The organism is Enterobacter sp. BNK-13, from assembly GCF_048685015.1.
GTDB lineage: Bacteria > Pseudomonadota > Gammaproteobacteria > Enterobacterales > Enterobacteriaceae > Enterobacter > Enterobacter quasiroggenkampii.
This window is the reverse complement of sequence record NZ_JBLQTP010000001.1, coordinates 3,010,674-3,068,344: the sequence shown is the minus strand read 5'-3', so window position 1 is coordinate 3,068,344 and position 57,671 is coordinate 3,010,674. Positions and strand designations below refer to the sequence as shown.

46 protein-coding genes, 6 tRNA genes, 1 other RNA gene and 3 pseudogenes (1 of these 56 only partly in view) are annotated in these 57,671 nt (G+C 53.7%); 37 read left to right on the top strand and 19 right to left on the bottom strand.

Annotation, left to right across the window (positions count from 1 at the left end; all coding sequences use genetic code 11):
- Positions 1-232 precede the first annotated feature (232 nt).
- Both cysK and cysZ read right to left on the bottom strand, forming a co-directional pair.
- Positions 233-1,204 (bottom strand): cysteine synthase A, encoded by a 972-nt coding sequence (gene cysK / locus ACMGGQ_RS14810; protein ID WP_045909448.1) that lies wholly within the window; start codon positions 1,202-1,204, stop codon positions 233-235.
- Positions 1,205-1,367: 163 nt separating this feature from the next.
- Positions 1,368-2,128: pseudogene (gene cysZ, locus ACMGGQ_RS14805) on the bottom strand (sulfate transporter CysZ).
- 230 nt (positions 2,129-2,358) lie between these two features.
- Between cysZ and zipA the strand changes: the two are divergent.
- The 3 genes from zipA to ACMGGQ_RS14790 all read left to right on the top strand — a co-directional run bounded on the left by zipA (position 2,359) and on the right by ACMGGQ_RS14790 (position 5,644).
- Complete coding sequence (zipA, locus tag ACMGGQ_RS14800) at positions 2,359-3,342, top strand: cell division protein ZipA (protein WP_048226152.1); 984 nt, start codon at positions 2,359-2,361, stop codon at positions 3,340-3,342.
- 69 nt (positions 3,343-3,411) lie between these two features.
- Positions 3,412-5,451, top strand: coding sequence for an NAD-dependent DNA ligase LigA (gene ligA, locus ACMGGQ_RS14795; RefSeq protein WP_420290216.1), 2,040 nt, complete (start codon positions 3,412-3,414; stop codon positions 5,449-5,451).
- Positions 5,429-5,644, top strand: coding sequence for a DUF3820 family protein (locus ACMGGQ_RS14790; protein WP_045286555.1), 216 nt, complete (start codon positions 5,429-5,431; stop codon positions 5,642-5,644). Before ligA ends, ACMGGQ_RS14790 begins: the two co-directional genes overlap by 23 nt.
- Here the strand turns inward: ACMGGQ_RS14790 and ACMGGQ_RS14785 are convergent.
- On the bottom strand, positions 5,641-6,636 hold the full coding sequence (locus ACMGGQ_RS14785; RefSeq protein ID WP_045909444.1) for a bile acid:sodium symporter family protein: 996 nt from the start codon (positions 6,634-6,636) through the stop codon (positions 5,641-5,643). The genes ACMGGQ_RS14790 and ACMGGQ_RS14785 overlap by 4 nt on opposite strands.
- Before the next feature lie 89 nt (positions 6,637-6,725).
- Here ACMGGQ_RS14785 and ACMGGQ_RS14780 point away from each other — a divergent pair, with 89 nt between their 5' ends.
- A complete protein-coding gene (locus ACMGGQ_RS14780; protein WP_048029626.1) occupies positions 6,726-7,661 on the top strand; it encodes a LysR family transcriptional regulator in 936 nt (311 codons plus the stop codon).
- Here the strand turns inward: ACMGGQ_RS14780 and ACMGGQ_RS14775 are convergent.
- Positions 7,658-7,996, bottom strand: coding sequence for a FlxA-like family protein (locus ACMGGQ_RS14775; RefSeq protein WP_045909442.1), 339 nt, complete (start codon positions 7,994-7,996; stop codon positions 7,658-7,660). The two genes, ACMGGQ_RS14780 and ACMGGQ_RS14775, sit on opposite strands and share 4 nt — an antisense overlap.
- A 206-nt stretch (positions 7,997-8,202) precedes the next feature.
- Here ACMGGQ_RS14775 and xapA point away from each other — a divergent pair, with 206 nt between their 5' ends.
- The 3 genes from xapA (at position 8,203) to ACMGGQ_RS14760 (ending at position 11,290) form a co-directional block, all read left to right on the top strand.
- Positions 8,203-9,027, top strand: coding sequence for a xanthosine phosphorylase (xapA, locus tag ACMGGQ_RS14770; RefSeq protein ID WP_252073008.1), 825 nt, complete (start codon positions 8,203-8,205; stop codon positions 9,025-9,027).
- A 51-nt stretch (positions 9,028-9,078) separates the two neighbouring features.
- Positions 9,079-10,335: a nucleoside permease gene (locus ACMGGQ_RS14765; protein WP_420290215.1), complete on the top strand. Its 1,257-nt coding sequence runs from the start codon at positions 9,079-9,081 to the stop codon at positions 10,333-10,335.
- Between the two features lie 67 nt (positions 10,336-10,402).
- Positions 10,403-11,290, top strand: a complete 888-nt coding sequence (locus tag ACMGGQ_RS14760) for a LysR family transcriptional regulator (RefSeq protein WP_048029629.1) — start codon at positions 10,403-10,405, stop codon at positions 11,288-11,290.
- Between the two features lie 99 nt (positions 11,291-11,389).
- Here ACMGGQ_RS14760 and ACMGGQ_RS14755 read toward each other — a convergent pair.
- The 5 genes from ACMGGQ_RS14755 to ACMGGQ_RS14735 form a co-directional block, all read right to left on the bottom strand.
- A non-coding RNA gene (locus ACMGGQ_RS14755) (RtT sRNA) lies at positions 11,390-11,518 on the bottom strand.
- A 26-nt stretch (positions 11,519-11,544) separates the two neighbouring features.
- Positions 11,545-11,620: transfer RNA gene (locus ACMGGQ_RS14750), tRNA-Lys, on the bottom strand.
- A 4-nt stretch (positions 11,621-11,624) separates the two neighbouring features.
- A tRNA-Val gene (locus tag ACMGGQ_RS14745) sits at positions 11,625-11,700 on the bottom strand.
- Positions 11,701-11,729: 29 nt separating this feature from the next.
- Positions 11,730-11,805 (bottom strand) — tRNA-Val (locus tag ACMGGQ_RS14740).
- Between the two features lie 41 nt (positions 11,806-11,846).
- Positions 11,847-11,922, bottom strand: a tRNA-Val gene (locus ACMGGQ_RS14735).
- 258 nt (positions 11,923-12,180) lie between these two features.
- On the opposite strand from ACMGGQ_RS14735, the gene gltX reads away from it, so the two are divergent.
- Complete coding sequence (gltX, locus tag ACMGGQ_RS14730) at positions 12,181-13,596, top strand: glutamate--tRNA ligase (RefSeq protein WP_063622216.1); 1,416 nt, start codon at positions 12,181-12,183, stop codon at positions 13,594-13,596.
- A gap of 43 nt (positions 13,597-13,639) precedes the next feature.
- Here gltX and ACMGGQ_RS14725 read toward each other — a convergent pair whose 3' ends face one another.
- Both ACMGGQ_RS14725 and ACMGGQ_RS14720 read right to left on the bottom strand, forming a co-directional pair.
- Complete coding sequence (locus ACMGGQ_RS14725; protein ID WP_262821690.1) at positions 13,640-14,032, bottom strand: YfeC-like transcriptional regulator; 393 nt, start codon at positions 14,030-14,032, stop codon at positions 13,640-13,642.
- Between the two features lies 1 nt (position 14,033).
- Positions 14,034-14,396: a YfeC-like transcriptional regulator gene (locus tag ACMGGQ_RS14720; protein ID WP_045909399.1), complete on the bottom strand. Its 363-nt coding sequence runs from the start codon at positions 14,394-14,396 to the stop codon at positions 14,034-14,036.
- 217 nt (positions 14,397-14,613) lie between these two features.
- On the opposite strand from ACMGGQ_RS14720, the gene ACMGGQ_RS14715 reads away from it, so the two are divergent.
- The 3 genes from ACMGGQ_RS14715 to ACMGGQ_RS14705 all read left to right on the top strand — a co-directional run bounded on the left by ACMGGQ_RS14715 (position 14,614) and on the right by ACMGGQ_RS14705 (position 17,211).
- A tRNA-Ala gene (locus ACMGGQ_RS14715) sits at positions 14,614-14,689 on the top strand.
- A 41-nt stretch (positions 14,690-14,730) separates the two neighbouring features.
- Positions 14,731-14,806, top strand: a tRNA-Ala gene (locus ACMGGQ_RS14710).
- A gap of 215 nt (positions 14,807-15,021) precedes the next feature.
- Positions 15,022-17,211: an EAL domain-containing protein gene (locus ACMGGQ_RS14705; RefSeq protein WP_048224362.1), complete on the top strand. Its 2,190-nt coding sequence runs from the start codon at positions 15,022-15,024 to the stop codon at positions 17,209-17,211.
- A 44-nt stretch (positions 17,212-17,255) separates the two neighbouring features.
- Here ACMGGQ_RS14705 and ACMGGQ_RS14700 read toward each other — a convergent pair whose 3' ends face one another.
- The gene (locus tag ACMGGQ_RS14700) at positions 17,256-18,443 is read right to left on the bottom strand and encodes a NupC/NupG family nucleoside CNT transporter (protein ID WP_045909397.1); all 1,188 of its coding nucleotides are present in this window, start codon (positions 18,441-18,443) and stop codon (positions 17,256-17,258) included.
- A 348-nt stretch (positions 18,444-18,791) separates the two neighbouring features.
- Between ACMGGQ_RS14700 and ACMGGQ_RS14695 the strand changes: the two genes are divergently transcribed.
- Complete coding sequence (locus ACMGGQ_RS14695; protein WP_048029632.1) at positions 18,792-20,030, top strand: Nramp family divalent metal transporter; 1,239 nt, start codon at positions 18,792-18,794, stop codon at positions 20,028-20,030.
- Positions 20,031-20,063: 33 nt separating this feature from the next.
- Here ACMGGQ_RS14695 and ACMGGQ_RS14690 read toward each other — a convergent pair whose 3' ends face one another.
- Both ACMGGQ_RS14690 and mgrA read right to left on the bottom strand, forming a co-directional pair.
- A complete protein-coding gene (locus ACMGGQ_RS14690) occupies positions 20,064-20,414 on the bottom strand; it encodes a DUF2502 domain-containing protein (protein WP_048224360.1) in 351 nt (116 codons plus the stop codon).
- A gap of 127 nt (positions 20,415-20,541) precedes the next feature.
- Complete coding sequence (gene mgrA / locus ACMGGQ_RS14685; protein WP_048224358.1) at positions 20,542-21,540, bottom strand: L-glyceraldehyde 3-phosphate reductase; 999 nt, start codon at positions 21,538-21,540, stop codon at positions 20,542-20,544.
- Positions 21,541-21,727: 187 nt separating this feature from the next.
- Between mgrA and ipdC the strand changes: the two genes are divergently transcribed.
- On the top strand, positions 21,728-23,386 hold the full coding sequence (gene ipdC, locus ACMGGQ_RS14680; protein WP_069719724.1) for an indolepyruvate decarboxylase: 1,659 nt from the start codon (positions 21,728-21,730) through the stop codon (positions 23,384-23,386).
- Here ipdC and ACMGGQ_RS14675 read toward each other — a convergent pair whose 3' ends face one another.
- The gene (locus ACMGGQ_RS14675; protein ID WP_045909392.1) at positions 23,387-24,622 is read right to left on the bottom strand and encodes an ion channel protein; all 1,236 of its coding nucleotides are present in this window, start codon (positions 24,620-24,622) and stop codon (positions 23,387-23,389) included.
- A gap of 205 nt (positions 24,623-24,827) precedes the next feature.
- Between ACMGGQ_RS14675 and glk the strand changes: the two genes are divergently transcribed.
- A complete protein-coding gene (gene glk, locus ACMGGQ_RS14670; protein ID WP_045909391.1) occupies positions 24,828-25,793 on the top strand; it encodes a glucokinase in 966 nt (321 codons plus the stop codon).
- A 35-nt stretch (positions 25,794-25,828) separates the two neighbouring features.
- Here glk and ACMGGQ_RS14665 read toward each other — a convergent pair whose 3' ends face one another.
- Positions 25,829-26,560 carry a LytR/AlgR family response regulator transcription factor gene (locus tag ACMGGQ_RS14665; RefSeq protein WP_023294232.1) on the bottom strand — a complete coding sequence of 244 codons (732 nt, stop codon included), beginning with the start codon at positions 26,558-26,560 and terminating at the stop codon, positions 25,829-25,831.
- Positions 26,561-26,563: 3 nt separating this feature from the next.
- Positions 26,564-28,270: a sensor histidine kinase gene (locus tag ACMGGQ_RS14660; RefSeq protein ID WP_045909389.1), complete on the bottom strand. Its 1,707-nt coding sequence runs from the start codon at positions 28,268-28,270 to the stop codon at positions 26,564-26,566.
- Positions 28,271-28,656: 386 nt separating this feature from the next.
- On the opposite strand from ACMGGQ_RS14660, the gene alaC reads away from it, so the two are divergent.
- A complete protein-coding gene (alaC, locus tag ACMGGQ_RS14655) occupies positions 28,657-29,895 on the top strand; it encodes an alanine transaminase (RefSeq protein WP_045909388.1) in 1,239 nt (412 codons plus the stop codon).
- Between the two features lie 52 nt (positions 29,896-29,947).
- Here the strand turns inward: alaC and ypdK are convergent, their stop codons facing one another.
- Together ypdK and lpxP are read right to left on the bottom strand one after the other, a co-directional pair.
- On the bottom strand, positions 29,948-30,019 hold the full coding sequence (gene ypdK / locus ACMGGQ_RS14650; protein ID WP_099458937.1) for a membrane protein YpdK: 72 nt from the start codon (positions 30,017-30,019) through the stop codon (positions 29,948-29,950).
- 358 nt (positions 30,020-30,377) lie between these two features.
- Positions 30,378-31,298: a kdo(2)-lipid IV(A) palmitoleoyltransferase gene (gene lpxP, locus ACMGGQ_RS14645; RefSeq protein ID WP_090392995.1), complete on the bottom strand. Its 921-nt coding sequence runs from the start codon at positions 31,296-31,298 to the stop codon at positions 30,378-30,380.
- 12 nt (positions 31,299-31,310) lie between these two features.
- Between lpxP and ACMGGQ_RS14640 the strand changes: the two genes are divergently transcribed.
- The 22 genes and pseudogenes from ACMGGQ_RS14640 to ACMGGQ_RS14535 form a co-directional block, all read left to right on the top strand.
- Positions 31,311-31,448 (top strand): hypothetical protein, encoded by a 138-nt coding sequence (locus tag ACMGGQ_RS14640; protein ID WP_159427010.1) that lies wholly within the window; start codon positions 31,311-31,313, stop codon positions 31,446-31,448.
- 640 nt (positions 31,449-32,088) lie between these two features.
- Positions 32,089-32,586: a type VI secretion system contractile sheath small subunit gene (tssB, locus tag ACMGGQ_RS14635; RefSeq protein WP_045909386.1), complete on the top strand. Its 498-nt coding sequence runs from the start codon at positions 32,089-32,091 to the stop codon at positions 32,584-32,586.
- A 32-nt stretch (positions 32,587-32,618) separates the two neighbouring features.
- Positions 32,619-34,163: a type VI secretion system contractile sheath large subunit gene (tssC, locus tag ACMGGQ_RS14630; protein WP_045909385.1), complete on the top strand. Its 1,545-nt coding sequence runs from the start codon at positions 32,619-32,621 to the stop codon at positions 34,161-34,163.
- Positions 34,164-34,180: 17 nt separating this feature from the next.
- Positions 34,181-35,521, top strand: coding sequence for a type VI secretion system baseplate subunit TssK (gene tssK / locus ACMGGQ_RS14625; RefSeq protein ID WP_045909384.1), 1,341 nt, complete (start codon positions 34,181-34,183; stop codon positions 35,519-35,521).
- Entirely contained in the window at positions 35,518-36,207 is a 690-nt protein-coding gene (gene tssL / locus ACMGGQ_RS14620; protein WP_045909383.1) for a type VI secretion system protein TssL, short form, read from the top strand. Before tssK ends, tssL begins: the two co-directional genes overlap by 4 nt.
- Complete coding sequence (locus ACMGGQ_RS14615; protein WP_045909382.1) at positions 36,204-37,910, top strand: OmpA family protein; 1,707 nt, start codon at positions 36,204-36,206, stop codon at positions 37,908-37,910. The genes tssL and ACMGGQ_RS14615 overlap by 4 nt, the downstream gene beginning before the upstream one ends.
- Positions 37,911-37,914: 4 nt before the next feature.
- Entirely contained in the window at positions 37,915-38,406 is a 492-nt protein-coding gene (gene hcp / locus ACMGGQ_RS14610; protein WP_023325816.1) for a type VI secretion system effector Hcp, read from the top strand.
- Between the two features lie 158 nt (positions 38,407-38,564).
- Positions 38,565-41,219: a type VI secretion system ATPase TssH gene (gene tssH / locus ACMGGQ_RS14605; protein WP_420290214.1), complete on the top strand. Its 2,655-nt coding sequence runs from the start codon at positions 38,565-38,567 to the stop codon at positions 41,217-41,219.
- The gene (locus ACMGGQ_RS14600) at positions 41,216-43,558 is read left to right on the top strand and encodes a type VI secretion system Vgr family protein (protein ID WP_420290213.1); all 2,343 of its coding nucleotides are present in this window, start codon (positions 41,216-41,218) and stop codon (positions 43,556-43,558) included. Before tssH ends, ACMGGQ_RS14600 begins: the two co-directional genes overlap by 4 nt.
- On the top strand, positions 43,558-44,430 hold the full coding sequence (locus ACMGGQ_RS14595) for a hypothetical protein (RefSeq protein ID WP_420290212.1): 873 nt from the start codon (positions 43,558-43,560) through the stop codon (positions 44,428-44,430). The genes ACMGGQ_RS14600 and ACMGGQ_RS14595 overlap by 1 nt, the downstream gene beginning before the upstream one ends.
- Positions 44,431-44,451: 21 nt before the next feature.
- The gene (locus ACMGGQ_RS14590; protein ID WP_420290211.1) at positions 44,452-47,643 is read left to right on the top strand and encodes a T6SS effector BTH_I2691 family protein; all 3,192 of its coding nucleotides are present in this window, start codon (positions 44,452-44,454) and stop codon (positions 47,641-47,643) included.
- An 88-nt stretch (positions 47,644-47,731) separates the two neighbouring features.
- Positions 47,732-48,466 (top strand): DUF6708 domain-containing protein, encoded by a 735-nt coding sequence (locus tag ACMGGQ_RS14585; RefSeq protein ID WP_420290210.1) that lies wholly within the window; start codon positions 47,732-47,734, stop codon positions 48,464-48,466.
- A 140-nt stretch (positions 48,467-48,606) separates the two neighbouring features.
- Positions 48,607-49,116 carry a hypothetical protein gene (locus ACMGGQ_RS14580; RefSeq protein WP_420290209.1) on the top strand — a complete coding sequence of 170 codons (510 nt, stop codon included), beginning with the start codon at positions 48,607-48,609 and terminating at the stop codon, positions 49,114-49,116.
- 4 nt (positions 49,117-49,120) lie between these two features.
- Entirely contained in the window at positions 49,121-49,924 is an 804-nt protein-coding gene (locus ACMGGQ_RS14575; RefSeq protein WP_420290208.1) for a DUF6708 domain-containing protein, read from the top strand.
- Positions 49,899-50,072, top strand: a pseudogene (locus ACMGGQ_RS14570) (type VI secretion system Vgr family protein); the annotation flags it as partial. The gene ACMGGQ_RS14575 and the pseudogene ACMGGQ_RS14570, both read left to right, overlap by 26 nt.
- Positions 50,073-50,128: 56 nt before the next feature.
- Positions 50,129-53,251, top strand: a complete 3,123-nt coding sequence (locus ACMGGQ_RS14565) for a T6SS effector BTH_I2691 family protein (RefSeq protein ID WP_420290575.1) — start codon at positions 50,129-50,131, stop codon at positions 53,249-53,251.
- Positions 53,252-53,351: 100 nt separating this feature from the next.
- On the top strand, positions 53,352-54,092 hold the full coding sequence (locus ACMGGQ_RS14560; RefSeq protein WP_420290574.1) for a DUF6708 domain-containing protein: 741 nt from the start codon (positions 53,352-53,354) through the stop codon (positions 54,090-54,092).
- Between the two features lie 104 nt (positions 54,093-54,196).
- Positions 54,197-54,937, top strand: coding sequence for a DUF6708 domain-containing protein (locus ACMGGQ_RS14555; RefSeq protein ID WP_420290573.1), 741 nt, complete (start codon positions 54,197-54,199; stop codon positions 54,935-54,937).
- A gap of 104 nt (positions 54,938-55,041) precedes the next feature.
- Positions 55,042-55,796, top strand: a pseudogene (locus ACMGGQ_RS14550) (DUF6708 domain-containing protein).
- 33 nt (positions 55,797-55,829) lie between these two features.
- Positions 55,830-56,630: a DUF6708 domain-containing protein gene (locus ACMGGQ_RS14545; protein WP_420290207.1), complete on the top strand. Its 801-nt coding sequence runs from the start codon at positions 55,830-55,832 to the stop codon at positions 56,628-56,630.
- A 33-nt stretch (positions 56,631-56,663) separates the two neighbouring features.
- Positions 56,664-57,473, top strand: coding sequence for a DUF6708 domain-containing protein (locus ACMGGQ_RS14540; protein WP_420290206.1), 810 nt, complete (start codon positions 56,664-56,666; stop codon positions 57,471-57,473).
- Positions 57,474-57,558: 85 nt separating this feature from the next.
- Positions 57,559-57,671, top strand: partial view of a hypothetical protein gene (locus tag ACMGGQ_RS14535; protein WP_420290205.1) — the beginning only. The gene runs 1,111 nt beyond the window's last position; 113 of the gene's 1,224 nt are visible here — the first part of the coding sequence; it begins with the start codon at positions 57,559-57,561; its stop codon lies beyond the right edge, outside the window.

Sequence of the window (57,671 nt, the reverse complement as noted above, 5' to 3'; positions counted from 1 at the left end):
CGTTTCGATCGTCATTAAACATTATGCAGCGAAAGCAAGACTTGAACCAAATCATAAAATCGATTCAGCAAGGCTATTTCGTTCGCTGATTAATTTCACGCATCAAAATAATTGCTGGTTTAAATACCAGACCCTTCGGGGTGAAGCAATGCCAGGAGGGGTAAAAGTTTGAAGCAGGCCACAAAAAAGCACCTGAAAAGGTGCTTTTTTACGCGTTATTAACATGCTGGCACTACTGTTGCAGCTCTTTTTCAGTGAAGAGATCGGCAAACAGCGCGGTGCTCAAGTAACGCTCACCCGAGGAAGGAAGGATAACCACAATATTCTTATTGGTAAAGGCTTCATCTTCCTGAAGCTTGAGCGCTGCCGCAACGGCCGCACCGGAAGAGATACCCGCCAGAATACCTTCTTCATCCATCAGGCGACGCGCGGTAGAAATGGCTTCTTCGTTCGTAATGGTGATCACTTTATCGATCAGCTTCAAATCCAGGTTGCCCGGAATGAAGCCTGCGCCAATACCCTGAATTTTGTGCGGGCCAGGTTTGAGTTCTTCCCCCGCCAGCGCCTGGGTGATAACCGGTGAGTCAGTCGGCTCAACGGCAACGGTAATCAGATCTTTTTTACCCTTCGTGCCTTTAATATAGCGTGACACGCCGGTCAGCGTACCGCCGGTACCCACGCCGGAGATAAAGACGTCAACCTGGCCGTCAGTATCTTCCCAGATTTCCGGGCCGGTGGTCTTCTCGTGAATTTCCGGGTTTGCCGGGTTGCTGAACTGCTGCAGCAGCAGGTATTTCGCCGGATCGCTGGCCACAATCTCTTCGGCTTTCTGAATGGCACCTTTCATGCCCTTCGCGCCTTCGGTCAGCACCAGGTTCGCGCCCAGCGCTTTCAGCAGCTTACGACGCTCGATGCTCATGGTTTCAGGCATGGTCAGCGTCAGCTTGTAGCCGCGCGCGGCAGCAACATAGGCCAGAGCGATCCCGGTATTGCCGCTGGTCGGTTCCACCAGCTCAACGCCAGGCTTCAGTACGCCACGTTTTTCAGCATCCCAAATCATGTTTGCACCGATGCGGCATTTTACGCTGAAGCTCGGGTTACGTGATTCGACCTTCGCCAGGATGCGTCCATTACCGATACGGTTCAGTCGAACCAGGGGCGTATGACCGATAGTCAGCGAGTTGTCTTCATAAATCTTACTCATGGCCTGTCCTTAACTGTATGAAATTGGGATACCGACCCAGCATACCTGCTAAGCAGGTAGGGGGAAGTAAGGAATTCGCATATCTATATACTGCAAGGAAATAATGGGGATCAGTATGGAATAAGGGGCGGCATAAGCCACCCCTGCTTTACACATTTTTGCATTATTTCCATAACGCGTGCTTAGCACGGTAGCAGTCCACCCACATTGCCGTCGCGCCGCAGACGGCAACCGGCATGATGAACAGATTCAGGAAGGGGATCATGGTAAACAGGCTGGTCAGCGCACCAAACTGCATATTGGCAACCTTCTGGCTGCGCAGGGCGGTGCGCATCTCTTTAAACGGCACCTTGTGGTTATCGAACGGATAGTCGCAGTACTGGATGGCCAGCATCCAGGCGCTGAACAGGAACCACAGCACCGGTGCCACCGTCTGGCCAATGCCGGGCACAAAATAGAGGATAAGCAGCACAATCGCGCGGGGCAGGTACCAGGCAAACTTCTGCCATTCACGCTTCATAATGCGAGGGAGGTCTTTCATGATCCCCCATATGCCCGTGTCCGGCGGTGTTGCGCCGGTAAGGCGCGCTTCCAGCTGTTCCGCCAGCAAACCGTTAAACGGTGCGGCTATCCAGTTTGCAATCGTCGAGAAGAAGTAGCCAAACACCAGCAGCACGGAGATCACCGCCACCGGCCAGAGCAGGTAGTTAAGCCACTGCAGCCAGTTTGGCACATGGCTCATCAGCGACGGGATCCAGCTTTCCAGCTTTGTGAACAGCCACCAGAACGCGCCGCCCATCAGAATAATGTTGATCAACAGCGGCAGGATGACGAAGCGTCGAATACCCGGCAGGGAGACCAGTTTCCAGCCCTGAGAAAAATACCAGACGCCGCTGCGCGGGGGGAAGAAGATGTTGAAACCATAGCCAGGCTGTACTCCTTTTTACACAACCAGTGGAATTGCCCGCCTATATTATCCACTTACGGACCAATGACCAGTTCGGAAATGTTCGAAAAACCAGCAAAAAGCACGATTTCCTTCATCTTTATGCTGTGAATGCTCTGCACACACTTGCACTTGACGTAAACGGCAAATACTCTTAGTGAGTAAATGTTTGCCGTGGTGGCAAGGTGTTAGAACAACAGAGAATATAATGATGCAGGATTTGCGTCTGATATTAATCATTGTTGGCGCGATCGCCATAATCGCTTTACTGGTACATGGTTTCTGGACCAGCCGTAAAGAGCGTTCCTCGATGTTTCGCGATCGCCCACTGAAGCGCATGAAGTCCAGTCGTGACGACGATGACAGTGAAGATGACATCGATGGAAGCGACGACGACGGCGTGGGTGAAGTTCGTGTTCATCGGGTCAATACTGCGCCCGGCGTAGGCCATGGGGAGCATGAAGCGCCTCGTCCTTCGCAGCACCAGTATCAACCGCCGTATGCTTCTGCACAGCCGCGCCAGCCAGCGCCGCAGCCTGTGGAAGAACCGGTGCGCCAGCCGCCGCAACAGCCTGTCTATCAGCAGCCTGCTGCGCCACAGCCGGTTCAACAGCAACCGGTGCAGCAGCCCGTGCAACAGCAGCCTGCACAGCCGGTACCACAACCGCAGCAGCCTGTTCATGTTCAACCTGCGCCGCAGCCCGCGCCAGCCCCGCACGTTGAGCCTGAGCCCGTTGCAGAGCCAGAACCGGTTGTTGAAAAACCGCAGCGTAAAGAAGCGGTGATCATCATGAACGTGGCCGCGCATCACGGTAGCCATCTCAACGGTGACGTTCTGCTTAACAGTATTCAACAGGCAGGCTTCAAGTTTGGCGATATGAACATTTTCCATCGCCACCTGAGTCCTGACGGTAGCGGCCCGGCGCTGTTCAGCCTGGCCAACATGGTTAACCCAGGTACCTTTGATCCGGACATGACCGGTGATTTCGTGACGCCGGGTGTCACTATCTTCATGCAGGTGCCGTCTTATGGCGACGAACTGCAAAACTTTAAGCTGATGCTGCAGTCCGCTCAGCATATCGCTGACGAAGTCGGTGGTGTGGTGCTCGACGATCAGCGTCGAATGATGACCCCGCAGAAACTGCGCGAGTATCAGGACCGCATCCGCGAAGTTAAGGAAGCTAACGCGTAATCGCCGCGTTGACTTCAACTCCTCCTCAACCCCCGCATGTCGGGGGTTTTTTCTCATTGATGGTGTGATATGGACTCAATCGAACAACAACTCACTGAACTGCGAACCACGCTTCGCCATCATGAATATCTCTATCATGTTATGGACGCACCGGAAGTCCCGGATGCGGAGTATGACCGCCTGATGCGCGAGCTGCGGGAATTAGAGGCGCAGCATCCAGAACTCATCACGCCGGATTCCCCCACCCAGCGCGTTGGCGCAGAGCCGCTGGGGGCCTTCAGCCAGGTGCGGCATGAAGTGCCAATGCTGTCGCTGGATAACGTCTTCGATGAAGAGAGCTTCCTCGCGTTTAACAAGCGCGTGCAGGATCGCCTGAAAAGCAGCGACGCGCTCACCTGGTGCTGCGAGCTGAAGCTGGATGGCCTGGCGGTCAGCCTTCTCTATGAAAACGGCGTGCTGGTGCGTGCCGCGACGCGTGGCGACGGCACGACGGGTGAAGACATCACCACTAACGTGCGTACCATCCGCGCGATCCCGCTGAAGCTTCAGGGTGACAACATTCCTGCGCGTCTGGAAGTGCGCGGCGAGGTGTTCCTGCCGCAGGCGGGCTTCGAGAAAATTAACGAAGAGGCGCGTCGCACCGGCGGGAAAGTGTTTGCTAACCCGCGTAACGCGGCGGCGGGCTCGCTGCGTCAGCTTGACCCGCGCATCACTGCGAAGCGACCGCTTACTTTCTTCTGCTACGGTGTCGGTATTCTGGAGGGCGGCGAGCTGCCGGATACCCATCTCGGACGTCTGCTGCAGTTTAAGGCGTGGGGACTGCCGGTGAGCAACCGCGTTCAGCTCTGCGACTCGCCGGAAGGGGTACTGGCGTTCTACCACAAGGTGGAAGAGGATCGTCCGACACTCGGCTTTGATATTGATGGCGTGGTCATCAAGGTGAATTCACTGGCGCTGCAGGAGCAGTTGGGCTTCGTGGCGCGCGCGCCGCGCTGGGCGGTGGCGTTTAAGTTCCCGGCTCAGGAGCAGATGACCTTCGTCCGCGACGTGGAGTTCCAGGTGGGACGTACGGGGGCCATTACCCCGGTCGCCCGTCTGGAGCCGGTGCAGGTGGCGGGCGTGCTGGTGAGTAACGCCACGCTGCATAACGCCGATGAAATCGACCGCCTGGGCCTGCGTATTGGTGACAAAGTGGTAATTCGCCGCGCGGGGGACGTGATCCCGCAGGTGGTTAACGTTGTGGAGTCAGAACGTCCTGACGATACGCGCGAGGTTGTCTTCCCAACCCATTGCCCGGTGTGTGGCTCGGACGTTGAGCGTGTGGAAGGTGAAGCCGTGGCGCGCTGTACGGGGGGCTTAATCTGTGGCGCACAGCGTAAAGAGTCACTGAAGCACTTCGTTTCCCGTCGCGCAATGGACGTGGACGGCATGGGCGACAAGATTATCGATCAGCTGGTTGAGAAAGAGTATGTCCACACGCCAGCGGACCTCTTCAGGCTGACCGCAGGTAAACTGACCGGTCTGGACCGCATGGGGCCAAAGTCAGCCCAGAACGTGGTTAACGCGCTGGAAGCCGCCAAAGAGACCACCTTCGCCCGCTTCCTGTACGCGCTGGGCATTCGTGAAGTGGGTGAAGCCACGGCCGCGGGTCTGGCAGCATACTTTGGTACGCTGGAGGCGCTGGAAAAGGCGAGCATCGAGGAGCTGCAGAAAGTCCCGGATGTCGGCATCGTCGTCGCCACGCACGTCTTTAACTTCTTTGCCGAAGAGAGCAACCGTAACGTCATCGGCGAACTGCTGGAAGAGGGGATTAAATGGCCCGCGCCGGTGGTGGTCAACGCAGAAGAGATCGACAGCCCGTTCGCCGGTAAAACGGTGGTGCTGACCGGCAGCCTGAGCCAGCTTTCACGCGACGACGCCAAAGCCCGTCTGGTGGCGCTGGGGGCAAAAGTGGCGGGCAGCGTGTCGAAGAAAACCGACCTGGTGATTGCCGGAGAAGCGGCAGGTTCGAAGCTGGCGAAAGCCCAGGAGCTCGGCATTGAGGTTATCGACGAAGCGGAAATGATGCGTCTGTTAGGAGAGTCACGTGGAGAAAGAGCAGCTCGTTGAGATCGCCAATACCGAGATGCCGTTCGGTAAATACAGGGGCCGCAGGCTGATTGATTTGCCGGAGGAGTATCTGCTGTGGTTTGCCCGTAAGGATGAATTTCCGGCAGGGCGACTGGGCGAGCTGATGGCGATAACGTTACTGATCAAAACCGAGGGGCTGACCCAACTGGTGCAGCCCCTGAAACGTCCTTAAGCCTTCGCGGCGCGGGTCGCTTCCTGCGCCAGTTTTTCGGTCTGGCGCTTGTAGCGACGCGCCAGCACCGCGCAGACCATCAACTGGATCTGATGGAAAATCATCAGCGGCAGCACCATCATCCCAATCACCGAGGTCGGGAACAGAATGTTGGCCATCGGGATGCCGTTCGCCAGGCTCTTCTTCGAACCGCAGAACACAATCGTAATTTCATCCGCTTTGTTGAAGCCGCACTTACGTGCCACAAAGACGTTTACCGCTATTACAATCGCCAGCAGGACAATGCTGACCACCACGATAAACAGCAGCGAGCCTGCCCCCACCTTGTGCCAGATCCCGTTCACGACCGCTTCGCTGAAGGCGGAGTAAACCACCAGCAGAATCGAGGTCTGGTCGGTTTTTGAGATCCATTTTTTATGCTTCGCCACAAATGCGCCGGTCCACGGACGGGAGAGATGACCCAGGACAAACGGCAGCAGCAGCTGCAGACAGATTTTGCCCACCTGCTCAAGGTTACCTTCCGCACCGTGCATGTTCATCAGCAGGCCCACCAGCAGCGGCGAGACGAAAATCCCCAGCAGGCTGGAGGCTGATGCCGAGCAGACCGCGGCCGCCACGTTCCCTCCCGCGAGAGAGGTAAAGGCAATGGCGGACTGCACCGTGGCCGGAAGAATACAGAGATACAGGAAGCCGGTGTAGAGCGCCGGGTCGACGTTAACCGGCGCCCACCAGGCAAACAGCACCCCGAGGATCGGGAACAGAATAAACGTGCTGCACATCACCCAGAGGTGCAGTCGCCAGTGGCTACCGCCCGCGATAATGGCTTCACGGGAGAGTTTTGCGCCGTGCATAAAGAACAGCAGCGCGATGGCGGCCGTCGTCAGCCCTTCAAAGAACGGGACGAACCCGCCGCGAGCGGGAAAGAACGAGGCCAGTAAAACGGTAACCACCAGGGTGAGCGTAAACGGATCAACAATACGAAATAGTTTCATAATGACTCCTGAAAACAGATGTCGCTATTGTGCTTTTTTCCATTTGAGAAATAAAATTGATTTATTGCATCCATTCATGAATTAAACAGATGAATTATTCCTTACGCCAGCTTCGTATTTTCGTCACCGTCGCCCATGCCCGCAGCTTTAGCCGGGCAGGGGAGATGATTGGCCTGAGCCAGTCGGCGGTCAGCCACAGCGTGAAAGAGCTGGAGAATCAGACGGGGGTAAGATTACTCGATCGTACCACGCGCGAAGTGGTGTTGACCGAAGCCGGGCAGCAGCTGGCTCTGCGCCTTGAACGGCTGCTGGATGAGCTTAACAGCACGCTCAGAGACGTAGGAAGGCTGGGCCAGCAGCTTTCAGGTACCGTGCGGGTTGCAGCCAGCCAGACGATCTCTGCGCACCTTATCCCGCAGTGTATTGCCGAGGGAAGCCATCGCTACCCGGACATTGATTTTGTGCTGCATGACAGACCGCAACAGTGGGTGCTGGAGAGCATCCGCCAGGGAGATGTCGATTTTGGTATTGTTATCGATCCCGGCCAGGTGAGCGATCTGGAGTGCGAAAGCGTACTTTCAGAGCCCTTTTTGCTGCTCTGCCGTGACGACGATCCGCTGGCCGCGTTACCGGAGGTCAGGTGGCAGTCACTGCAGGGCGCGAACCTGGTTTTACAGGATTATGCCTCGGGCAGCCGTCCGCTGATTGATTCCGCGCTGGTGGATCAGGGGGTCAAGGCAGCAATCGTGCAGGAGATTGGTCACCCGGCAACGCTGTTTCCCATGGTGGAAGCCGGCATTGGCATCAGCGTATTGCCCGCCCTGGCGCTTCCCCTGCCGCAGGGAAGTCGACTGGCCGTGAAGCGGTTGACGCCCGTTGTCGAGCGAAAGCTAATGCTGGTGCGGCGAAAAAATCGTTCACTCTCGGGGGCGGCGCAGGCTATCTGGGAAGTGGTGCGTATCCAGGCACAGCGATTAACCGAGGCCCGCATACGCGATCCACTGTTTAACGCATCAGAAGATTAAATGTAGATATCAATCTGATTAGTGTCTGACGGGCTATTCACGCCTTCCACTTTGCCCAGTTTTTGTTCCTGCTTCTTCTGGGCCTCTTCGGCCTGCTGGCGCTGCAACGCGGCGAGCTGCGCCTGCAGCACTTTGATCTGGGTCTGAATCAGTTCCTGCTGTTTTTTCTTCTCATCGGTGCTGATGGGGCTGTTCGACAGCTCTTTTAACTGCTGGGTCAGCTTTTTGATCTTGTCGAGAATGCGGGTGATTTGCGCAGAGATATCGTTACTGCTCGAAGTGCCACTCGCGCCGCTGGTTTGTATCTGTTGGGTTGAAGCCTGAATGGTCGTCATACTTTTTCCTCGCGTTATAAAACAGAGGTATCGGCACCGGCGGGATTAGCTTGAGCAAAACTGCCATATCTGGCAGGGAGTTGCATCGATACACAATCAGTATTGATGGTGCGGTGAAAGTGTATTGGAGGTCACCGGCAGGCTGCGGATATAAGACGTAAGTCATGCGATCCCCGCATCGCGATCTTCATCCTTAAGGAGCCTCTATGACCCTCTCGAATAATCCGTGGTACTGCGCCGACATCATTCGCGCCGCTAAGCCGAACTTCACGCCTCGCGTGGCATTTATTCTCGGCTCTGGCCTGGGCGCCCTTGCCGACCAGATTGATGACGCCGTTTCTCTGAGCTACGAAACGCTGCCTGGCTTCCCGGTGAGCACCGTGCATGGCCATGCCGGGGAGCTGGTGCTCGGGCATCTTGCCGGGGTGCCGGTTGCCTGCATGAAGGGGCGCGGCCATTTCTATGAGGGGCGAGGGATGGCCATCATGACCGATGCGATCCGTACCTTTAAGCAGCTGGGATGCGAACTGCTGTTTAGCACCAATGCGGCGGGCTCGTTACGCCCGGACGTTCAGCCAGGCAGTCTGGTTGCTCTGAGCGACCATATTAACACCATGCCGGGCACGCCGATGGTAGGGCTGAACGATGAGCGCTTTGGCGAGCGTTTCTTCTCGCTGGCCAATGCTTACGACGCGGATTACCGCGCCATTCTGCAAACCGTGGCGACGAAAGCCGGCTTCCCGCTCCATGAAGGGGTGTTTGTTTCTTATCCCGGTCCGAACTTCGAGACGGCGGCCGAGATCCGCATGATGCAAATTATCGGCGGCGATGTGGTGGGCATGTCCGTAGTGCCGGAAGTGATTTCCGCGCGTCACTGCGGCCTGAAGGTCGTGGCCGTTTCTGCGATTACCAATCTCGCGGAAGGGCTGGGCGATATCAAACTCTCGCATGAACAAACCCTCGCTGCCGCTGAGCTTTCCCGCCAGAACTTTATCAATCTTATCTGCGGTTTTCTTCGCCATATTGCCTGAGTAAAACAATAAAGTGGCCCGTGAGGGCCACACTGCTATAAGGAATGGGTTATGAGCATCACGACTCGCTTAAAGATGATGTCCTTTATGCAATATTTTATCTGGGGGAGCTGGTTGGTTACCCTCGGCGCTTACATGATTAACACCCTACATTTTACCGGCTCCGACGTGGGCATGGTGTACAGCTCCAAAGGACTTGCCGCGATTGTTATGCCCTCGCTGGTGGGAATTATTGCCGACAAATGGCTGCGAGCAGACCGCGCCTACGTGATTTGTCACCTCGTTTGCGCCGTCGCGCTCTGCTATGCCGCACAGGTCAATGAGCCGGGCCTGATGTTCTGGGTCATGCTGGTGAATGCGATGGCCTTTATGCCCACGATTGCGCTGTCGAATACGATTTCTTACTCCTGTCTTGAACAGGCAGGGCTGGATACGGTGGGCCATTTTCCGCGAGTGCGGGTGTATGGCACCGTGGGCTTTATTGCCGCGATGTGGACCATAAGCCTGATGGGGGCCGAGTTGAGCAACCTGCAGCTCTATATGGCGGCTGCCGCGTCCGTGCTGCTGGCGCTCTATTCTCTGACATTGCCAGCCATTCCGGTGGCGAAAACAAAAACGTCTCCGTCGCTGGCCAGCAAGCTGGGCCTCAATGCGTTTGTCCTGTTTAAACAGCCCCGCATGGCGGTGTTCTTTTTATTCGCGATGCTGCTGGGGGCCGTGCTGCAGATAACTAACACGTTTGGCAGCCCCTTCCTGCATGATTTTGCGCGTAATCCGGCGTATGCCGATAGCTTTATGGTTAAATATCCGTCCATCCTGCTGTCCGTTTCGCAAATCTCTGAAGTGTTCTTCATTCTGACCATTCCGTACTTCCTTGGACGCTTTGGTATTAAAACGGTCATGCTGATGAGCATGGTGGCCTGGATGCTGCGGTTTGGGCTGTTTGCCTTTGGCGATCCGTCTGCAACAGGCTTTGTGCTGCTCATGCTCTCAATGATTGTCTACGGCTGCGCGTTCGACTTTTTCAATATTTCCGGCTCGGTGTTTGTCGAACAGGAGGTGAGCGCCGATATCCGCGCCAGCGCACAGGGGCTGTTTATGACAACCGTTAACGGTATCGGGGCCTGGTTCGGATCGGTATTGAGCGGTATGGCCGTCGATTATTTCTCGGTGGACGGAGTGAAGGACTGGCAGACGATCTGGCTGGTATTCGCGGCCTATGCCCTGGCGCTCGCGGTGGTTTTTTATTTCAGCTTTAACTATCGCCATACCTGTAAAAACAGCGAGATGCGCACAGTTGCGCACTAAATTTCCCCTCTGCACGATGAAAGGCTTTAAGGTAGGCACATAAGTGTTATCGCCAGGATATGTTTTGATGGAACGCGCCTATCGGACCGATCTCAAACTGCTGCGCTATTTTCTGGCCGTGGCGGAGGAGCTGCATTTTGGACGGGCTGCGGCCCGTCTCAATATGTCTCAGCCGCCGTTGAGCCTGCATATTAAAGAGCTGGAAAGCCAGCTGGGGACGTTACTGTTTATTCGCCACTCGCGAAGCGTCGCGTTGACGCATGCCGGTAAGGTGCTGATGGAAGAGTCCCGTCGTTTGCTTGCTGGTGCAAACCAGGCGCTGGCTCGCGTTGAGCAGATTGGCCGGGGGGAGGCAGGGCGCATTGAGCTGGGTATTGTCGGTACCGCCATGTGGAGTGAGGTGCGCACGGTGATGCGCGCTTTTTTGAAATCGCACCCGAATGTCGATGTCGTATTCCGCGAGAAATCCCCGGTCATGCAGATGGCGCTGCTTGAGCGCCGGGAGCTGGATGTGGGCATCTGGCGAATGGCAACCGAGCCCACCGCTGGGTTTACCAGCGTACGGTTACGTGAGGCTGCTTTTCTGGTGGCGATGCCGGAGGATCATCGGCTGGTGAGCGAATCATCGATTGCGCTCGCAGAGTTGCAGGACGAGTATTTTGTCACGATGCCTTCAGCGCATTCTGACTGGGCATTTTTACATCGCGTCTGCCAGCAGGCCGGGTTTTCGCCGATGATCGTGCGTGAAGCCGTTGAGCCGCAAACGGTACTGGCGATGATCAGCATGGGCATGGGGATTACGCTTGCCGCAGACAGTTACGCGCAAATGCAGTGGCCGGGCGTGGTATTCCGCCCGCTGAAAGAGCGTATACCGGCAGATTTGTATGTGGTGTATGACGAGAAGCAGGCGACGCCCGCGGTGAAGACGCTAATTGAAACGTTAACAGTAGTGTGATGGTTTCGTAGGCCTGATAAGCGTAGCGCCATCAGGCTATGTTTTTTACGCTCAGTACCGCAGATAGCAAAAAAGCGCCTTTAGGGCGCTTTTTTACATTGGTGGGTCGTGCAGGATGACTCGCTTCGCTCGCCCTTCGGGCCGTCGCCGTAAACGGCTCCGGTGCCTCACTGCGTTCGGCTCGAACCTGCTGCAGGTTCGAATCATCCAGATCGCAGATAGCAAAAAAGCGCCTTTAGGGCGCTTTTTTACATTGGTGGGTCGTGCAGGATTCGAACCTGCGACCAATTGATTAAAAGTCAACTGCTCTACCAACTGAGCTAACGACCCGAAATGGTGGGCGATGACGGGCTCGAACCGCCGACCCCCTCCGTGTAAAGGAGATGCTCTACCAACTGAGCTAATCGCCCATTTCGGAACTGCTGCGATAAGGTGAGAATGGTGGGCGATGACGGGCTCGAACCGCCGACCCCCTCCGTGTAAAGGAGATGCTCTACCAACTGAGCTAATCGCCCAATCTCAATTCTTATCTACACTGCGAGCCTACCGAAGTAGATGGTGGGTGATGACGGGCTCGAACCGCCGACCCCCTCCGTGTAAAGGAGATGCTCTACCAACTGAGCTAATCACCCCCGCTGTGTGGAGTCGCATTATAGGGAGAGTTGAAAATGAGTCAACGCATTTTCTAAAGTTTTTATTCGTTCGTCGTAAAATTAAGCAAAACGATCGCGAAACGGGCAGTGGCGCATGATTTCTAAACAAAAATCGCAAACTCGGGCCCGATTCAGGGAACAACATTGAGGAATCGCCGCACAGTGATAGAATATTGCCCATCGTTTTTTCCCCAGGATTTGCCGATTGCCGGCATCTTTATAACGTAAGGCCATTTCATGAAAATCAAAACTCGCTTCGCGCCGAGCCCGACAGGCTATCTGCACGTCGGTGGTGCACGTACCGCTCTCTATTCCTGGCTTTTCGCACGCCACAACAAAGGTGAGTTCGTGCTGCGTATTGAAGACACCGATCTTGAGCGCTCCACGCCAGAAGCAATTGAAGCCATTATGGATGGGATGAACTGGCTGAACCTGGAATGGGACGAAGGTCCCTATTTCCAGACCAAACGCTTTGACCGCTATAACGCCGTCATTGATGAGATGCTGGTCGCGGGCACGGCGTATAAGTGCTACTGCTCCAAAGAGCGTCTGGATGCGCTGCGCGAAGAGCAGATGGCGAACGGTGAAAAGCCGCGTTATGACGGCCGCTGCCGCCATGACCACAGCGAGCATGCTGCTGATGAGCCTTGCGTCGTGCGTTTTGCTAACCCGCAAGAGGGGTCTGTGATCTTTGACGACCAGATCCGTGGCCCGATCGAATTCAGCAACCAGGAGCTGGACGATCTGATCATCCGTCGTACCGATGGCTCCCCAACCTACAACTTCTGCGTGGTGGTTGACGACTGGGATATGGAAATTACCCACGTTGTGCGCGGTGAAGACCACATCAACAACACGCCACGTCAGATCAACATTCTGAAGGCGCTGAACGCGCCGGTGCCTGTCTATGCGCACGTCTCCATGATCAACGGTGATGACGGCAAAAAACTGTCTAAACGCCACGGTGCGGTGAGCGTCATGCAGTATCGCGACGACGGCTATCTGCCAGAAGCGCTCCTGAACTATCTGGTGCGTCTGGGCTGGGCCCACGGTGACCAGGAGATCTTCAGCCGCGAAGAGATGATCGAACTCTTCTCTCTGAGCTCAGTCAGCAAATCCGCCAGCGCGTTTAACACTGACAAGCTGCTGTGGCTGAATCATCACTACATCAATACCATGCCGCCAGAATATGTGGCGACGTATCTGCAGTGGCACATTGAGCAGGCAAATATTGATACCCGCACGGGCCCTGAGCTGGCGGATCTGGTGAAACTGCTCGGCGAGCGCTGCAAAACGCTGAAAGAGATTGCTGAAAGCTGCCGCTACTTCTATGAAGAGTTTGATGCGTTCGATGCGGACGCTGCGAAGAAACACCTCCGCCCGGTTGCGCGTCAGCCGCTGGAAGTGGTGCGTGACAAGCTGGCTGCCCTCACCGAGTGGACCGCTGAGAATGTGCATCACGCCATTCAGGCGACGGCGGACGAGCTGGAAGTCGGTATGGGTAAAGTCGGTATGCCACTGCGCGTTGCGGTGACCGGTGCAGGTCAGTCTCCGGCGCTGGACGTAACAGTTCATGCCATCGGCAAATCACGCAGCGTGGCGCGCATTAACAAGGCGCTGGACTACATCGCTGAACGTGAAAATCAGCAGTAATCACGTCTAAGAAAAAAAACGGCAGGGTAACCTGCCGTTTTTTTTATGCCTCTTTTTCCGCGATACCCAGACGTGTAAGAAAACCGTGAATGCCTTCGCGTTTCAAAAAGGCGTCCAGACGCTTCTGTTCTGACGGCGTCATACTCTCCAGCGTCTCTATAATGCCCGGAGACAGGTTTGAAGAGGGGCCATTATAGGCAGACGTGGCCTCCGCGAGATGGTAAACCGCCTGACGGTTGCGGATCGCCGGGAGACTCATTATATGTTCCTTCACGCGTGCATCGACATGAATGAGCCGCGCGCGACCGCCTTTCACGCCGTTGAGCCCTTCGGTTTTCCACCCCTGCTGACGTATCCAGCGATTGACCGTTTGTCTGGCGACGCCCAAACTTCCCGCCAGCTCTTCCGTGGTCATTTTGCTCCGTAATCTTTTCATATCAGTCCCGATCGCGTATCCCTAAACGTTGCAACAATCCGGTGATCCCTTCCCGTAATAACAGCGATGTCATCTGCTTCTGCTCTTCCGGCGTCATTTCATTAGCCAGCGTCAGGAGGAGGGTATGAAGCGAACGATCATGGCTGGTGCCTTCTGGCAGTTCGGACGTTTCGCTTGCCCGACGTGCGCTGCGGATAAAGTCACGGACTTTTTCGTTCACATGTACCAGACGCGCTTTTCCACCCTGGACGCCTGGTTTTGGTGACGTAATCCAACCCTCTTTGCGTACCCATTTATTGATGGTCTGGCGGCTATAGCCAGTGAGCAGGGCTAACTCTTCTGGCGTCATTCGTTCCTTGATCATACAATTTCCTGAATATCTGTGGGGTTAATTAACGGCTCATTTTATAGCACCGTTTTACGTGAAAACGTGACAGGCTTAACTCCTGATTACGAGCACGCTCGCAAAGTGATTCATTTGCATGATTTTTCGGCGATCGAACGGCGGTCATTGATTTTGCCGTTGACACTCCGCAGCGGAATTCATATTATGCCGCCCGTCAACATGACAGCTTTACGATGGGGCTATAGCTCAGCTGGGAGAGCGCTTGCATGGCATGCAAGAGGTCAGCGGTTCGATCCCGCTTAGCTCCACCAAACTCTGAACCCAACAGAGTGCGGTCAGTAAAGTCACATGTGGGGCTATAGCTCAGCTGGGAGAGCGCTTGCATGGCATGCAAGAGGTCAGCGGTTCGATCCCGCTTAGCTCCACCAAAATTGTAAACCCTCGTCATATGACGAGGGTTTTTTTTATCTGTTTGTAACGTCCATTACTGCATTTTGTTATCAAAAAGAAGGTATTCCTGTACCTCTCCTCAATCGACATCAATAAACCAGTCTATAAATAGACTTGAACTTGATTCGTGCAATTAATAAACCTATTATCCATCCGGTCAATGATTCGGACGGATAATATATTCCCCAACTTAATGAATAGAAAAACGTATAATAATGTAAAGATATTTATGATTGCCCTGGCACTTTGTCTGATTGCGGTACCTGTCTCCCGTTATCTCTCTCCGCGTGCAATTGTTAATGGTCATGACGTTTATTTAGCATGGTTGCCACTCAGCGTGATGCTGGCGGTAATTTTGATATTTGGGCGCCGGGCAATTCTTCCCATTGTGTTAGGTTTTACTGTCACTAATTTATTTTATGTTAATTTAGCGCCACTACAATATTCAGTTTTGCTTTTCTGTCAGACCTTTGCGCTGTTCGCGGCGTGCGGCCTGCTACGCCTTATGCTGGGCAAGCGCTGGCGCCACAGCATTCCTAACAAGCACATTGGGCTACGTATATTCTGGCTCGGTTTTATGGTGCCGTTAGGTATTAAGCTGTCGATGTATATGGCAGGCTATTTGTTTGATTTTCCGGTGACTATTTCAACCTATTTTGGCGAAGGAACGGTAATTTATAACGTTGTGGATATTCAAAGCCTGATATGCGCGGGGCTGATTTTTACCATGATGTTCTATTACCCATTAAGAATGATAATTAATCCTCGTTATGCCATCGCCTTCTGGCGGCGAAGCGTGAAGCCCGTGTTTTATCACAAGAATCCATTATATATTTTTGTCTGGCTGATGCTTTTAGGCTTCATTCTCGTCATTTTATGTGGTCCTTTTGAATCACCGGTCATTGCGGGCTATTTGATGCCGCTGATTTTTATTCTTTTTACCTTAGCAATAAGCCGCCTTACCTATGCGTTGATTTCTCTGCTGTGGGCCATCTCAGCGCTCCTGCTGTTGACCTACAACTATAACTTCCTTAACGGGGTGGAATCGGGCCATTCGCTCTCCTTTATCCTCTCCGTGCTGATCTCTTTCGCCATCTGCTTGCTTTACATGTCGCGAATTTACCAGCGCAGCGAGTGGCTGAAGCGGGGCTGGCAGGACAGGGCGCTGACCGATCCTCTTACCGGTTTGCCCAATATTCGTGCGCTGGAGGATTACCTTGAAATCCATCCGGATGCCAAAGTGTGCATTCTGCGCATGGATAATCTGGAGTTTTTGAGCCGCCACTACGGCATTATTATGCGGGTCCATTGCAAACGAACGATCGCCACGTCGCTTCAGCCGCTCCTGCAAAAAGATGAGCTGCTGTTCCAGTTGCCCGGAAGCGAGTTGGTGCTGGTCTTGCTCGGGCCGGAAATTGCTGAACGTCTCCAGCATATGGTCGATCGGCTCAACAGCAATAAGATTTTCTGGAACAACACCGGGCTGGATATTGAGTTTGGCGCGTCCTGGGGAATGGTCGAAAACGGCGAAAAGCTGCATCACACGCTGGGGCAACTGAGCTGGCTGGCAGAACAGGCCTGCGGAGAGCAAAACGTACTCGCGCTCACGAATAGCCTTGAGGCGGCATCAGGACAGACGACAGAGCGTGTCCTGATGCTGGCGCGGATTAAGCATGCCCTGGAGGCGGGGCAGTTCCATTTGTATGCGCAGCCGATCCAGAAGGCGGACGGAAGTGGGTACTATGAAATCCTGACGCGAATGGAGAGCGAGGGGGAGATTATTACCCCTGACCGCTTTATTCCGCTGATTGCGCAGTTCAATCTCAGCCACCGGTTTGATATGTGCGTCATGGAAAAATTACTGGTGTGGCTGCGCGATAACCCTGCAACGCATGCTGGCGCCCGTTTTTCCGTCAACCTGATGCCCCTGACGCTGATGCAAAAAGAGGTGGCGACCGAGATTTGCGCGCTGTTTGAACGGTACGGCGTGGCACCGCAGGCCGTCGTGATTGAGATTACCGAAGAGCAGGCATTCTCCAATTCAGGCTCGAGTATCAACAATATTCAGCAACTGCGGGATTACGGTTTCCGGATCGCCATCGATGATTTTGGTACTGGCTACGCTAACTATGAGCGTCTCAGACGCCTGCAGGCGGACATCATTAAAATCGACGGCTGCTTTGTGAAAGACATTTGTACAGACGACATGGATGCAATGATCGTGCAGTCGATGTGTAATCTGGCAAAGACGAAATCGCTCTGCGTCGTCGCGGAATATGTGGAAACACCGGCACAGCGGGAGATGCTGCTCCGCTTCGGTGTGGATTACCTGCAGGGGTACCTGATAGGTAAACCCAAACCGCTGGAAGAATTGCGGGCATAAAAAAACCGGGAGTCAGGCTCCCGGTTTTTGTTTAACGGTAAACGTTACAGAACCAGTGCCGCAATGGACGCGGACAGGACGCTCACCAGCGTAGAGCCATAAACCAGCTTCAGGCCAAAGCGAGAAACCACGTTACCCTGCTCTTCGTTCAGGCCTTTAATCGCACCCGCGATAATCCCGATGGACGAGAAGTTCGCGAAAGAGACCAGGAACACGGAGAGAATACCTTCCGCGCGCGGAGAAAGCGTGCTGGCAATTTTCTGCAGATCCATCATCGCAACGAATTCGTTAGAAACCAGCTTGGTTGCCATGATACTGCCCACCTGCAGCGCTTCGTGAGCCGGAACACCCATCACCCATGCAACCGGGTAGAAGATGTAGCCCAGAATGCCCTGGAAGGAGATACCCAGCACCGCGGCGAACAGGGCGTTCAGGCCAGAAATCAGCGCAATGAAGCCGATCAGCATGGCGGCAACGATGATCGCGACTTTGAAACCGGCCAGGATGTATTCACCCAGCATTTCGAAGAAGCTCTGGCCTTCGTGCAGGTTTGACATCTGGATATTCTCTTCGCTGGCGTCAACGCGGTATGGGTTGATCAGCGACAGAACGATAAAGGTGCTGAACATGTTCAGAACCAGCGCAGCCACCACGTATTTTGGCTCCAGCATGGTCATATACGCGCCCACGATAGACATGGAAACGGTAGACATTGCGGTTGCCGCCATGGTGTACATGCGGTTGCGTGACATCTTGCCGAGAATATCTTTATACGCGATGAAGTTCTCAGACTGACCGAGGATCAGGGAACTGACGGCGTTGAAAGATTCCAGCTTACCCATGCCGTTCACTTTGGATAACAGGAAGCCAATTCCACGGATCACGAACGGCAGAACGCGGATGTGCTGCAGAATACCGATCAGCGCGGAGATGAAGACGATAGGGCAGAGAACCTTCAGGAAGAAGAACGCCAGACCTTCGTCGTTCATTTTACCGAAGACAAAGTTGGTCCCTTCGTTGGCGAATCCGAGCAGTTTTTCGAACATTTCGGAGAAGCCTTTCACGAAGCCGAGGCCTACGTTGGAGTTCAGGAAGAACCACGCAAGTAAAACTTCAATGACCAGCAGTTGGACAACATAACGAATACGAATTTTTTTGCGGTCTGTGCTGACCAGCAATGCGAGTGCAGTAACGACAACAAGTGCCAGGACAAAATGAAGGACGCGGTCCATATTTGCTCCAAATATGAGGCAGGTTTAATTTTCGTGCACATTCTATGTAACAAGAGAAAAGAAAACGAGATCGAGGACACACTATAGTTACATCCTGTGACGAGTCTCAAAAATAGTGATCCACAATACATTTTTGTTATGTTAGGTAAATGAGTGAAAAGTTAAGTTTGTGTGCTAGTCTTCACAAAAGAGCCCGCGATTTGAGTTTCTGTTAGATCGCCCAGCTTACCCGCCCATCTATCGTTCAAAGCTATCAGAGAAATCACTGCAAACTTTATAAATGATCTTGATAATCATTCTCATTTTGATAGCATTAAACATAGCAAAGGCTATATTTCAGAGGCAGAAATGACAAACAGTCGCGTAGAGGGTAGCAGTGGCAGAGCAGCGCGCAAGTTGCGGTTCGCATTAATGGGACCTGCGTTCATCGCTGCCATTGGTTATATCGATCCAGGTAACTTTGCGACCAATATTCAGGCCGGGGCCAGCTTCGGCTATAAGCTGCTGTGGGTGGTCGTCTGGGCTAACCTCATGGCGATGCTGATTCAGATGCTCTCCGCAAAGCTGGGGATTGCGACGGGTAAAAACCTGGCGGAGCAAATCCGCGACCATTATCCGCGTCCCGCCGTCTGGCTCTACTGGGTTCAGGCTGAAATCATCGCCATGGCTACTGACCTCGCTGAATTTATCGGCGCAGCAATCGGCTTTAAGCTGATTCTGGGCGTGTCGCTGTTGCAGGGGGCGGTACTGACCGGGATTGCCACGTTCCTGATCCTGATGCTACAGCGTCGGGGTCAAAAGCCGCTGGAGAAGGTCATTGGCGGTCTGCTGCTGTTTGTGGCGGCGGCCTATATTGTCGAACTGATTTTCTCACAGCCGAATCTGGCGCAGCTCGCTAAAGGGATGGCGATCCCAAGCCTGCCAACCTCGGAAGCGGTGTTCCTGGCCGCCGGCGTTCTGGGAGCGACCATCATGCCGCACGTGATTTATCTGCACTCCTCGCTGACGCAGCATCTCCACGGTGGGACGCGTAAAGAGCGTTACTCCGCCACCAAGTGGGACGTCGCGATCGCCATGACCATCGCGGGGTTTGTCAATCTGGCGATGATGGCAACGGCAGCCGCCGCTTTCCACTTTAACGGTCATACCGGTATTGCCGATCTCGACCAGGCGTATCTCACGCTGGAGCCGCTGCTGAGCCATGCTGCCGCCACGATATTTGGCCTTAGCCTGGTGGCTGCTGGTCTCTCTTCTACAGTGGTGGGTACGCTGGCAGGCCAGGTGGTGATGCAGGGGTTTGTCCGGTTCCATATTCCGCTGTGGGTGCGCCGCTCCGTCACCATGCTGCCGTCATTTGTGGTGATTTTGATGGGGCTCGACCCCACGCGAATTCTGGTCATGAGCCAGGTGCTGCTGAGCTTTGGTATTGCGCTGGCGCTGGTCCCGCTGCTGATCTTTACCAGCGATAAAACCCTGATGGGTGAGCTGGTCAACTCGACGCTGGTGAAACGGACCGGGTGGGCCATCGTGGTGGTGGTGGTGGCGCTGAACCTGTGGTTGCTGATTGGCACAGCGTTGGGGCTGTAAAAGAAAAAGGAGCCATGAGGCTCCTTTTTGCTGTTAGTCGTCATGACCGTGGTGGCCATGTCCGTGACCTTTGCCGCGACCCCAGCCGCCGCGACGGTCGTCACGATCCCGCCAGCCTTCACGGTAACCGCGCTCATAGGCGCTGTCTTTATACCAGCCGCGGTGTCTGCCGTTATCATGTTTCCACCAGCGATCGCCGCGCCACTCATAGTGACGATGCCAGTAATCACGGTCGCGCCAGTAGCCGCCGTCCCAGTATCTGCCGTAGTCGTCACGATCGCCAATTTGTAATTTTACTGATGGCAACAGGGTGATTTCGCCCGCAGTGGCGATCAGCGGCGCCGAAGCCAGTAATACCGCTGCAAGAATCAGTGACCTGAACATACTCTTTCTCCTTCACGATCGGGGCCTTTGTTGGGCCTGTTAACGCAATTTTACGAGTTGGTAAACCTTCGTATCATCGCCTCAACTCCGAATTCCTGGGTGAGAGCACTTTTTGCTAAAAAAGGTGTTATTTTGAGCTGCTGAGGATCGCGTCTATGTGGGCCAATTCTTCCTCTGAGAAATGGCGGTTTGCCAGCATCCCCACGGCGTCATCAATTTGAGCCGCTTTACTTGCCCCAATCAGCACCGACGTCACTGCCTCATGGCGTAATACCCAGGCCAGCGCCATCTGGGACAGCTTCTGGCCGCGACTTTCTGCCAGGGCATTCAACTTCCTGACTTTTTCCAGCTTCTCTTCGGTGAGCTGATCGGGTTTAAGGAACTGACTGCCGCTTGCCGCGCGTGAGTCTGCAGGAATGCCGTGCAGATAGCGATTGGTCAGTTGCCCGCCAGCCAGCGGCGAGAAGGGAATACAGCCGACCCCTTTTTCCTGCAACACGTCCAGCAGTCCCGCTTCCGGCGCACGTTCAAAGAGGGAGTATTTCGGCTGGTGGATCAGGCAGGGTGTCCCGAGGTCATTAAGGATATCAATCGCCTGGCGAGCCAGAACAGCCGGGTAGTTGGATAATCCGACATACAGAGCCTTCCCCTGACGCACCACATGGTCAAGCGCTTTCATGGTTTCCTGCAGCGGCGTTTCCGGATCTGGCCGGTGATGATAGAAGATATCCACATACTCCAGCCCCATGCGCTTCAGGCTTTGATCGAGGCTTGCCAGCAGATATTTGCGTGATCCCCAGTCGCCGTACGGACCCTCCCACATGGTATAACCCGCTTTGGTGGAGACGATCAGCTCGTCGCGCCAGGGCAGGAAATCCTCCTGCAAAATACGGCCGAAATTACGTTCGGCGGATCCGGGAGGCGGGCCATAGTTGTTGGCAAGGTCGAAATGCGTAATGCCCAGATCGAACGCACGCTGTAAAAGTTGACGGCTGTTTTCGATAAGGGTGGCGTCACCAAAGTTATGCCACAGCCCAAGCGAGATGGCGGGCAACCTGAGCCCGCTTCGTCCGCAGCGACGATACTCCATTGTCCCGTAACGATTTTTGTCCGGCTGATAACCCATTTTCGTAACCTCTGGCGCTGAAGTGAAAAATCAGTGTATGCGTTTACATTTACGTGAAAAAAAGCAGCATAGCGCAGCCTTTTTTGTAAAGCATTCTTTCCATGTCCTTCTTATCGCCAATTCTGGACAGCCATCACGCTTATTTAATACTCAAGGTGAGGTCAAAACATTAGAAGGATACCTGTTTATGCGTACCCCATACTGCGTCGCCGATTACCTGCTGGACCGTCTTACAGATTGTGGAGCCGATCATCTGTTTGGCGTGCCGGGCGACTATAACCTGCAGTTTCTCGACCATGTAATAGACAGCCCGGACATCTGTTGGGTGGGCTGTGCCAACGAATTAAACGCCTCTTACGCCGCTGACGGATATGCACGATGTAAGGGCTTCGCCGCGCTACTGACGACATTTGGCGTAGGAGAGTTAAGCGCCATGAACGGCATTGCGGGCAGCTACGCCGAGCACGTTCCGGTCTTGCATATTGTGGGTGCGCCGGGGATGGCATCCCAGCAAAGAGGTGAGCTGCTGCACCATACGCTGGGCGACGGTGAGTTTCGTCACTTTTATCATATGAGCGAGCCGATCACCGCTGCGCAGGCGATCCTGACCGAACAAAACGCCTGTTATGAAATCGACCGGGTGTTAACGACCATGCTCCGGGAGCGTCGCCCCGGCTATCTGATGCTGCCTGCCGACGTGGCAAAAAAAGCCGCCACCCCTCCTGTAAACGCTCTCACGCTCCGGCATACGCATGCCGATAGCGCCTGCCTGAAAGCATTCCGGGATGCTGCAGAAAACAGGCTTGCCAGGAGCAAGCGTACTGCACTGCTGGCCGATTTCCTTGTCCTGCGCCATGGCCTGAAGCATGCGCTACAGAAATGGGTCAAAGACGTGCCGATGGCACACGCCACCATGCTGATGGGCAAAGGGATATTCGACGAGCGTCACGCTGGTTTTTACGGCACCTACAGCGGTTCGGCGAGCGCTGGCGCGGTAAAAGAGGCAATTGAAGGGGCGGATACCGTACTGTGCATCGGCACGCGATTTACCGATACCCTGACCGCCGGCTTCACGCATCAGCTCACCCCGGCGCAGACGATAGAAGTTCAGCCTCATGCCTCACGCGTTGGTGATATCTGGTTTACCGGCATCCCCATGCTTCAGGCAATCGAAACGCTGGTGGAGCTGTGCAAACAGCACGTGCACGAGACGCCCGTGCCGTCCTCTCAAAGCGCGATGGCCTACCCGCAGCCGGATGGCTCGCTGACGCAGGCGAATTTCTGGCAAACGCTGCAGACGTTTATTCGTCCGGGAGACATTATTCTTGCGGATCAGGGCACCTCGGCCTTCGGCGCGATCGACCTTCGTCTGCCGGCTGATGTGAATTTTATCGTCCAGCCGCTGTGGGGATCGATTGGCTATACGCTGGCGGCGGCATTTGGCGCACAAACGGCCTGTCCGAACCGGCGCGTGATTGTCCTGACGGGGGATGGCGCGGCGCAGCTCACCATCCAGGAGCTCGGCTCGATGCTGCGGGATAAACAACACCCCATCATTCTGGTCCTTAACAACGAAGGGTATACGGTGGAAAGAGCGATCCATGGGCCTGAGCAGCGGTATAACGACATTGCGCTATGGAACTGGACGCAAATCCCGCAGGCACTGAGCCTTGATCCTCAGGCCCAGTGCTGGCGGGTCAGTGAAGCGGAGCAGCTGGCGGACGTCCTTGAAAAAGTGGCGCATCACGAGCGGCTCTCGCTGATTGAGGTGATGCTGCCGAAAGCCGATATCCCACCGCTGCTGGGGGCGATCACCAAAGCGCTGGAAGCGCGCAATAGCGCCTGATTATTTGTCGTTTCGCCAGGCCATCATCATCGGTTTGCCCGCCAGCAGGAGCCAGGCGGGCAACATCACGATACAAAGCAGAGGGAAAAGCGTCGAATCCGGTACGACGACCGCCGCCATAAACAGGCTTAGCCATGCGTCGCGCGTGACCACCAGAACCAACCCCAGAATAGAACAAGAGACGGTAATCGCCGCCGGGACCGCATCGACATGCTCGTGCAGCATCAGCCCCAGCGCGACGCCGACAAAGACCGCCGGGAAGATACGTCCACCACGGAAACCGCAGGCGGCCGCTACCACCAGCGCTGCCAGCTTGATCACGGCAAACAGCAGATAGTCGGAAACGCTAAATATCTGGCTGAAAGCCAGCTGCTGCATCTCGTCCAGCCCTTTAAACAGCGTCACCGGCCCGCCGATTGCGCCTAAAATACCGAGGATCAAACCGCCAGCTCCCAGAATTAACACCGGGTGTTTGAGTCGATGCATCAGCCGGTGCAGACGTGGAAGACACCATACTGCCACCATGCCCAGCGCAATGGCGATGGCGACGACGATGGCGCCGCTGAAGATATCGGCGATTTGCATCTGGCCGTAGTGGGGCAGGGAGAGTGAAAAATGGGGATGGAAAAACAGGCTGGTGGTCAACGCCCCGGCGGCGGCGGCCATCAGCGGAGCAAACAGTTTATCCCAGAGCGGGACATCGTTATTACTGCTGAGCGTCTGCGAAAAGATCAGTGCTGCCGCCACGGGCGTGCCGAAAAGCGCCCCGATGGTGCCTGCTGAGGCGAGAATGGTCCAGTCCAGCGCGCCGACGCGGGGCAAAATGCGTGAACCGAGAAAAACTGCCAGGCCAATATTCACGGCCATAATCGGATGCTCTGGCCCCAGGCTGACGCCGCCGGCCAGACCGAGAATCAACGCGATAATCAGCCCCGGCAGTGCCGAAGGGGAAACCGGGGCACCAATCAGCGGTTCCTGCGCCGGGTCTGGTCCAGCATGGCCGGGACTGAAACGGATCACCAGGCCCACCGCAATACCGGTTAACGTCAGCATCCCAACGATCCAGGCAGGAGAGTCAGCGGTGACGCCCAGTCCTGCAGGAAGCGCGTTCCATAATAGTGTTTGCAGCACCGACGCGACTTTCATCACGACGATGAGCACCAGACTTGAAACCACGCCAATGATGAGCGCCGGAATGGCCAGCAACAGCATGGTTCTGGCTCGCGGGTGGAGCATGATGATTTCCTTGTACAAAACGGTATGACGTTACTTTGCACATTAAGCCTTATGGCAATAGTGCAAAAGGTGCTGAAACGGTAAAGTTATTCTGTGACGAAGATCGATAATCCATGGGCATTCACCTTCCGGTCGTTGTTGTTATCACGCCTTGAATTTACAGTGTCCCAAAGATTTATTCTGACTTTAGCGGAGCAGTAGAAGAATGACAAAGTATGCTTTGGTAGGTGATGTGGGCGGCACGAACGCGCGCCTCGCATTATGCGATGTAAGTAGCGGTGAAATTTCCCGGGCGAAAACCTATTCCGGGCTGGATTATCCAAGTCTTGAGGCCGTTGTCCGCGTCTATCTGGACGAGCATCAGGTAAGCGTCGAAGATGGCTGCATCGCCATTGCCTGTCCGATAACCGGCGACTGGGTCGCCATGACCAACCATACCTGGGCATTCTCCATCGCCGAGATGAAAAAAAACCTCGGCTTTGCGCATCTTGAAATCATCAATGACTTCACCGCGGTGTCCATGGCGATCCCGATGCTGAAGTCTGAGCATCTGATCCAGTTCGGTGGCGCTGAACCGGTCGAAGGTAAACCGATTGCGGTTTACGGGGCCGGTACCGGTCTGGGCGTTTCACATCTGGTGCACGTTGCTCAGCGCTGGGTGAGTCTGCCGGGTGAAGGCGGTCACGTTGACTTTGCGCCAAACAGCGAAGAAGAGGGCATTATCCTCGAAGAATTACGCGCGGAGATCGGCCACGTCTCCGCCGAACGCGTGCTGTCAGGACCGGGGCTGGTGAACCTGTACCGGGCGATTGTGAAGTCGGACGGTCGTCTGCCGGAAAACCTGCAGCCGAAAGACGTCACCGAACGCGCGCTGGCGGACAGCTGCATTGACTGCCGTCGTGCCCTGTCGCTGTTCTGCGTGATTATGGGACGCTTCGGCGGCAACCTGGCGCTGACGCTGGGCACCTTCGGGGGCGTTTATATTGCGGGCGGCATTGTGCCGCGCTTCCTCGACTTCTTTAAAGCCTCCGGCTTCCGCGGCGGATTTGAGGATAAAGGGCGCTTCAGAAGCTACGTGCAGGACATCCCGGTTTATCTGATCGTGCATGATAACCCAGGCCTGCTGGGGTCGGGTGCCCACCTGCGTCAGGTTCTCGGTCAGATTCTCTGATGCCTGGCCCTCTCCCACGGGAGAGGGCTTTTTCGTTACAGGTGCATCAGCTGGCGGAACTCTTTCACCTTGCTGCGGCTCACCGGCACCTGAAAATCCAGATCCTTCAGGCGCAAGATATAGGTGTTGTTAAACCACGGTTCGATCTCGCGGATCTTGTTTAAATTCACGCAGAACGAGCGGTGGCAGCGGAAAAAGTGCGACGCAGGCAGCTTGCTGCAAAACTCGGTGATGTTCATCGCCATCACGTAAGATTCCCGCCGCGTATAGACAAACGTCATCTTTTCATGGGCTTCGGCATAGTAGATATCATTGACCGGCGTCACGATGATGCGCTCGTCTTTGACCAGATTAATGGTGTCGTTTTCCCGTACCGTTGGGCTGGCGCTAGCGGGGGCGGTCTGCTGTTGCCATGCGGCCTCCAGCTTTTGCAGCATGCTGACAATCCGCGACTCCTGGTAAGGCTTAAGGATATAGTCAAACGCTTCCAGCTCGAAGGCCTCTACGGCGTGCTCTTTCCATGCGGTCACGAACACAATAAACGGCTTATGGGCAAACTGATTGATGTTTTGCGCCAGCAATACGCCATCCAGCGACGGAATGTTGATATCCAGGAAGATAGCGTCGACCCGGTTATGCTGCAGAAACTTCAGCACGTCCAGACCGTCATCAAAGGTGCCCACAATCTCCATCTGGCTGTGGGTGTTGATAAGCCAGGTTAGCTCCTGTTGAGCCAGGATTTCATCTTCTACGATGATGACTTTCATGGGTTACTCCACCTGGGGCAACAGTGATGTTGTTGAATGAACGGGAGTGCGCTCGTTCGGGACGTAAAAAGCAATTTCGGTGCCCGGTTCAAGACGCTGAATGTGCAGCCCATCGCCGTAAAGCAGCTTGACCCGGTGATGCACGTTCAACAGGCCGATTTTATTTCCGGGCATCTCGTTAGACTCCACGCGCTCAATAACTTTTGGATCAATGCCGTGGCCGGTATCGCGCACCGCAATACGCACGCGGTTGCCGCTTTCGGTGACGCTGATGGTGACGACGCCTTTGCCTTTACACGGCTGAATGCCGTGAACAATCGCGTTTTCGACCAGCGGCTGGATAAGCAGGCTCGGGATCACGCAGTTGACCTCTTCATCAATATCGTAAATGACCGTGAGTTTGTCGCCAAAGCGCGCCTGCTCAATCGCGATGTAGTCTTTGATCTGATACAGCTCTTTTTTGATGTCGATCTGCTCGTCATCTTTTAGCTCGATGTTGTAGCGCAGATAGCGCGACAGGTTAAAAATCAGCTGTCGCGCGGTGTCCGGATTAAGACGTATGGACGAGGAGATCGCGTTCAGCGCGTTAAACAGGAAATGGGGATTGATTTTGCTCTGCAGCGCGCGCAGCTCTGCCTTATTTGCCATCTCACGCAGCTGTTCTGCACGGGAGACTTCCAGCTGGGTGGAGATAATCTGCGACAGGCCAATCGCCATCTCCTGGAGCGAGGAGGTGATCTGATGCGCGTGACAGTAATAAATCTTCAGGGTGCCCGTCACGACGCCTTTCTCCCACAATGGGATCACCAGCATCGAGTGGATTTCCGGCGTTCGGTGGGCTTCATCATTATTTTTAATGATGATTTTACCGTAGTTGATCGCCTGTCTGGTGGTTGGGCTGATGGTGTCATCGTTGTCGCGATAGTTGTGTTCCCCGACGCCAACGTAGGCCAGCACGTGGTCAATGTTGGTGATGGCGACGGCGTCTGCGTGGATGTCGTGGCGGATAATCTCGCAGACCTGACGCAACGACTCCGCGTTAACGTGGCGAAAAAGCGGCAGCGTTTTGTTGGCGATATCCAGTGCCAGCTTGGCCTGACGGGCGGCGCTGGCCTCTTTTTCCCCTTCAACGCTTTGCACCAGCAGCACGATAAAACCGATGCACACGCTGCCCAGGATCATCGGAATCCCGATTTTCGAGACGATATCCAGCCCCAGCGCGGTGGTCGGGGCCCAGACGACGACCAGGATCATGGTCAGCGTTTCGCATACCATGCCTGCGACGATCCCTGCGCGCCAGCGCTGTTTTTTCGGGATTTTGCGGCTGATCCAGCCGGAGAGCACCCCGGCGATAATGCTGGTAATAAAGCAGGGCACCGCCGTGACGCCGCCGATATCAATCAGGTAGCGATGGGTTCCGGCAATCACGCCGGTGATAACGCCCACCCACGGGCCAAACAAAATTCCGCCGGACATCACGGCGATAATGCGCACGTTAACCAGCGAGCCCTCTACCGGCACGCCTGACCAGGTGCTGAACAGGGCGAACAGCGAAAAGATGGCGGTAACGGCCAGCAGCTCTTTTGGCGAGTGGGCGGATTTGTGCAACAGCTCGCGAAACAGGCGAATGCGGATGAGGAAGAACAGGCAAATCAGCATTAATGCCGCACGGTCAAAAACCGCCAGCAGCATAGTGAATATTTCGTGCACGAGTAGACCTGGGAAAACGGGAAAGAACCATGATAAAAAACCTGACGCGTATTGACCAGCTATCCGTCAGGTTTATCAAATGAGGAAAAACCATAATTCTTAAAGGGGATTGTCCGGCGGTCACGGACACGGCCTGATTTTTTATAGCCAGCGTATCGTCAGGTAACTGTTTTGATATCATCCTGTTAAATAACGGCTATCAGAAAGCCAACCCTGAAACAGGGGCTTCCGCTTTTTGGCACTGCCAGGTTCCGGTTTTCAGGCGATCGCTTTTTTTTCATTTCCCTCTCGACAGCATGATTTTTTTCAGGTTATTTTCTAAGCATGCCACATCGGTGGCAGCGTCGCTCGGACGGTCCGGGCGCTAACGTTAATCTGAGGAATCTATGGCTGAATTCAGTCCTGAACGCCGTTTTACGCGTATCGATCGTCTCCCCCCTTATGTTTTCAATATCACTGCTGAACTGAAAATGGCTGCGCGTCGGCGCGGCGAAGATATTATTGATTTCAGCATGGGTAACCCTGACGGCCCAACGCCGCCGCATATCGTTGAAAAGCTCTGCACGGTTGCCCAGCGTCCGGATACGCACGGCTACTCGACCTCTCGCGGTATTCCCAGATTACGTCGCGCGATCTCGCGCTGGTATCAGGATCGCTATCAGGTTGATATCGATCCGGAAAGTGAAGCGATTGTCACCATCGGCTCGAAAGAGGGGCTGGCACATCTGATGTTGGCCACGCTGGATCATGGCGATACGGTGCTGGTGCCTAATCCAAGCTACCCGATCCACATCTACGGCGCGGTGATTGCCGGGGCGCAGGTCCGTTCCGTTCCGCTGGTGGAAGGTGTCGATTTCTTTAACGAACTTGAGCGTGCGATTCGCGAAAGTTATCCGAAACCGAAGATGATGATCCTCGGTTTCCCGTCAAACCCAACCGCCCAGTGCGTGGAGCTCGATTTCTTCGAGAAAGTCGTCGCCCTGGCTAAACGTTATGACGTGCTGGTGGTTCATGATTTAGCCTACGCTGACATCGTCTATGATGGCTGGAAAGCGCCTTCCATCATGCAGGTTCCGGGCGCGCGTGACGTGGCGGTCGAGTTCTTTACGCTGTCAAAAAGCTACAACATGGCGGGCTGGCGTATTGGCTTTATGGTGGGTAACAAAACGCTGGTGAGCGCACTGGCGCGCATTAAGAGTTACCACGACTATGGTACCTTCACGCCGCTACAGGTCGCGGCTATCGCTGCCCTGGAGGGCGACCAGCAGTGCGTTCACGAGATTGCCGCCCAGTATAAGCGCCGCCGTGACGTGCTGGTAAAGGGCTTGCATGAAGCGGGCTGGATGGTGGAAATGCCGAAGGCGTCTATGTACGTCTGGGCAAAAATTCCGGAGCCGTACGCGGCGATGGGATCGCTGGAGTTTGCCAAAAAGCTGCTGCAGGATGCGAAGGTGTGCGTATCACCGGGCATTGGCTTTGGTGATTATGGCGACACCCATGTGCGATTTGCCCTGATTGAAAACAGCGACCGCATTCGTCAGGCGGTGAGGGGCATCAAGAGTATGTTCCGGGCCGACGGCCTTCTTTCGTCTAAGAGTGTGGCTGAACATCCCGCGTCGACATGACATAAAAAAACAGGAGCCGATGGCTCCTGTTTTTTTGACTGCATGTTCTTCACTAGATCATCAGGGCAAAGGTTCCGGCCCAGACTAAAACAATCACCGAAATGCCCATAAAGAAATATTTCACGTTTCATCGCTCCGCGTATCTTGTGGTACGCATTTAAAAACAGAGTCCACCTGATTATAGAGAACTGAAATCCGGTCAAAACGGAAATGAGAATTTTCCCGTTACGCCGCTCACTCCAGCTCAGAATTCTGTGCTTTCCTGTTGCCAGACGGCGCTAATGTACGCCTAAAAATGAGGGGTGACAAGAGGGATTTTTTTAAATAATTTCCGTTACTTACGAGTGTCGTGGAACGGCGACAGTTTGATTTCGCATCGCAATAAATTCACTTTGGGCGACGCAATGAAAGACGATTTCTCAACGGGATGACAGGTGATTGAAAAGGTTAGTTTCTTAGCGAAACTAACCTTAATGAAAGGCTTAAATATAGAGTGAGGCTTCGCCAAGAGGGCGGGTTTTGAAACGACGATGCATCCACAGATACTGCTCTGGCGCACGCATGATTTCAGTTTCGATGACTTTATTGATAAACGCCGCGGCTTCGCACTCGTTTTCCGGATAGTTAGCCATTTCAGGAGAGATGTGCAGACGATAGCCTGATTTATCTGCTTTTCTCACCATCGTTACGGTCAGCATTGAGGCGCCTGACAAACGAGAAATGACAAAGGTGCCGTTAGTCGTCGCAACCTCTTTAACCGCAAAGAAAGGCGCAAAGCTGCTGCCTTTACGTCCATAATCCTGATCGGGTGCAAACCAGACGGCTTCACCTTTCTTCAGGGCACCGACCATACCGCGCAGATTGTTACGGCTGATCATCGCCTTATTGGAACGCATGCGGCCACGCGTCTGGACCCACTCCATCAGCGCACTGTTGTGTGGTCGATAGGTCGCCATCATTGGCTGGCACAGGCCCATCACGCGGCCACCCAGTTCCAGCGACATAAAGTGAACGCCGACGACCATCACGCCGCGTTTTTGCATCTGCGCGCGTTGCAGGTTATCCAGTCCTTCTACATCAAACCACTTACGGACACGCTCATCCGGCCAGAACCAGGCCATGCCGGTTTCAAGCAGCGCCATGCCGATAGACTTAAAGTTTTCAGCGATGAGCTTCTCGCGCTCTTCGGCATTGTACTGAGGAAAGCAAAGCTCAATATTTTTCCGCGCGATAGATTCGCGACGTTTCAGGAAGACGCGCGAAGCGCTGCCCAGTTTCGACCCCAGCAAACGCAGTACAGGGTACGGAAGTTGAACCAGCAGCCAGAGAACGCCAAGACCAAACCATGTAAACCAGTAACGCGGGTGTAAAAACGCGCGTTGAAATTTGGATTGAGACAAAATAGTGAAACCTATGTGAAGCCTGTAAAGGTAGCGCAGAGTTTGCGATACGACGTGCCGATAAGACCGTTCTTCAAGGTGATGGTTGCAGGCTTTACCGAACTTTACGGCGTTGCCTGGCCACTGCTGATTTGGGCGGGCGGCGTAATGTAGCACCGTTATACGATATGTGCTATTACTCGTTTTTGATTAAAAAAGCGGCAGTTCGGAAGGTGATTGATTTTACAGATTTTATAGGCAGTCGCATGAAAGCGCCTTTCCTGCCTGAGCGGAAGGCAAAAGCGTTAGCGCTCATAGGGAAGGCGTAAAGAAAAAAAACGGTATTGTTGATTTGCGCCAAATTAAACATTTACGCCTTTATTTATTCCTCCGCATAATAAATAAGAAATTTCTTCGTGAAAATTCTTAAGCGTTATTCATACCATCAATGGAATAGCCATCTGCTTTCATCCATTCCTGTCTTCTTTTAATCGTGCCGCAATAAGATATTGTCGTTCTTTCGCGCTTTTTGACGTTATGCTGTGATGCAAATCAAAACATGATGTTTTTATAAACATCTCTCTGGCTACAACCCCTTCTGCGATACAAATATTCGATTTGTGCGAAAAGAGCAGTTTCTTTTCCTGATTTAGTTGTCCTATTTACGATAATGTCTTAGTGGAAAATTCTTAAGAAAATTCTTGTATCGGATTAATGATCTGTGTATTTGATTTTGTTCCGATCATTATTCTATTATTGCGCATCAAGAACGATACCGTGAAGTTGGCATAGCAAAACAAAGAGGGATGATTAGATGGCTGACAGTTTTCAGAATGAGGTGCCTAAGGCACGTATTAACCTGAAGCTTGACCTGCATACTGGCGGAGCAAGCAAGAAAATGGAATTACCCTTGAAATTGCTTGTTGCGGGTGATTTCAGTAATGGGCAGGAATCTGCGACAATATCTGAGCGCGAAAAGATTAACATCACCAAAAATAATTTTGACAGCGTTCTTTCCGAATATTCCCCAAAAGTTAACCTGGCCGTTAAAAATACGCTGTCTGACGATGGTGGTGAGGACAACATTCAGCTGACTTTCCAGAGCATGAAAGATTTCACGCCAGAGCAGGTGGCTGCCCAAATTCCACAGCTGAAGGCGATGCTGGCAATGCGCAACTTGCTCCGCGATCTGAAAGCCAACCTGCTGGATAACCAGACTTTCCGAAAAGAGCTGGAGAAAATCGTTCTTGACCAGTCACTTAGTGCTGAGTTGCGAAATGAACTATCCGCACTGGCTTCAAAAAAACCTTAACCATCATGCTGTTTTAACGGATTAATCAAGGAATGCTCATGTCTGTACAAAATAATACTGCTGGCGGGGAAAGCGTGGTGCTGGAACGCCCTGCTGTGGGTGGGGTATACGCTTCACTGTTTGAGAAAATCAATCTGAACCCGGTCTCCGAACTGAGCGCGCTGGATATCTGGCAAGATGCGCAGGCGATGTCGGATGCGACCGCTGACGAGCGTCTCACCGCAGGTATGCAGGTCTTTCTGGAATGCCTGACCAAGGCAGGCTCGAAGGTCGAAAAACTGGATAAAAGCCTGATCGATCACCACATCGCTGAGCTCGATTACCAGATAAGCCGCCAGCTCGACGCCGTTATGCACCATGAAGAATTTCAGGCGGTTGAGAGCCTGTGGCGCGGCGTGAAGTCGCTGGTTGATAAAACGGATTTTCGCCAGAACGTAAAAATTGAGCTTCTGAGCATGTCTAAAGAAGACCTGCGCCAGGACTTTGAAGACAGCCCGGAAATCATCCAGAGTGGTCTCTATAAACACGCCTACATTGATGAATACGATACCCCGGGCGGCGAGCCGATTGCGGCGCTGATTTCCGCTTATGAGTTCGATGCTTCAGCGCAGGATGTCGCTCTGCTGCGCAACATCTCTAAAGTATCTGCGGCTGCACATATGCCATTTATCGGCTCGGCAGGCCCGAAATTCTTCCTCAAGGAGTCCATGGAAGACGTCGCGGCGATTAAAGATATTGGTAACTATTTTGACCGCGCGGAGTACATCAAGTGGAAATCGTTCCGCGATACGGACGACGCTCGCTACATCGGTCTGGTGATGCCCCGCGTACTGGGACGTTTACCGTATGGCCCGGATACCGTTCCGGTTCGCAGCTTTAACTATGTTGAAGAAGTCAAAGGTCCGGATCACGACAAATATCTGTGGACGAATGCGTCGTTTGCCTTCGCGTCCAACATGGTGCGTAGCTTCATCAATAATGGCTGGTGTGTACAAATCCGTGGCCCGCAGGCCGGGGGGGCGGTTCAGGATCTGCCTATCCATCTGTATGACCTGGGTACCGGCAATCAGGTAAAAATCCCGTCTGAGGTCATGATCCCTGAAACGCGTGAATTCGAGTTCGCGAATCTGGGCTTTATTCCTTTGTCCTACTATAAAAACCGCGACTATGCCTGCTTCTTCTCAGCCAACTCCGCCCAGAAACCGGCGCTGTATGACACCGCAGATGCAACGGCCAACAGCCGCATCAACGCACGTCTGCCGTACATCTTCCTGCTGTCGCGTATTGCCCACTACCTGAAGCTGATTCAGCGCGAGAACATCGGTACCACCAAGGATCGCCGACTGCTGGAGCTTGAGCTGAACACCTGGGTCCGCAGTCTGGTGACCGAAATGACCGATCCGGGCGACGAACTTCAGGCATCTCATCCACTGCGTGATGCAAAAGTGGTGGTGGAAGATATTGAGGATAACCCGGGCTTCTTCCGCGTGAAATTGTATGCGATTCCGCACTTCCAGGTGGAAGGGATGGACGTCAACCTGTCGCTGGTTTCCCAGATGCCGAAAGCGAAATCGTAATAACAGGCAGGAAGCCGATGAAAACGGAACAACCGTTATGGGGTAGGGGCATTATGGTCGCTCCCCAGCATTTTCAGCAACAGGTCGCGTATGCGGCCTGGTCTGCCGAGTGTATTGCCCGGCTGGGCCTCTCCTGCCCGTGGGGGGTGATAAATGCTACCTTCGAGCCGGAAGCTCTCAGGCTTGGACGTCTTCAGGCCCGTCATCTGCATGTCCGTTTTCAGGACGGTACGCTGATTGATACAGACAATGCTGATTCGCTGCCTCCGGTACTGTCGCTTGAAAGCGAATCGCAGGAGCTGACGGTGGTGCTGGCGCTCCCGCTACTGCGGGCGAACGGCGGCAACTGCCTGAAACCCGATGAGGTGGCCGAGCGTCCGGTGCGATATCGTCAGCGCTGGCGGGATGTACGCAATACCTTTGGGGAAGACACTCGTCAGATTGCCGTGATGCAGCCTGAACTGACGCTGCGTTTTGCCCATCAGAACAACAGCGATTATCTGACTTGTCCGGTCGCCCGCCTGCAGCAAGACTCGCAGGGTACATGGCTATTGGATGAAACATTTCTTCCTCCGCTGTTGACCCTCCAGGGGAGCCGTTGGCTGGTTACCCAACTGGAACAACTACTGACACAACTGCGTGCGCGACTGTGCCGTCTGATGGCAATGCGGCGTGAAAGCAATGAGCGCATGGCTGATTTCGCCGTGGCAGATGTATCACTGTTCTGGCTGCTCAACGCGCTGAACAGTGCCGAGCCCGTGCTGGGTCAGTTCCAGCGTAATCTTCAAAGCCCACCGGAACGTCTGTATCCGGAACTTTCTCGCCTTGCAGGGAGCCTGCTGACCTTTTCCCTGGAACATCAGGTGAGCGCCATACCGGCCTGGCATCACGAGCAACTCAATGCGGTATTTCCACCGCTGTTTGATTTGCTTGGCGATCTGCTTGAAGCCAGCCTGCCGTCACGCGTGGTGGCCCTGGCACTCGACTATGACCCACGGCTGCACTTCTGGCAGGCTCGCCTGCATGACCCGCGTCTGCGCGAAGGGGCTGATTACTATCTTTCTGTGCGCTCACCGATTCCGGTGGCGCAACTGCAGGAGCAGTTTCCGCGCCAGTGTAAGGTGGGCAGCCCTGACCATGTGCGCGGGATCGTCAACTCTTCCCGCGTGGGCGTGCCGCTGACGCCGCTGCGCCATGTGCCAGCCGCCATTCCACTGCGCCTGGAAAATCAGTATTTCAGTCTCGATCTCTCCCATCCTCTGGCGACTGAAATGCTCCAGAGTGGGACATGTATGTTTTACGTCCCGGGCATGCTCGGCGAGCCTGAACTTGAACTCTTTGCGGTATTGAGAACATGAGTGAACGTAAACACGGCGCTGTCGTGTCTGTTGATATTGACGCACTGCTGCAGGATACCTGGCTTCAGGTCATCAGCCTTCGCTATGGCCCGCAGTTTCAGGAAGGAGAAGGTCGGGTCTTGTGGGAACGCTGTATCGCTGATGTGGAACGCGTTCAGCGTGAACTGAAAGCGAGTGAACTTGATGAAGCCAGCTGTAAGCATATCCTCACTGCACAATGTGCATTGCTTGATGAGGCAGTCAAAGGGCGCGGTGTAGAGGATGATGCCTGTGTGCAGTGGTATGACATTCCTCTGCAGGGACACTTCCTCGGCACAATGGACGCGGGTGACACTTTGTGTGACAGGATGCGCGATGTGCTGCGTGAACCTGCACCAGATAATGCCGTACTGACCTGCTTCCAGCGGGTAATGATGCTCGGATTTCTGGGAGATTTTCGTGCGCTAAACGATCCGGAACGCCAGAAGCTGGTCAGCGCCCTCAATGAGCGCGTTACACCGTTCAGCTACCCGCAGACCCATCCAGTTCTGGCAGAGAGCCGCAGCGGACGGGGAGCGGGAGGCTGGTTGGCGTCATGGCCCGCGCGTATCGGCCTGAGCGTGATTGTTCTTGCCGCACTCTGGTGGGGACTGGATCGCTGGCTCGATCAGATGCTGCTGACCCTGTTGCCGGGAGTCGTAAAATGAGTCCTGTACAACAGCGCGGGCTTGCGCTGTGGGCTGCCCTGCTGAGTGCTGTGGTCTGCCTGGCTTTTCTGCCGTTATCCCGGCTGGCTTCAGTGCTCGTTCTGCTGGCGATGATCGGGGTCATAGTCGCGTTCTGGTATATCGCCAGACCTCGTGCGGAGCATGACGTCAACCTGCGTCTGGATGACCTTCCTGAAACCACTTACCGTCAACCTGTGGTGTTGGTTTGTGGCGATATGCCTCTGACCTGGCCGCAGCAGTCACCAGTACTGATCGTCACGCAGGGATGCTGGATCCGCGTTGAGGACCATCAGGATCTGGAGCAGGTTGCCCGTCAGATTCTGTGGCAGCGCCCGGACTGGGGGCGTCAGCTGTCGGTGATGGTCAGTGTCTGCCCGCAGAAACATGTCGACAGCGAAGCCCTGACAAGTCGTCTGCTGGCTCTGCGCTGGCAAATCAGCCAGTTGCGTAAAGAAACGGGACAGTCTGTGCCACTCATTCTGAATGGTCAGATTGGCAGCGCGATGACGGATGACATGCTCTGGCAGGCTGCTATTCCGGGTGAAGGGTGGACTGTCTGGCGTGAGTCGAATGCGCCTTGTTCGATCGCCGCGTGGGTCACCACTGGCGGTGCGCCTGTGATGCAGCAGCAGGTGCTGATGAACAGCCTGATGAGCTGGTTCCATCAGCATGTCCAGGCGGTATTCATCGATGAGAATCCTGATATTCCGGTCATTGCACCTGCAGCGCAGCTGTGGGGAATGGGACCGATTCTTGCCGGAAGCCTTGCGTCCTCTGCCTGGACGGCATGGTTATCGCGTCATACTGCCATGCAGCAGGTAGCCGGCTGGCAACCGATAGGGACGGACAGCACGGTGATCTCACCCTTACCGGATTTCATCCTGCCGCTGCTACCGGAAGGAAGTGGACTTACTCCCCGCGCCCGCACCTGGCGCTGTGCCCTTGGTCTTTTCACCCTGGCGGCCATCGCCGCGCTGCTCAGCAGTGGCTGGAACAATCGCCAGTTGCTGCATCGCGTGAGCTTCGATATAGCCCGTTACGACAGTCTCTCCACGGATGACTACGGCCCGAAAGCTAGCGCCGTTGCGGCCCTTCGTGAGAATTCTGCGTTGCTGGATGACTATGCACGTAACGGCGTACCGGTCCGGCTGGGCCTGGGGCTTTATCAAGGGGAACGTCTACGGATATCCCTACTGGAAGCGATCCGCTCGTATATGCCGCCGCCTCCTAAACCGCAGCCAACCCCAAAACCAGCACCGAAAATAGTGAGGCTCGACAGCATGTCGCTGTTCGATTCCGGCAAGTCCGTGCTGAAAGCGGGTTCCACCAGGATGCTGGTGAATTCACTGGTTGGCATCAAAGCGAAACCGGGCTGGCTGATTGTCGTGTCTGGGCATACCGATAACACTGGCAATCCGCAGCTGAACCAGACGCTGTCTCTGAAACGCGCCGAAGCGGTGCGCAACTGGATGCGGGACACGGGCGACGTGCCCGAAAGCTGTTTTGCGGTGCAGGGCTATGGCGAAAGCCGTCCTGTCGCAACCAACGACACCCTGGAAGGGCGTGCGCTCAACCGCCGTGTCGAAATCAGTCTGGTACCGCAGGCGAATGCCTGTCAGATACCCGGCAAACACCCGGCGCCATCGCAGGATGATGGCGCTTCACTACACAATGGAGAGTAATTCCATGGCAATTCCTGTTTATCTTTGGCTGAAGGACGACGGCGGCGCGGACATCAAAGGGTCTGTTGACGTTCAGGATCGTGAAGGCAGCATCGAAGTGGTTGCACAGGAGCATAACCTGTACATCCCAACCGACAACAACACCGGCAAGCTGACCGGCACCCGTATCCACACGCCGTTCCTGTTCACGAAGGAAATCGATTCCTCCAGCCCGTATCTGTACAAGGCGGTGACAACCGGTCAGACCCTGAAATCCGCTGAATTCAAGTGGTACAAAATCAACGACGCGGGCCAGGAAGTGGAGTACTTCAACACCAAACTGGAAAACGTGAAGGTAGTGAAAGTGAATCCTGAAATGTATGACATCAAGGATCCTTCTAAAGAGAAGCACAACCACCTTGAGCGCGTTGAACTGCGTTACGAAAAAATCACCTGGACCTACAAAGACGGCAACATCATTCATTCCGATTCCTGGAACGAACGCGCTACGGCGTAATCCTGATGCGGGCAGGTTTTCCTGTCCGCAGTTTTTTGCTGAGTGCCTGAGATGCGGGCACTCAGCAAAGAAAAAACAATCTGCCTGCCTGACCTTATGCGCTTTGGTGAACAGCGAGGGGCGGTAGCGTGTCCAGGAACCGACAAAGAGAGAATCTCATGGAAAATCCAGCCATCCTGTTACGTCGTCTGAACCCTTACTGTGCCCGAGCGATGGAAGGCGCAGCTTCGCTCTGTCAGACCCGTGCCCATGCCGAAATTCTGCCGGAGCACTGGCTGCTGAAGCTGCTGGAGCAAGGGGAAGGTGACCTGACGGTGTTGGCGCGTCGCTATGAATGGGATATGGATGGCATTTGGCAGGATTTACTTGGCTGGCTCGACAGACAACCTCGCTCCGTGCGCCATCGGCCCCAGCTCTCTGATGACATCCAGACTCTGATGCAGCAAGCCTGGCTACTTGCCTCACTCAATGGCGAAGAGCACATTCGCAGCATCCATCTGCTGATGGCCCTGGTGGAAAAACCAAAACTGGCACGTTGTGACGGCCTTTGGCCGTTGTTAACGCTTGCTCAGAGCCAGCTGGAGCGCCTGCGACCGTTGCTGGATGCGCAATCGGATGAGCGTCCGGAAATGCAGCGCGAAGCCGAGCTGGCACAGAACCACGGCGGTGAGGTGGAGTTTATCGGGCGTCCGGCTGGTGTGGAAATGAAAGAGGGGGAACTGAGCCCTGCGCTGCAGAACACGCTGGATAAATTCACCCTCGATGTCACCACCAAAGCGAAGGAAGGGAAGATCGATCCGGTGTTTGGCCGTGACACAGAAATCCGTCAGATGGTGGATATCCTCTCTCGTCGCCGCAAAAACAACCCGATTCTGGTCGGCGAGCCGGGCGTGGGGAAAACCGCACTGGTTGAAGGTCTGGCGCTGCGTATTGCCGAGGGTAATGTGCCTGAATCCCTGAAAACGGTCACTCTGCGTACCCTCGACCTGGGCCTGCTACAGGCCGGCGCGGGCGTGAAAGGCGAGTTCGAACAGCGGCTAAAAAACGTCATCGATGCGGTGCAGCAATCACCGTCCCCGGTCCTGCTGTTTATTGATGAAGCGCATACCATCATCGGCGCGGGCAATCAGGCGGGCGGCGCCGATGCAGCGAACCTGCTAAAACCGGCGCTGGCGCGTGGCGAACTGCGTACCATTGCGGCCACCACCTGGTCTGAATACAAACAATATTTCGAGCGCGACGCGGCCCTGGAGCGTCGTTTCCAGATGGTAAAAGTAGATGAGCCTGATGACGACACCGCCTGTCTGATGCTCCGTGGTCTGAAGTCCCGCTACGCCGAGCACCATAACGTGCACATTACCGACGATGCGGTACGCGCGGCAGTTACGCTTTCTCGCCGCTATCTGACGGGCCGCCAGCTGCCGGACAAGGCGGTTGACCTGCTCGACACCGCCGCAGCACGCGTCCGCATGAGCCTCGACACCGTGCCGGAGCAGCTGACCTGCATTCGCTCGCAGATCACCTCTCTTGAAATGGAGAAGCAGGCGCTGCTGGAAGATATTGCTGTCGGCAATCAGAGCCATGGTGAACGCCTGACCGTCATTGAGCAGGAAGAGAACGCTCTTATCGTTGCTCTCGACGAGCTTGAAACGCAGTACGGGCAGGAACTGAAACTCACCGAACAACTGCTGGAAAGCCGCCAGGACATCTCCCGTCAAAGCGAGACGCGCACGCTGCAGCAGGAACTGAACGGCATGCAGCACAGCAATCCGCTGCTCTCTCTGGATGTTGACGTACGCACCGTTGCCAACGTGATTGCTGACTGGACAGGCGTTCCGCTGTCATCGCTGATGAAAGATGAGCAGACCGAACTGCTGACCCTCGAAAATGAAATGGGTAAACGTGTCGTCGGGCAGGATGTTGCGCTCGAGGCCATCGCCCAGCGTCTGCGTGCGGCAAAAACGGGTCTCACATCCGAGAATGGCCCGCAGGGCGTGTTTCTGCTGGTGGGGCCGAGCGGGGTGGGGAAAACCGAAACCGCGCTTGCGCTGGCCGATGTCATGTACGGCGGTGAAAAGTCACTCATTACGATTAACCTCTCCGAATACCAGGAGCCGCATACGGTTTCCCAGCTGAAGGGCTCACCTCCGGGTTACGTCGGTTATGGCCAGGGAGGGATCCTGACCGAAGCCGTGCGCAAACGCCCGTATAGTGTGGTTTTGCTCGATGAAGTCGAAAAAGCCCACCGCGACGTGATGAACCTGTTCTATCAGGTCTTTGACCGCGGCTTTATGCGCGACGGCGAAGGACGTGAAATCGACTTCCGCAACACCGTCATTCTGATGACCTCGAATCTCGGCAGCGACCACCTGATGCAGCTGCTTGACGAACAGCCGGAGGCCAGCGAAGGCGATTTTCACGAGCTGCTGCGTCCGATACTGCGCGATCACTTCCAGCCGGCGTTGCTGGCCCGCTTCCAGACCGTGATTTACCGCCCCCTCTCGGAAGCAGCCATGCGTACCATCGTGGAAATGAAACTCTCACAGGTCAGCAAGCGCCTGCATCGACACTACGGCCTGAGCACGCACATTGATGAAAGTCTTTATGATGCGCTGACTTCAGCCTGCCTGCTGCCAGATACCGGTGCGCGTAACGTCGACAGCCTGCTCAATCAGCAAATTCTGCCGGTGCTCAGTCAGCAACTGTTGACCCATATGGCCGCAAAACTGAAACCACAGTCATTACGCTTTAGCTGGAGTGAGGAAGAGGGGATCGGGCTGGAATTTGATGTGAAACAGGGAGTGGACGCATGAGTAATAATCCTCCATTAAGATACAGCCATAGCCACCACCTGCTGGCGGTGAAAGGCTGTGAGTCCGCGCTCGACGTGCTGTCTTTCGAAGGTGATGAGGCTCTTAGCACGCCGTTCCGCTACCGTATTGAATTCACCAGCAGTGACCACGCTATCGCCAGAGAGGCGATGCTGATGAAGCCCGGTTCGCTGACGCTGCAGGCCCCGGTAGACCAGGGTTACGGCATTAAAGTGCAGCATCCGGTGCGCACCCTTCAGGGCGTGGTGACCGGTTTTGAACGCCTCAGCACGTCAAAAGATGAAACTCGCTACGCCCTGACGCTCCGGCCACGTCTGGCGCTGCTCGACCGCTCGCACCAGAACGCCATTTACCAGGACATGTCGGTTCCGCAAATCGTGGAAAAAATCCTGCGCGAGCGCCACGGTATGCGCGGTCAGGATTTTCTGTTCTCGCTGTCAAAAGAATATCCACGCCGTGAACAGGTGATGCAGTACGATGAGGACGACCTGCACTTTATCACCCGCCTGCTGGGTGAGGTCGGTATCTGGTTTCGCTTCACCACCGACACGCGCCTCAACATTGACGTGGTGGAGTTTTATGACAGCCAGCAGGGGTATGAAAAAGGGCTGACGCTGCCGTCGGTGCCGCCATCGGGCCAGCATTCAAAAGGCGTGGATTCAGTCTGGGGAATGGAATGCCATCACAACGTGGTGCAGAAGCAGGTCAGCACCCGGGACTACAACTACCGTCAGGCCACGCAGGACATGAACACCCTGGTGGATGCGACCCGCGGGGATGTCACCACGTACGGTGATGCCTATCACTGGGCGGATAACTACCTGACGCCGGGCAGCACCTATGACCGCAACCCGGCCCCGGAGTCCGGGGCGTTTTATGCCCGCCTTCGTCACGAACGCTACCTGAATGGTCAGACCCGGGCGCACGGCATCACCAGCTGTCCGACCCTCTCGCCGGGTCAGGTACTGAAAGTCACCGGCGGGTATGAAGTGGCCGATGTGTTTGCGCAGGGCGTGGTCATCACGGCGATGCATACGTATGCCCACCGTGATAAGGACTTTGCGGTTGATTTTGACGGCATCCCGGACAGCACCGATTTTGGTTTCCGCCCGGAACCAGGGGCACGCCCGGTGATGGCTGGCACCTTACCGGCCCGCGTCACCAGCACCACCGAAAATGACACCTACGGGCATATCGATAAAGACGGTCGCTATCGCGTCAACATGCTGTTTGACCGTGATAACTGGGAAACCGGGTTCGAGAGCCTGTGGGTGCGCCAGTCCCGCCCTTATGCAGGGGACACCTATGGCCTCCACCTGCCGCTGCTGGCGGGCACCGAAGTGGCGATTGGCTTTGAGGACGGTAACCCGGACCGGCCGTACATTGCCGGCGTGCTGCACGACTCGGCGCACGGCGACCACGTCACCATCCGCAACTACAAACGCAACGTCCTGCGTACCCCGGCGAACAACAAAATCCGCCTCGATGACGAGCGCGGAAAAGAGCACATCAAGGTCAGCACGGAGTACGGCGGGAAGAGCCAGCTGAACCTCGGCCACCTGGTCGACAGCGAGAAACAGCAGCGCGGTGAGGGGTTTGAGCTCAGGACGGACAGCTGGGGCGCTATTCGTGCACAGCAGGGGATTTTCATCACCGCAGATGCACAAATCAAAGGGCAGGGACAGGTTCTGGCGATGGATGCGGCGTTGGGGACACTCAATCAGGCGCAGCAGTTAGCGAAATCACTGAGCGATGCTGTAGCCACTGCACAGGCTGAACTCGCGCAGATCCAAGCGCAAAAAACATTGCTGGAATCTTCTATAAAGGATCTGCAGCAGTCTGCGTTGCTAATGAGCGCCCCGGACGGGATAGCTCAGGTATCACCGCAAAGTATTCAAATCAGCAGCGGACAGAACTTTATTCAGACCTCCGGCGAGAACAGTGACTTTAGCGTATTCAAAAAATTCACCGTTGCGGCAGGCGAGATCATCAGCCTGTTTGCCAAAACGCTGGGCATCAAAATATACGCCAATAAGGGGAAAGTGGATATCCAGGCGCAAGGGGATGCAATGATGCTGACCTCCCTGAAAAGCATGACCATCACCAGCAAGGACGATGAGGTGGTGATTCAGGCAAGTAAGAAAATTACGTTATGTTGCGGTAAAACCGCTGTGGTCATCGACCCGTCAGGCGTCAATATTCTGACGCCTGGCGATGTGAATGCCAAATCAGCCAGCCTGAACCATCTGGCATCACAGAGCTTCAGCCCGGCACAACCTGAATTGCCACCGGCGGCCAGCTGTGTGGAGAGTGCACTCTGATGGATACCCTCACTAACTTAACTGATGCCCTGAATGCCAGGCAGAATGAATACCGTTACCTGGTGCTTGATCCGCTAAAAAAAGTGGTGAGCTGGAACCCTTTGCACGCAGATATGCTCAGGGATAACCAGGGTAGTGATGCCCTGCGCAGGATACTGCGTCCGGATTTGGCCTGGTCGCCGGAGCACTGTCCGATTCTGCTGTTGCTTGCTTCTCCGGGAGGCACTCTGGATGAAGCTCTGGTGCGAAGCAGTGAAACCTATGCATCTGGAGAAACTCTGTACGAGAAGCGCTATGTCTGCGGCTGGCTGAGTTCAGCGCTTTCACCGGATGAAATGGCTGTCTGGTTGGCTGATTTGTGCAAACACGTTAAACCAGGCGTCAGCATCCCTGTGTTTGAACCCCTGCGCCTTGAGCTGCTGCAGGCGACTGCTAACCCTGGGGTGCTGGCAGGTCTGCTTGCCTCAACGAGTCAGTGGCACTGGATGTCCTGTACCGGTGAACTGAAGACGATGAGTGGTCGATCCGGTGATGATGTCTGGATGCTCAACTGGGGAGCTGAACAGGCACAAGCTGAAGTCCGTAATATCTGGCGCTTGTTGTCTGCCTGGCATGAATCCAGTGGCGCCTTACCTTCAGAGGCTGTGCGCCTTGCTGCTGACGCATGGTCTACTTCCGGGAATGTGGGGTTGCATCACCTCAGTGACCGGCTATGCCTGGCGCTCAATGCCCTGACCTTGCCCGTTGATATCACTGCACATGCCGTAGTACAGGCCCGACTGCAGGAAGCCGCGGAAAACCCAGTGCTGCGCTTTACGCAACTACTTCAGACCCTCCCGGACGCTGTCTGGCAGGAACTGCGTCAGGCATGACGCGACTGAAAAAGGAATTTGATGATGGATATGAAAGCACAGGCAAATAAAAACGCAGCGGCAAGTCAGCAGGTAGCAAGCACGCCTTCAGGCTGTAAGTCGTGTGAGCGTAAGGGGGTTGCGATATACCCGCTACGTGTGGCTGCAGTCCCGTCTTCTCTGGTTAATACCCGGTGGCATCCTGCCGTTCCTCACCAGGACACGGAACTGAAGGGGGGCGAGTTCAAATACGTCCTGCGTATCCTGCGCGAGGGCTATGTGTATGTTCTGGCAGATAAACAGGTCTGGTATGCCTACCAGGTCACCCCGCAGGGTTTTTTACGCATGTTCAATGCGAAGGAAATGCCGGAGGGCGGGAAGGTGGACCCCCTGAGTGCCGCCTGTCTTCAGCAGAATCATGATATTCGCAGCAGCTTTATCAATATCGACCCGAAGCATACCCATGCAGCCGTGGCCTTCAGCAATGACCCGTGGCCCCGAGAAGTGCTGGCGAAATATAAACAAGCCGGTGCCCCGGCACCGCGTTTTACGCAATTAACGATTGCTGATGGGAAAGCAGTGACAATTGAAGGTGCGGGGCGGAGCCTGACGCTTGACCCCACGCTCTCAACTCTGACAAAGAACGTGCTGGAGTTTGCGACAGAAAAATTCCCGAGTATTGTCGGAAAAGAGGGGCAGCCCGATGGCGCGTATGGTTTTTATCCCCGAAGGGATATCAGGAAGCAGACGGCGCTGGGTAATAAGGTCGCGGAGTTACAGGAGCTGTACGGTGCAGTGCATGCCATTGTGCTGGATGATGCGGTGGGTGTGGTACAGGAGCTGAACAATGGCCGACTTGATGCTATCCAGGCGCTATCAGCACATACAGGGAAAGTGGAAAACATTCATCAGAAGATGATCTCTGATGCCATTTTGCAGATTAAAGCATCCACGGCCAGTCAGATGGCCCATGATCCCAGCATTCAGGGCGTTTATACACCCGGCTATACCACGTCCTATACTGCCAGCCGGGAAACCGTTGTCGCTCAGAAGGTTCATTCTGCAGTACACCGGATGGAAGACTATTATAACGAATCGGCCCGTGCTGAGTTTGCTCGTAAATATGATGCAATTGTAGATAACTACAACGGGAAAATCGCTGCTATCTGGCTGGACCTTGATACCGCCTGGCGTTCTGAGATCTGGAAAACACAACTCCGCGACGATTACGCACCTGAAAGCAATGCCCTCAGTTGGACATTCCAGTTGCTGGCTATTGCGCGTTGCCTGCACGGTGGTATGGCCGGAGTAAGATCAGAAGATGTGGAAAATGGCAGCGTGAAGCCCGTCTGGATCGACTGGATGGAAGATGGTCAGAGCCCGGCATTTTTAGCATTACTCAGAGGAACTCAGGGGCTGGGAAATGAAGTGTTTAGCGGAACCGTGAACTACCCAAACCTGAAAGCGGGCCTTAATAGCCAGGAACTGACCAATTTCTTTGATTCACTCCCCTACCAACGCGCAGTGACCAGCCTGCTGACTGCGATTGCTGGTGCCCATAGCCAATTGAATACCCTGCTTTCTGATGCTGCCAAAGGTGGCATGGTCAGGATGATGCAGGCCGTGTCGTATGTTTCTGTCGGAGTTCCTGCCATCACAGTGTTCTCCGGTGAGCTTACGGTGCGTGAGTTTCAAGAGGTTCTGCTTACCCAGCTTGATGCACAGGGTAAAACGAACTGGACCGTGCAGGCCAAAGAAAATAGCTCACTGACCCGAACCACTGGCGCTGGTCACTGGCTGCAGATAACTGACCCTGCGCTTCTTGAGCAAAAAATTGAGGTCAGATTGACGGCACCGCTGAAGGAACTGCATTCAGCCGGGGGTAAAAAAGCTGCACGTGCTGCGGGCACCAGCGTGGCAGCGATTGCAGCAGGGAATGTGCTCACTGAGTCCAGTCAGTTATCTGGCTTTACAAGCCTTACGCCACAAATTATCGATAACTCCCTCACTACTGGAGAAATACGGCTGAGTCCTGCCGATATGAAGGCTGTGGCGCGTAACCAGACCATGTTGTCGGAGCATTTCCAGAGTGGTGTCATTGGTGCGGCACTGGCATACATCATGCTGCAAACCACGCTTAGTAACCTGAAAGAGCTTAAATCAGCCATTCCCGGGGATTTACAGGGCGAAATGTCGCTGGCATCGCGCTCGCTACTGGTGCTGGCTTCTGCGACAGAGCTTGTGGGGCAGGGTGCGACGGCACTCTTTAAAGCCCCTGCTGTAGGCGGTCAAATTGCTGCCGGGGATTTGTTAATCCGAACGGCTGGGGTGATTGGGGGGATTGCTGTTTTTATTGATGGGGTTGCCTTGTTAATGAAAGCATCAGATTTATCAACATCGGGGGATTCAGCCGCAGCATACATATGTACGCTTGCAGGGGGGGCTTTAATATCAGCAGGTGTCGTTGGCGTAGGATTTAGTGCCGCAGGTGAGTTTGGGTTACTTAGTACCGCTTCTTTTGCGGGTATCCCTGTATTGCTGGGGCCTGTTGGATGGGCTATTGCTCTGGGAGTGACCGCCTTTACTTTGACAGCTATCGGCAGTCGTTTTATACGTTCACCACTCGAACGCTGGCTGACCCATACCTGCTTTAGTAACGAAAACGACCGCAACCCGGACGAACCTTTCTGGAATGCGAAAAGTCTTGAAGATATGCATAAAGCGATGAATGCGCTTCATGTCCTGACCAGCGGAGTTTCGGCACAATTGAGCGAGGATTGGTTTACTGAACTGTCCGGTAATACTCAACTGCTGGGCAACCGCATGGTGGCGGCAAGAGCGGTGCTGGCCGACTGCGATCCTGAAGGCTCCGCTTGGCTGCTTGAACTGACGGCTACTGGGAGTTCCGGTAAACGTCTGTTGCTGGCTCGCAGCGCATCAGCAGGCAAGCTTGCCGGGCTTGTTGCTCCTGAAGCGCAGACGTTTGAGAAGACGTCTCAGCTTTATCAAAATGACGTGCTCTCAGCTCCGGAGTTCTCTACTGTTACCTCTAAAACAACCTTCTCTGAATCCTGGTCCTTGATGTCGGCGGGACATAAACATGGCGTGCAGTTTGACGGTGAATTCCCGCTCAATATCACAAAATATAATAATGTTGAGTTAACGGTAACCTACTGGCCGGATAAAAAGCACCAGGAGCAAAGCCTGGAAATATTCATTTATCTGGATAGTTAAATTAAAGGAATAGATAACGATGCCATTGTTTCATGTTGATGAACCTCGGCCTAAACTTAATCCTCCGATCCAGTCCTGGCGGGAGGATATGTCAGAGAATCATGAACCTCAGCTGATTCCACCTCAGCTTCACTGGCTGACAGAACAGAATGATATTTATATGGAAATGCCCCGCTATAGCACTGAGGTCTATTGGGGGCTGATGCTATTTCTAATTCCAGTATATTTTTTGGGTATAATTATTGTTGATGCTATATGCTTTTCTGTTAATGATATATTTTTCCATGTTGTGGGGGGGCTTTTATCTATTCTTATTTTGATATTTATAATTTTTTTCTTAAAAATGTATTTCGTTGTTCCCCGTGACCAGCCCGTCCGTCTGAACAGAAAACGTCAGAAAATCTATCTTTTTGAATATAACCGTTCACGTCTGCCGTGGCTGAAGTGGCCCGTGTCCATCAGGTCCTATAACTGGGCTGATGTACATGGCGAAATCCGTTTATCCAGTGCGCGTTACGATTTAGGTTTTCAACTCTATGGCTCAGTTTGCGAACCGGGTACGAACAATGTGATCACCCGCTTTCTGATTACCAAAGAACGCTTTTCACAGGAGCTACTAAGTCAGACCTGGAGTTATCTGTGCATGTACATGAAAAATGACAGCGTATCGGTAGCACCGTTAGAAATGGGTCGTCCAGATTACTGGCGGCCGCGTAAAGCCGACAAATGGCCCGCCGATATGGAACTCGAATCCACCACGGCACCCGGCGCTGAATGTTTTTCTGCCCCGAATCAAAATCCAGTAACTGGCCCCATAACCTGACTTTTGCCATTTTTGTACCCGGAGTTTCTTGGTTTTGCCATCGCTGCTACTGGTTATGCCCTGAGCTGAAGAAATGATTCTGCCCGATACCGTTTGCAGGAACCACATCATGCTTGATGCTACTTAAGAAGGATTTGAGAATGGATATGAAAGCACAGGCAAATAAAAACGCAGCGGCAAGCCAGCAGGCAGCATCCACGCCTTCAGGTGAGGGGCGCGGTCTGGCTTTTCTGGAGTCCGTGGGAACGATGACGCCGGTAATGGCCGGAAAGCTGGATGTGAACGGAACGGACTATCGTCGGGTGGACATGCGCTTGAGCATACCTGGCTGGGTGGCCGGTAGTGGCGGTTGGTTGGTACAGCTGACCGGTGGCGGAAAAACGCTGTTCTCTGAATCTGTTAATGCACCGGGGGCGGAGAACCATCATCAACACACCGGCCCGGAAGGATATTATCTGCATGACTGGTGGAAAACCGGAGTGACAGACGATAGTGGTCAGGAAAAAGCGCCCTGGTGCCAGAATCTGAAGGTCAGTCTTCTGGTGCCGGAAAGCAGCACGCCGGAGGTCACGCTGAATGTGGCGTACTGGCCTGACAGTCAGAATGCGGAAAATAAACTGGGCATAACCATAAACGCGAAACAGGGATGAAAGGATGGGCAAGATTAAGCGACGACTGAAGAGGCAGGCTGAACGTGACGAACGCAATCAGCCACCGCGCTCACGTCTGAATCATCCTGTTGAGGGATGGACAGGGGATTTATCCGATAGAGCAGAAGACTGCGGCTTTCCGCCGAAGCTTATCTGGGTGAATGAGCTTAATGATGTGTGGATGGAAATCCCGCGTTATGTGAATTTAGGCTGGGGAGGTATGTGGCCATGGGTAATTGCATCTGCCCTACCGCTATTCGGTTGTGCTTATTTTATTACCTGGCCGGGTATCATATCAAATATGATTGAATTACTTGCTTTTGGTTCTTGTGCATTCTTTTCATTGTCGTTCTTTATATATCATCTGAAAATGATGTTATTTGAACCCCGTGGCGCCCCGGTCCGCTTCAACCGCAAGCGGCAGAAAGTCTATGTCTACGAATTCCAGAAAAGCGTCTTTCCGTGGAAGCGCTGGCATCCTGTTATCAAGGTCTTCGACTGGAAAGACATTCACGGAGAATGGGTGATGATGCGGGGGCATGCCGACTGGGGACACCGTATCTACTGTGCGGTCTGTAAACCCGGCACGCTGGAGGTGGTGGATAGGTTTATTCTGACCTGGACCGTTGGAGGAACAGATACCGCGGGGGGCTTATGGAGTTTTTGTCTTCACTACATGGAGAAAAAACCGGTACCAACAGCACCGGAGTATCCCGACAAGCCCCGGGACTGGACACCATTTAAAACGGTTCAGTGGCCGGAGGATATAGAGCGGGAATCTACTACTGCGCCCGACGACGAACAATAACATCCGCCTTGATGATGATCGCGGAACAGGTTTTGAGCTCAGACCCGATAGCTGGGGCACGATAAGGGTGCAGCAGGGCATTTTCATCGCTGCAGATGCACAAACCAATGGCCAGGGACAGGTGCTGGCAATGGTTGCAGCCTTAAGCTGGATAGTGTTTGACAGACATTACGCCACGCATAACCGGAGAGAGAAAGGAATTTGATGATGGATATGAAAGCACAGGCAAATAAAAACGCAGCGGCAAGTCAGCAGGTAGCAAGCACGCCTTCAGGCTGTAAGTCGTGTGAGCGTAAGGGGGTTGCGATATACCCGCTACGTGTGGCTGCAGTCCCGTCTTCTCTGGTTAATACCCGGTGGCATCCTGCCGTTCCTCACCAGGACACGGAACTGAAGGGGGGCGAGTTCAAATACGCCCTGCGTACACTGCGCGAGGGCTATGTGTATGTTCTGGCAGATAAACAGGTCTGGTATGCCTACCAGGTCACCCCGCAGGGTTTTTTACGCATGTTCAATGCGAAGGAAATGCCGGAAGGCGGGAAAGTGGAACCTTTGAGTGCCGCCTGTCTTCAGCAGAATCATGATATCCGCAGCAGCTTTATCAATATCGACCCGAAGCATACCCATGCAGCCGTGGCCTTCAGCAATGACCCGTGGCCCCGTGATGTGCTGGCGAAATATAAACAAGCCGGTGCCCCGGCACCGCGTTTTACGCAATTAACGATTGCTGATGGGAAAGCAGTGACAATTGAAGGTGCGGGGCGGAGCCTGACGCTTGACCCCACGCTCTCAACTCTGACAAAGAACGTGCTGGAGTTTGCGACAGAAAAATTCCCGAGTATTGTCGGAAAAGAGGGGCAGCCCGATGGCGCGTATGGTTTTTATCCCCGAAGGGATCTCAGGAAGCAGACGGCGCTGGGTAATAAGGTCGCGGAGTTACAGGAGCTGTACGGTGCAGTGCATGCCATTGTGCTGGATGATGCCATCGGAATGGTTCAGGAACTTAATCACGCCCGCCTGGATGTAGTGGATGCGCTGGCGAAATATCGTTCTAAACCCGCTAATCTTCATCAGGCCACCATTTCCGATACTATTTTATCAATTCAGGAATTGATGACAAAACAGATAGATGCGGATAAAAGCATTAAGCCTGTCACGATCCCGCTTTATGCTGATTCACCCTTCGATGAGGGAATAACCATCAGCCGTGAGGATATGGTTGCCTCCACCAAGCGTTCTGCGCTGGAGAGGATGCAGAAATATTACAGCGAACCCAACCGCGCTAAATTTGCCCGGGAATTTAAAGCCGTGGTGGATGGCTATCAGCAAAAAATGATGGCGGTGGCGAAAGATCTCGATGCCTGGTATCGCTCGGCTTTATGGCTCATGGTGATCAAACAGGACTATTCCCCGGTAACCAGCGTGGTCAGCTGGGCGGCTCAACTTAACACGCTGGCTGCTAACCTCCAGGGGGGAATGGTGGGGTTGGATAAGGATAAATCAGCCTGGCATGACTGGGTGGAAAGTCCGGACAGTCCGCCATTTTTGTCTCTTCTTGGCAAGGAGTCTGGGCTGATTGCGGCGGTCTACAACGGTTCAGCAAACTACACCAATATGAAGACCCTGCTGAACAGTCAGGAAATCTGTGACTTTGTGGACAGCATCAACTTCAGCCAGCCCGTAAGCAGCCTGACGATGTCGATGAACGGCGCATTCAGCATGATTGGCGAGAAGATTTCCGCCAAAGCAAACGCAGGATTCGAGCGGGTACTTCAGGCAATAGCCTATGCTGCAGAAGGTGAACCTGCGGTTACTATTTTTTCGGGTGAAATTACCGTTCGTGAATTTCAGAATATCATGCTTAAGCAACTGGATGAGCACGGCCGTCCCGTTTGGGGGACCATGCGGGGAGGCATCACGACCTCCCATGCCGGTACCTGGCTGCAGGTCACTGATCCCGTCATACTTGAGCGAAAAATTCACGTACGCTATGCATCCTTACTGAAAGATATTGAATCACCGGTCTATAAGCAGGCAGCACGCAGGGCGGGTTCCAGTTCGGCGGCCCTGAGTAAAGGCACGATGCTGAAAGACGGTCGCCATCTTTCTGGATTCCCGAACCTGATCCTGGCACAGGATGCTGTGGATGCCTCTCTCGCATCAGGAGGTATGAGTATGACGCTGGGGGATACGCTGAAAATAGCCCGTCAACAGTACCAGCTTTCGCGACGGGTATTCAGCAGCAGCGGCCTGGGTCTGGTGCTGGGGGCTGCTATGCTGGGTCTGCAAAAAAGAGCCCTGGAGGACAACCTTAAAGCGCTGAAGGAGGCTGTGCCGGGGGATGCGCAGGCGGAAATGAAGCTGGCCTCCAGTGCGCTGATGGTGACGGCATCGGCGGTAGAAATGGTCGGGTTTGGTCATATGATCGCCCGCTGGGGCACCAATCCCTGGGACGTAAAGCCCAATATGATAGTGCGCGGCGCTGAAATCTACGCCCATCCGCTGATCCGGGTTGCCGGGGTGATTGGGGGCGTAGCGTCGATCGTGGATGGGATTGGGATGTATATGAGTGCTCAAGACGCAGGGAAAAATGGTGATTCAACTGCTAAAAATCTATATTTGGGCGCTAGCTTTTTTACAATTTCTGCGGGGGGGGTTGGCATTTTTGCAGGTATTGCTGGAGATTTTGCTTTGTTTGGCCCCATCGGTATCTGCATTGGGCTGGCCATATTAGGTGCCGTACTGGCAACCATGGCGGCAGATGAAGTTCGTTCCCCGCTGGAAGTATGGCTCAGTGACACCTGTTTCGGCCTCAAGCGCGCCGAACACGAAAAACACTGGGATGCTAACAGTCTCGACGATCTTCAGGCCGCGATGAAAGCGTACTACACCATTGCCAGCGGCGTCTCTGCACAAATCCGGCGTGAAAGAATGGCCGAAGTGGTGCTCAATTCTGCCGGGACGGGGCTGGTGGCGGTGCAGGTGAAGTTACCGGGGTGCAGCAAGCTGGGCTCGGACTGGCTGATCGAACTGACTGCCAAAGGAAGCGGGGGGAGCCAGTTACTGACGCAGTCGGCGTCTTCAGGGAAGGTGACAAACGTGAAAACCGCGGCTAAGCAGAGTTTTGATATCACCCCGATGGGAATGGGATCTGCCACCTTGTCTGCTGATTCAGAAATGAAAGAAAGCTGGGAAACAAGCGGGTTACTGCTGCAGGGCGAGTTTGCGTTTAACCGCATGAAATTCAGCGATGTGGAGCTCAACGTGACCTACTGGCCAGATAAACTCAAGCCGGAAGAAAATCTGCAGCTAACCACCAGTGCTTAAGGCAATTAAGGATAAAACAATGTCACAGGACGCATTATTTCAGGGCCAGAGTGAAACTCAGCCAAGGCTTAACCCTCCTATATATCGCTGGCAGGAGGATATGCCGGACAATAACCAGCCTCAGCTGGTGCCTCCCCAGTTAATTTGGTTAAATAAAAAAAACAGTATCTGTATGGAAATTCCGCGCTACGAAGGAGTTGTTTGGGGAGGGATGATTTTTGGTGCCATTATGACGCTGGCTATTATTTTCTTCATGACGGTTCTAGGGTGGTTAATTGAGCAGGAACTTGGTGAAGAGAGGATTTTAATTATTTATGCGATTGGTGATTTCTTTCTCATCTTGCTGATGACCATGTTTTTAAAAATTTATTTTTTTGAACCTCGAGATAAGCCTGTTCGTCTAAATTCAACACGTCAAAAAATCTATACCTTCGATTATAAAAGAAAATGGTGGAATCCCTGGGCCAGATGGCCAACCACTGTCAAAGCCTATCACTGGGCTGATATTCACGGCGAGATGCGTTTTTCAAGCGATCGCTATACCGGAGGTTTTCAGCTGTTTGCTTCCGTCTGTCAGCCAGGAACGCTGAACGTGGTGGAACGCTTCCAGATTGCCTGCGGCTCTCCTGCACAGCTGCAGCAGCTCTGGAGCTATCTTTGCCTGTATATGAAAGGCGAGCCGGTGCCGGATGAGGCAGTCAACAAAGGTCGCCCTGATTTCTGGTGCCCGCGTAAAGCGGATAAATGGCCGGAAGAGTGGGAGCGTGAATCCACTACTGCGCCGGACAGTGAACTTTCTGCTCCCCATGACCATAGCGAACTGCCAGATAAAACGAGCTGATTGCCAGTGTAAAGGACAAGATAATGCCACAGGACACCTTTTTTCAGAGCCAGAGTGAGGCTCAGCCAAAGCTTAATCCTCCCATATATCGCTGGCAGGAGGATATGCCGGACAATAACCAGCCTCAGCTGGTGCCTCCTCAGCTGATTTGGTTAAATACAAAAAACAGTATCTGGATGGAAATTCCTCGTTATGAAGGTGTGATGTGGGGGGGGGCTTTGTTCATGTTTTTTTTCTTTTCTTCTATTTTTATTTTTATTTTCACCAATTCCATCTCAATGTTAATTGATGACTTTGACTATGTAACATTTGCTATTATGCTTTTTTATTATTTGATGCTAGGCTCATTTGTTTTTTTATTTTATAAATTATATTTCGCCATCCCGCGCGATAATCCTATACGCTTGAACAAGCAGCGACAGGCGATTTATACTTTCAATTATAAAAGAAAATGGTGGAACCCCTGGGCCAGATGGCCGACGACCATCAAAGCTTACCGCTGGGCAGATATTCACGGTGAGATGCGTTTTTCAAGTGACCGCTATACCGGAGGTTTTCAGCTGTTTGCTTCCGTCTGTCAGCCAGGAACGCTGAACGTGGTGGAACGCTTCCAGATTGCCAGCGGCTCTCCTGCACAGCTGCAGCAGCTCTGGAGCTATCTTTGCCTGTATATGAGAGGCGAGCCGGTGCCGGATGAGGCGGTCAACAAAGGTCGCCCTGATTTCTGGTGCCCGCGTAAAGCGGATAAATGGCCGGAAGAGTGGGAGCGTGAATCCACTACTGCGCCGGACAGTGAACTTTCTGCTCCCCGTGACCATAGCGAACTGCCAGATAAAACGAGCTGATTGCCAGTGTAAAGGACAAGATAATGCCACAGGACACCTTTTTTCAGAGCCAGAGTGAGGCTCAGCCAAAGCTTAATCCTCCCATATATCGCTGGCAGGAGGATATGCCGGACAATAACCAGCCTCAACTGGTGCCTCCTCAGCTGATTTGGTTAAATACAAAAAACAGTATCTGGATGGAAATTCCTCGTTATGAAGCGATTATGTGGGGGGGGATGATTTTTGGCGGAGTAATTACTCTTGCAGCAACTTTATTTATGTTGGTTATCTCTTTTTTTGTAATAGATGATATTGTCGATAATTTAGGTTTTGGCGTGAGTGGCACAAGTTTGATAATGCTGTTTTTTTTATCAATTTCAGCCTTTTCTCAATGGTTATCTTGTTTTTTAAAATTTATTTTTCTGAACCTCGAGATCAACCCATTCGTCTGAACAAAAAAAGGCAGAAAATCTACACCTTCGATTATAAAAGAAAATGGTGGAACCCCTGGGCCAGATGGCCGACGACCATCAAAGCTTACCGCTGGGCAGATATTCACGGTGAGATGCGTTTTTCAAGCGATCGCTATACCGGAGGTTTTCAGCTGTTTGCTTCCGTCTGTCAGCCAGGAACGCTGAACGTGGTGGAACGCTTCCAGATTGCCTGCGGCTCTCCTGCACAGCTGCAGCAGCTCTGGAGCTATCTTTGCCTGTATATGAAAGGCGAGCCGGTGCCGGATGAGGCAGTCAACAAAGGTCGCCCTGATTTCTGGTGCCCGCGTAAAGCGGATAAATGGCCGGAAGAGTGGGAGCGGGAATCCACCACCGCACCAGATGGTTGCGTTCCTGTTATTCGGACTCGTGAAACGCTGCCTGAATAAGTGATATTATGGACAGTCAACAAGGACAGGAAAATGACCGACATTTTGTTTGCTCGCGCTAAACCGAAGCTTAACTCTCCCGTCAGTGCCTGGAAAGCGGACATGCCGGAAAACAGTGAGCCACAGCTGGTGCCTCCGCGGCTTATCTGGATGAACAAGATAAATGATGTGTATCTTGAAATCCCCCGTTATGATAAAGGGATGACATGGTGGGGGATGATTCCATTAGCATTAGTAGTGCTTTTGTTTTTAGGGTTTATGTTAACTATGTGTGCTTTGATGCTGCAATACGTAGATGGCTATGCAATACCTTGCTTGGCAATATTGAGCGTTGTGGTTTTATCGACACTGACATTTTTCTGTTTGAAAATTGCATTCGTTACACCTCGCGATCAGCCAATTCGTCTGAACTGCAGACGACAAAATATTTATGTCTTTAAATATAAAAAAGATCGTATCCCCTGGTTTAAATGGCCTGTCATTATAACCCGATATAACTGGACTGATGTTCATGGTGAAATCCGGTATTGCAGCGATCGCTACCGCTCGGGACATCAGCTATGGGGCTCGGTCTGCGAGCCGGGAACGTATAATGTCATCCATCGTTTTCAGCTTGCAGACGGAGAGCCTGCAGAGTTACAGCAGGTCTGGAGTTTCCTCTGCCTGTATATGAAAGGCGAGCCTGTGCCTGCAGAGCCCAAAAATAAAGGCAGGCCCGACAGCTGGCGTCCACGAAAAGCAGATAAATGGCCGGAAGAGTGGGAGCGGGAATCCACCACCGCACCAGATGGTTGCGTTCCTGTTATTCGGGCTCGTGAAACGCTGCCTGAATAATTGGTATTATGGACAGTCAACAAGGACAGGAAAATGACCGACAATTTGTTTGCTCGCGCTAAACCGAAGCTTAAGTCTCCCGTCAGTGCCTGGAAAGCGGACATGCCGGAAAACAGTGAGCCACAGCTGGTGCCTCCACGGCTTATCTGGATGAACAAGATAAATGATGTGTATCTTGAGATCCCCCGTTATGACAAAGGGATGACATGGTGGGGGATGATTCCATCAGCAATATTCACTTTTGGAATAATGGTTTTAGTTATATTAGTTTGCGTGCAGATATCTGAATATATAGATGGTTACGCAATGCCTGGCTTGATAATGTTAAGTGTCATTTTTTTTTCAACAATGATTGTATTTTTTTTGAAAATTGCATTTATAACGCCACGAGAACAGCCACTTCGCTTAAATCGTGGTAGATGTAAAATTTACGTATATAAATACAAAAAAGACCGTATCCCCTGGGTGAAATGGCCGGTCATTATCACCCGATATAACTGGGCTGATGTTCATGGTGAAATCCGGTATTGCAGCGATCGCTACCGTTCGGGCCATCAGTTATGGGGCTCGGTCTGCGAGCCGGGAACGTATAATGTCATCTATCGTTTTCAGCTTGCAGACGGAGAGCCCGCAGAGTTACAGCAGGTCTGGAGTTTCCTCTGCCTGTATATGAAAGGCGAGCCTGTGCCTGCAGAGCCCAAAAATAAAGGCAGACCCGACAGCTGGCGTCCACGAAAAGCAGATAAATGGCCGGAAGAGTGGGAACGGGAATCCACCACTGCACCAGATGTTGAACAACCATCCGTTTCACACCAAAAAATATTAACCGCCTCTGCAAAATAACCTCTGGCAGGAATTTGGTGAGTTCACTCTTAGAATGCAGCCAGCCTGCTATCCATTGCCGTTACCTCAAGACAAGAACCGTACTATGCCTGTTGATCTAAAAAGCATGCCAGATGTCAGCGCCAGGCCTGCATCCCTCAGATTTGCTAGCTGGATGATGGTGCTGATGATCCTGATTGGATTCAGTATCGTCATATC

What these genes read in the sequence shown, in the direction of transcription:
- hcp (WP_023325816.1), top strand. Translation starts at nt 37,915, where the DNA reads ATGGCAATTCCTGTTTATCTTTGGCTGAAGGACGACGGCGGCGCGGAC.
- ACMGGQ_RS14695 (WP_048029632.1), top strand. Translation starts at nt 18,792, where the DNA reads ATGACAAACAGTCGCGTAGAGGGTAGCAGTGGCAGAGCAGCGCGCAAG.
- ACMGGQ_RS14540 (WP_420290206.1), top strand. Translation starts at nt 56,664, where the DNA reads ATGACCGACAATTTGTTTGCTCGCGCTAAACCGAAGCTTAAGTCTCCC.
- alaC (WP_045909388.1), top strand. Translation starts at nt 28,657, where the DNA reads ATGGCTGAATTCAGTCCTGAACGCCGTTTTACGCGTATCGATCGTCTC.
- ipdC (WP_069719724.1), top strand. Translation starts at nt 21,728, where the DNA reads ATGCGTACCCCATACTGCGTCGCCGATTACCTGCTGGACCGTCTTACA.
- tssB (WP_045909386.1), top strand. Translation starts at nt 32,089, where the DNA reads ATGGCTGACAGTTTTCAGAATGAGGTGCCTAAGGCACGTATTAACCTG.
- tssC (WP_045909385.1), top strand. Translation starts at nt 32,619, where the DNA reads ATGCTCATGTCTGTACAAAATAATACTGCTGGCGGGGAAAGCGTGGTG.
- ACMGGQ_RS14675 (WP_045909392.1), bottom strand. Translation starts at nt 24,622, where the DNA reads ATGCTCCACCCGCGAGCCAGAACCATGCTGTTGCTGGCCATTCCGGCG.
- ACMGGQ_RS14720 (WP_045909399.1), bottom strand. Translation starts at nt 14,396, where the DNA reads ATGATCAAGGAACGAATGACGCCAGAAGAGTTAGCCCTGCTCACTGGC.
- ACMGGQ_RS14690 (WP_048224360.1), bottom strand. Translation starts at nt 20,414, where the DNA reads ATGTTCAGGTCACTGATTCTTGCAGCGGTATTACTGGCTTCGGCGCCG.
- ACMGGQ_RS14555 (WP_420290573.1), top strand. Translation starts at nt 54,197, where the DNA reads ATGCCGGACAATAACCAGCCTCAGCTGGTGCCTCCTCAGCTGATTTGG.
- zipA (WP_048226152.1), top strand. Translation starts at nt 2,359, where the DNA reads ATGATGCAGGATTTGCGTCTGATATTAATCATTGTTGGCGCGATCGCC.
- tssH (WP_420290214.1), top strand. Translation starts at nt 38,565, where the DNA reads ATGGAAAATCCAGCCATCCTGTTACGTCGTCTGAACCCTTACTGTGCC.
- mgrA (WP_048224358.1), bottom strand. Translation starts at nt 21,540, where the DNA reads ATGGGTTATCAGCCGGACAAAAATCGTTACGGGACAATGGAGTATCGT.
- ACMGGQ_RS14545 (WP_420290207.1), top strand. Translation starts at nt 55,830, where the DNA reads ATGACCGACATTTTGTTTGCTCGCGCTAAACCGAAGCTTAACTCTCCC.
- ACMGGQ_RS14760 (WP_048029629.1), top strand. Translation starts at nt 10,403, where the DNA reads ATGGAACGCGCCTATCGGACCGATCTCAAACTGCTGCGCTATTTTCTG.
- ACMGGQ_RS14560 (WP_420290574.1), top strand. Translation starts at nt 53,352, where the DNA reads ATGCCGGACAATAACCAGCCTCAGCTGGTGCCTCCCCAGTTAATTTGG.
- ACMGGQ_RS14780 (WP_048029626.1), top strand. Translation starts at nt 6,726, where the DNA reads ATGAATTATTCCTTACGCCAGCTTCGTATTTTCGTCACCGTCGCCCAT.
- ACMGGQ_RS14595 (WP_420290212.1), top strand. Translation starts at nt 43,558, where the DNA reads ATGGATACCCTCACTAACTTAACTGATGCCCTGAATGCCAGGCAGAAT.
- ACMGGQ_RS14765 (WP_420290215.1), top strand. Translation starts at nt 9,079, where the DNA reads ATGAGCATCACGACTCGCTTAAAGATGATGTCCTTTATGCAATATTTT.
- tssL (WP_045909383.1), top strand. Translation starts at nt 35,518, where the DNA reads ATGAGTGAACGTAAACACGGCGCTGTCGTGTCTGTTGATATTGACGCA.
- ACMGGQ_RS14615 (WP_045909382.1), top strand. Translation starts at nt 36,204, where the DNA reads ATGAGTCCTGTACAACAGCGCGGGCTTGCGCTGTGGGCTGCCCTGCTG.
- xapA (WP_252073008.1), top strand. Translation starts at nt 8,203, where the DNA reads ATGACCCTCTCGAATAATCCGTGGTACTGCGCCGACATCATTCGCGCC.
- ACMGGQ_RS14665 (WP_023294232.1), bottom strand. Translation starts at nt 26,560, where the DNA reads ATGAAAGTCATCATCGTAGAAGATGAAATCCTGGCTCAACAGGAGCTA.
- ACMGGQ_RS14705 (WP_048224362.1), top strand. Translation starts at nt 15,022, where the DNA reads ATGAATAGAAAAACGTATAATAATGTAAAGATATTTATGATTGCCCTG.
- ACMGGQ_RS14700 (WP_045909397.1), bottom strand. Translation starts at nt 18,443, where the DNA reads ATGGACCGCGTCCTTCATTTTGTCCTGGCACTTGTTGTCGTTACTGCA.
- ACMGGQ_RS14565 (WP_420290575.1), top strand. Translation starts at nt 50,129, where the DNA reads ATGATGGATATGAAAGCACAGGCAAATAAAAACGCAGCGGCAAGTCAG.
- ACMGGQ_RS14590 (WP_420290211.1), top strand. Translation starts at nt 44,452, where the DNA reads ATGATGGATATGAAAGCACAGGCAAATAAAAACGCAGCGGCAAGTCAG.
- ligA (WP_420290216.1), top strand. Translation starts at nt 3,412, where the DNA reads ATGGACTCAATCGAACAACAACTCACTGAACTGCGAACCACGCTTCGC.
- ACMGGQ_RS14580 (WP_420290209.1), top strand. Translation starts at nt 48,607, where the DNA reads ATGGATATGAAAGCACAGGCAAATAAAAACGCAGCGGCAAGCCAGCAG.
- tssK (WP_045909384.1), top strand. Translation starts at nt 34,181, where the DNA reads ATGAAAACGGAACAACCGTTATGGGGTAGGGGCATTATGGTCGCTCCC.
- ACMGGQ_RS14600 (WP_420290213.1), top strand. Translation starts at nt 41,216, where the DNA reads ATGAGTAATAATCCTCCATTAAGATACAGCCATAGCCACCACCTGCTG.
- gltX (WP_063622216.1), top strand. Translation starts at nt 12,181, where the DNA reads ATGAAAATCAAAACTCGCTTCGCGCCGAGCCCGACAGGCTATCTGCAC.
- cysK (WP_045909448.1), bottom strand. Translation starts at nt 1,204, where the DNA reads ATGAGTAAGATTTATGAAGACAACTCGCTGACTATCGGTCATACGCCC.
- ACMGGQ_RS14725 (WP_262821690.1), bottom strand. Translation starts at nt 14,032, where the DNA reads ATGAAAAGATTACGGAGCAAAATGACCACGGAAGAGCTGGCGGGAAGT.
- glk (WP_045909391.1), top strand. Translation starts at nt 24,828, where the DNA reads ATGACAAAGTATGCTTTGGTAGGTGATGTGGGCGGCACGAACGCGCGC.
- ACMGGQ_RS14785 (WP_045909444.1), bottom strand. Translation starts at nt 6,636, where the DNA reads ATGAAACTATTTCGTATTGTTGATCCGTTTACGCTCACCCTGGTGGTT.
- ACMGGQ_RS14775 (WP_045909442.1), bottom strand. Translation starts at nt 7,996, where the DNA reads ATGACGACCATTCAGGCTTCAACCCAACAGATACAAACCAGCGGCGCG.
- ACMGGQ_RS14585 (WP_420290210.1), top strand. Translation starts at nt 47,732, where the DNA reads ATGTCAGAGAATCATGAACCTCAGCTGATTCCACCTCAGCTTCACTGG.
- ACMGGQ_RS14575 (WP_420290208.1), top strand. Translation starts at nt 49,121, where the DNA reads ATGGGCAAGATTAAGCGACGACTGAAGAGGCAGGCTGAACGTGACGAA.